Annotated in this window: 53 protein-coding genes and 3 tRNA genes (2 of these 56 running past the window's edge); 27 read left to right on the top strand and 29 right to left on the bottom strand. The window is 71.1% G+C overall.

Annotated features, from left to right (window positions below; translation table 11 throughout):
* Positions 1-1,054: the 5' portion of an FAD-dependent oxidoreductase gene (locus ABD883_RS06325; RefSeq protein ID WP_345030784.1), read on the bottom strand. Its footprint begins 401 nt before the window's first position; 1,054 of the gene's 1,455 nt are visible here — the first part of the coding sequence; its start codon is at positions 1,052-1,054; the stop codon falls past the left edge of the window.
* Between the two features lie 172 nt (positions 1,055-1,226).
* On the opposite strand from ABD883_RS06325, the gene ABD883_RS06330 reads away from it, so the two are divergent.
* The gene (locus tag ABD883_RS06330) at positions 1,227-2,417 is read left to right on the top strand and encodes an MFS transporter (protein WP_345030786.1); all 1,191 of its coding nucleotides are present in this window, start codon (positions 1,227-1,229) and stop codon (positions 2,415-2,417) included.
* A 99-nt stretch (positions 2,418-2,516) separates the two neighbouring features.
* Positions 2,517-3,284, top strand: coding sequence for a hypothetical protein (locus ABD883_RS06335; RefSeq protein ID WP_345030788.1), 768 nt, complete (start codon positions 2,517-2,519; stop codon positions 3,282-3,284).
* A gap of 34 nt (positions 3,285-3,318) precedes the next feature.
* On the opposite strand, the gene yidD is transcribed toward ABD883_RS06335, so the two are convergent.
* The 8 genes from yidD to ABD883_RS06375 all read right to left on the bottom strand — a co-directional run bounded on the left by yidD (position 3,319) and on the right by ABD883_RS06375 (position 9,242).
* Positions 3,319-3,624 carry a membrane protein insertion efficiency factor YidD gene (gene yidD, locus ABD883_RS06340; protein ID WP_345030790.1) on the bottom strand — a complete coding sequence of 102 codons (306 nt, stop codon included), beginning with the start codon at positions 3,622-3,624 and terminating at the stop codon, positions 3,319-3,321.
* 99 nt (positions 3,625-3,723) lie between these two features.
* A complete protein-coding gene (locus ABD883_RS06345) occupies positions 3,724-4,143 on the bottom strand; it encodes a phage holin family protein (protein ID WP_137319544.1) in 420 nt (139 codons plus the stop codon).
* A gap of 60 nt (positions 4,144-4,203) precedes the next feature.
* Entirely contained in the window at positions 4,204-4,554 is a 351-nt protein-coding gene (locus ABD883_RS06350) for a DUF2200 domain-containing protein (RefSeq protein ID WP_137319545.1), read from the bottom strand.
* Positions 4,555-4,762: 208 nt separating this feature from the next.
* Complete coding sequence (locus tag ABD883_RS06355) at positions 4,763-5,515, bottom strand: ABC transporter permease (protein WP_345030793.1); 753 nt, start codon at positions 5,513-5,515, stop codon at positions 4,763-4,765.
* A gap of 1 nt (position 5,516) precedes the next feature.
* Complete coding sequence (locus ABD883_RS06360) at positions 5,517-6,263, bottom strand: ABC transporter permease (RefSeq protein ID WP_345030795.1); 747 nt, start codon at positions 6,261-6,263, stop codon at positions 5,517-5,519.
* Positions 6,263-7,168 (bottom strand): ABC transporter ATP-binding protein, encoded by a 906-nt coding sequence (locus tag ABD883_RS06365; RefSeq protein WP_345030798.1) that lies wholly within the window; start codon positions 7,166-7,168, stop codon positions 6,263-6,265. Before ABD883_RS06365 ends, ABD883_RS06360 begins: the two co-directional genes overlap by 1 nt.
* A 65-nt stretch (positions 7,169-7,233) precedes the next feature.
* A complete protein-coding gene (locus ABD883_RS06370) occupies positions 7,234-7,932 on the bottom strand; it encodes a response regulator (RefSeq protein WP_345030801.1) in 699 nt (232 codons plus the stop codon).
* The gene (locus ABD883_RS06375; protein WP_345030804.1) at positions 7,929-9,242 is read right to left on the bottom strand and encodes a sensor histidine kinase; all 1,314 of its coding nucleotides are present in this window, start codon (positions 9,240-9,242) and stop codon (positions 7,929-7,931) included. The genes ABD883_RS06370 and ABD883_RS06375 overlap by 4 nt, the downstream gene beginning before the upstream one ends.
* A gap of 325 nt (positions 9,243-9,567) precedes the next feature.
* Between ABD883_RS06375 and ABD883_RS06380 the strand changes: the two genes are divergently transcribed.
* The 3 genes from ABD883_RS06380 to ABD883_RS06390 all read left to right on the top strand — a co-directional run bounded on the left by ABD883_RS06380 (position 9,568) and on the right by ABD883_RS06390 (position 13,693).
* On the top strand, positions 9,568-10,443 hold the full coding sequence (locus ABD883_RS06380) for an FUSC family protein (RefSeq protein ID WP_345030807.1): 876 nt from the start codon (positions 9,568-9,570) through the stop codon (positions 10,441-10,443).
* Between the two features lie 155 nt (positions 10,444-10,598).
* Positions 10,599-11,213, top strand: coding sequence for a YitT family protein (locus ABD883_RS06385; protein ID WP_345031161.1), 615 nt, complete (start codon positions 10,599-10,601; stop codon positions 11,211-11,213).
* Between the two features lie 86 nt (positions 11,214-11,299).
* Complete coding sequence (locus ABD883_RS06390; RefSeq protein ID WP_345030810.1) at positions 11,300-13,693, top strand: ATP-binding cassette domain-containing protein; 2,394 nt, start codon at positions 11,300-11,302, stop codon at positions 13,691-13,693.
* Positions 13,694-13,789: 96 nt separating this feature from the next.
* Here the strand turns inward: ABD883_RS06390 and ABD883_RS06395 are convergent, their stop codons facing one another.
* Positions 13,790-14,944, bottom strand: a complete 1,155-nt coding sequence (locus tag ABD883_RS06395) for an amidohydrolase family protein (protein ID WP_345031164.1) — start codon at positions 14,942-14,944, stop codon at positions 13,790-13,792.
* A gap of 232 nt (positions 14,945-15,176) precedes the next feature.
* Between ABD883_RS06395 and ABD883_RS06400 the strand changes: the two genes are divergently transcribed.
* Positions 15,177-15,725, top strand: coding sequence for an NAD(P)H-dependent oxidoreductase (locus ABD883_RS06400; protein WP_345030813.1), 549 nt, complete (start codon positions 15,177-15,179; stop codon positions 15,723-15,725).
* A gap of 44 nt (positions 15,726-15,769) precedes the next feature.
* On the opposite strand, the gene panC is transcribed toward ABD883_RS06400, so the two are convergent.
* The 5 genes from panC to ABD883_RS06425 form a co-directional block, all read right to left on the bottom strand.
* A complete protein-coding gene (gene panC / locus ABD883_RS06405; protein ID WP_137319579.1) occupies positions 15,770-16,636 on the bottom strand; it encodes a pantoate--beta-alanine ligase in 867 nt (288 codons plus the stop codon).
* Positions 16,637-16,676: 40 nt separating this feature from the next.
* On the bottom strand, positions 16,677-17,099 hold the full coding sequence (locus tag ABD883_RS06410; RefSeq protein ID WP_137319580.1) for an acyl-CoA thioesterase: 423 nt from the start codon (positions 17,097-17,099) through the stop codon (positions 16,677-16,679).
* Between the two features lie 91 nt (positions 17,100-17,190).
* Positions 17,191-17,994, bottom strand: a complete 804-nt coding sequence (locus ABD883_RS06415) for a 2-keto-4-pentenoate hydratase (protein ID WP_137319581.1) — start codon at positions 17,992-17,994, stop codon at positions 17,191-17,193.
* Between the two features lie 72 nt (positions 17,995-18,066).
* Positions 18,067-19,686 carry a CYTH and CHAD domain-containing protein gene (locus tag ABD883_RS06420; RefSeq protein ID WP_137319582.1) on the bottom strand — a complete coding sequence of 540 codons (1,620 nt, stop codon included), beginning with the start codon at positions 19,684-19,686 and terminating at the stop codon, positions 18,067-18,069.
* An 85-nt stretch (positions 19,687-19,771) separates the two neighbouring features.
* Positions 19,772-21,433 carry a thiamine pyrophosphate-dependent enzyme gene (locus ABD883_RS06425; protein WP_137319583.1) on the bottom strand — a complete coding sequence of 554 codons (1,662 nt, stop codon included), beginning with the start codon at positions 21,431-21,433 and terminating at the stop codon, positions 19,772-19,774.
* A 207-nt stretch (positions 21,434-21,640) separates the two neighbouring features.
* On the opposite strand from ABD883_RS06425, the gene ABD883_RS06430 reads away from it, so the two are divergent.
* The 5 genes from ABD883_RS06430 to ABD883_RS06450 all read left to right on the top strand — a co-directional run bounded on the left by ABD883_RS06430 (position 21,641) and on the right by ABD883_RS06450 (position 26,693).
* On the top strand, positions 21,641-23,299 hold the full coding sequence (locus ABD883_RS06430) for a penicillin-binding protein 2 (RefSeq protein ID WP_345030820.1): 1,659 nt from the start codon (positions 21,641-21,643) through the stop codon (positions 23,297-23,299).
* A 95-nt stretch (positions 23,300-23,394) separates the two neighbouring features.
* Positions 23,395-24,180, top strand: coding sequence for an amino acid ABC transporter ATP-binding protein (locus ABD883_RS06435; protein WP_137319585.1), 786 nt, complete (start codon positions 23,395-23,397; stop codon positions 24,178-24,180).
* 9 nt (positions 24,181-24,189) lie between these two features.
* Entirely contained in the window at positions 24,190-25,101 is a 912-nt protein-coding gene (locus tag ABD883_RS06440; RefSeq protein WP_295687011.1) for a glutamate ABC transporter substrate-binding protein, read from the top strand.
* Between the two features lie 117 nt (positions 25,102-25,218).
* On the top strand, positions 25,219-25,866 hold the full coding sequence (locus ABD883_RS06445) for an amino acid ABC transporter permease (RefSeq protein ID WP_425548423.1): 648 nt from the start codon (positions 25,219-25,221) through the stop codon (positions 25,864-25,866).
* Positions 25,863-26,693: an amino acid ABC transporter permease gene (locus ABD883_RS06450; protein WP_345030826.1), complete on the top strand. Its 831-nt coding sequence runs from the start codon at positions 25,863-25,865 to the stop codon at positions 26,691-26,693. Before ABD883_RS06445 ends, ABD883_RS06450 begins: the two co-directional genes overlap by 4 nt.
* A gap of 72 nt (positions 26,694-26,765) precedes the next feature.
* Here ABD883_RS06450 and ABD883_RS06455 read toward each other — a convergent pair whose 3' ends face one another.
* Positions 26,766-27,272: an acyl-CoA thioesterase gene (locus ABD883_RS06455; protein ID WP_345030828.1), complete on the bottom strand. Its 507-nt coding sequence runs from the start codon at positions 27,270-27,272 to the stop codon at positions 26,766-26,768.
* A 213-nt stretch (positions 27,273-27,485) separates the two neighbouring features.
* Here ABD883_RS06455 and ABD883_RS06460 point away from each other — a divergent pair, with 213 nt between their 5' ends.
* The gene (locus ABD883_RS06460; protein ID WP_137319590.1) at positions 27,486-27,803 is read left to right on the top strand and encodes a GNAT family N-acetyltransferase; all 318 of its coding nucleotides are present in this window, start codon (positions 27,486-27,488) and stop codon (positions 27,801-27,803) included.
* Positions 27,804-27,813: 10 nt separating this feature from the next.
* Here ABD883_RS06460 and ABD883_RS06465 read toward each other — a convergent pair whose 3' ends face one another.
* A complete protein-coding gene (locus tag ABD883_RS06465; RefSeq protein ID WP_345030830.1) occupies positions 27,814-28,995 on the bottom strand; it encodes a transglycosylase family protein in 1,182 nt (393 codons plus the stop codon).
* 278 nt (positions 28,996-29,273) lie between these two features.
* A tRNA-Asn gene (locus tag ABD883_RS06470) sits at positions 29,274-29,346 on the bottom strand.
* 199 nt (positions 29,347-29,545) lie between these two features.
* Here ABD883_RS06470 and ABD883_RS06475 point away from each other — a divergent pair.
* From ABD883_RS06475 to ABD883_RS06485, 3 genes are read left to right on the top strand one after another with little or no spacing between them, the layout of a single operon-like run.
* Positions 29,546-30,454 (top strand): DMT family transporter, encoded by a 909-nt coding sequence (locus ABD883_RS06475; protein ID WP_265809689.1) that lies wholly within the window; start codon positions 29,546-29,548, stop codon positions 30,452-30,454.
* 46 nt (positions 30,455-30,500) lie between these two features.
* The gene (locus tag ABD883_RS06480; RefSeq protein ID WP_345030835.1) at positions 30,501-31,697 is read left to right on the top strand and encodes a glycosyltransferase; all 1,197 of its coding nucleotides are present in this window, start codon (positions 30,501-30,503) and stop codon (positions 31,695-31,697) included.
* A 40-nt stretch (positions 31,698-31,737) separates the two neighbouring features.
* The gene (locus ABD883_RS06485) at positions 31,738-32,322 is read left to right on the top strand and encodes a flavin reductase family protein (protein WP_217494853.1); all 585 of its coding nucleotides are present in this window, start codon (positions 31,738-31,740) and stop codon (positions 32,320-32,322) included.
* A gap of 62 nt (positions 32,323-32,384) precedes the next feature.
* Here the strand turns inward: ABD883_RS06485 and gluQRS are convergent, their stop codons facing one another.
* Positions 32,385-33,329 (bottom strand): tRNA glutamyl-Q(34) synthetase GluQRS, encoded by a 945-nt coding sequence (gene gluQRS / locus ABD883_RS06490; protein WP_345030840.1) that lies wholly within the window; start codon positions 33,327-33,329, stop codon positions 32,385-32,387.
* 79 nt (positions 33,330-33,408) lie between these two features.
* On the opposite strand from gluQRS, the gene ABD883_RS06495 reads away from it, so the two are divergent.
* From ABD883_RS06495 to ABD883_RS06530, 8 genes are all read left to right on the top strand, one after another.
* Positions 33,409-34,956, top strand: a complete 1,548-nt coding sequence (locus ABD883_RS06495) for an MFS transporter (protein WP_345030843.1) — start codon at positions 33,409-33,411, stop codon at positions 34,954-34,956.
* Positions 34,957-35,059: 103 nt separating this feature from the next.
* Positions 35,060-38,272, top strand: coding sequence for a beta-phosphoglucomutase family hydrolase (locus ABD883_RS06500; RefSeq protein WP_345030846.1), 3,213 nt, complete (start codon positions 35,060-35,062; stop codon positions 38,270-38,272).
* A 186-nt stretch (positions 38,273-38,458) separates the two neighbouring features.
* The gene (locus tag ABD883_RS06505; protein WP_265809679.1) at positions 38,459-39,712 is read left to right on the top strand and encodes an EAL domain-containing protein; all 1,254 of its coding nucleotides are present in this window, start codon (positions 38,459-38,461) and stop codon (positions 39,710-39,712) included.
* Between the two features lie 9 nt (positions 39,713-39,721).
* Positions 39,722-40,186, top strand: a complete 465-nt coding sequence (gene rraA, locus ABD883_RS06510; RefSeq protein ID WP_345030855.1) for a ribonuclease E activity regulator RraA — start codon at positions 39,722-39,724, stop codon at positions 40,184-40,186.
* A 94-nt stretch (positions 40,187-40,280) separates the two neighbouring features.
* A tRNA-Ile gene (locus ABD883_RS06515) sits at positions 40,281-40,354 on the top strand.
* Between the two features lie 49 nt (positions 40,355-40,403).
* Positions 40,404-42,101, top strand: a complete 1,698-nt coding sequence (locus ABD883_RS06520; protein WP_345030858.1) for a class I adenylate-forming enzyme family protein — start codon at positions 40,404-40,406, stop codon at positions 42,099-42,101.
* A 121-nt stretch (positions 42,102-42,222) separates the two neighbouring features.
* Positions 42,223-42,594, top strand: a complete 372-nt coding sequence (locus ABD883_RS06525) for a hypothetical protein (RefSeq protein ID WP_345030861.1) — start codon at positions 42,223-42,225, stop codon at positions 42,592-42,594.
* Positions 42,595-42,724: 130 nt separating this feature from the next.
* Entirely contained in the window at positions 42,725-43,216 is a 492-nt protein-coding gene (locus tag ABD883_RS06530; protein ID WP_345031168.1) for a DUF3145 domain-containing protein, read from the top strand.
* A 147-nt stretch (positions 43,217-43,363) separates the two neighbouring features.
* Here the strand turns inward: ABD883_RS06530 and ABD883_RS06535 are convergent, their stop codons facing one another.
* From ABD883_RS06535 to aceE, 6 genes are all read right to left on the bottom strand, one after another.
* Positions 43,364-44,605 (bottom strand): beta-ketoacyl-[acyl-carrier-protein] synthase family protein, encoded by a 1,242-nt coding sequence (locus ABD883_RS06535; protein WP_137319600.1) that lies wholly within the window; start codon positions 44,603-44,605, stop codon positions 43,364-43,366.
* A gap of 81 nt (positions 44,606-44,686) precedes the next feature.
* Complete coding sequence (locus ABD883_RS06540) at positions 44,687-44,938, bottom strand: acyl carrier protein (protein WP_137319601.1); 252 nt, start codon at positions 44,936-44,938, stop codon at positions 44,687-44,689.
* 158 nt (positions 44,939-45,096) lie between these two features.
* Positions 45,097-46,098 (bottom strand): beta-ketoacyl-ACP synthase III, encoded by a 1,002-nt coding sequence (locus ABD883_RS06545; protein WP_345030865.1) that lies wholly within the window; start codon positions 46,096-46,098, stop codon positions 45,097-45,099.
* A 17-nt stretch (positions 46,099-46,115) separates the two neighbouring features.
* Complete coding sequence (locus tag ABD883_RS06550) at positions 46,116-47,036, bottom strand: ACP S-malonyltransferase (RefSeq protein WP_345030868.1); 921 nt, start codon at positions 47,034-47,036, stop codon at positions 46,116-46,118.
* A gap of 37 nt (positions 47,037-47,073) precedes the next feature.
* Complete coding sequence (locus ABD883_RS06555; protein ID WP_345030870.1) at positions 47,074-48,306, bottom strand: PucR family transcriptional regulator; 1,233 nt, start codon at positions 48,304-48,306, stop codon at positions 47,074-47,076.
* A gap of 143 nt (positions 48,307-48,449) precedes the next feature.
* Positions 48,450-51,209, bottom strand: a complete 2,760-nt coding sequence (gene aceE / locus ABD883_RS06560; protein ID WP_345030872.1) for a pyruvate dehydrogenase (acetyl-transferring), homodimeric type — start codon at positions 51,207-51,209, stop codon at positions 48,450-48,452.
* A 339-nt stretch (positions 51,210-51,548) separates the two neighbouring features.
* Between aceE and ABD883_RS06565 the strand changes: the two genes are divergently transcribed.
* The 3 genes from ABD883_RS06565 (at position 51,549) to ABD883_RS06575 (ending at position 53,011) form a co-directional block, all read left to right on the top strand.
* Positions 51,549-51,995, top strand: a complete 447-nt coding sequence (locus ABD883_RS06565; protein WP_137319605.1) for a DUF3052 domain-containing protein — start codon at positions 51,549-51,551, stop codon at positions 51,993-51,995.
* Between the two features lie 6 nt (positions 51,996-52,001).
* Positions 52,002-52,469, top strand: a complete 468-nt coding sequence (locus ABD883_RS06570) for a redoxin domain-containing protein (RefSeq protein ID WP_345030874.1) — start codon at positions 52,002-52,004, stop codon at positions 52,467-52,469.
* Between the two features lie 149 nt (positions 52,470-52,618).
* The gene (locus ABD883_RS06575) at positions 52,619-53,011 is read left to right on the top strand and encodes an HIT family protein (RefSeq protein ID WP_345030876.1); all 393 of its coding nucleotides are present in this window, start codon (positions 52,619-52,621) and stop codon (positions 53,009-53,011) included.
* A 183-nt stretch (positions 53,012-53,194) separates the two neighbouring features.
* On the opposite strand, the gene ABD883_RS06580 is transcribed toward ABD883_RS06575, so the two are convergent.
* Positions 53,195-53,271: transfer RNA gene (locus ABD883_RS06580), tRNA-Pro, on the bottom strand.
* Positions 53,272-53,473: 202 nt separating this feature from the next.
* Between ABD883_RS06580 and ABD883_RS06585 the strand changes: the two genes are divergently transcribed.
* The gene (locus ABD883_RS06585) at positions 53,474-53,959 is read left to right on the top strand and encodes a TetR family transcriptional regulator (protein WP_345030878.1); all 486 of its coding nucleotides are present in this window, start codon (positions 53,474-53,476) and stop codon (positions 53,957-53,959) included.
* A 75-nt stretch (positions 53,960-54,034) separates the two neighbouring features.
* On the opposite strand, the gene ABD883_RS06590 is transcribed toward ABD883_RS06585, so the two are convergent.
* From ABD883_RS06590 to ABD883_RS06600, 3 genes are all read right to left on the bottom strand, one after another.
* Complete coding sequence (locus ABD883_RS06590; RefSeq protein ID WP_345030881.1) at positions 54,035-54,382, bottom strand: winged helix-turn-helix domain-containing protein; 348 nt, start codon at positions 54,380-54,382, stop codon at positions 54,035-54,037.
* A gap of 23 nt (positions 54,383-54,405) precedes the next feature.
* Complete coding sequence (locus tag ABD883_RS06595; protein ID WP_247618621.1) at positions 54,406-54,837, bottom strand: hypothetical protein; 432 nt, start codon at positions 54,835-54,837, stop codon at positions 54,406-54,408.
* A 90-nt stretch (positions 54,838-54,927) separates the two neighbouring features.
* Positions 54,928-55,521: the 3' portion of an aminotransferase class V-fold PLP-dependent enzyme gene (locus tag ABD883_RS06600; RefSeq protein WP_345030885.1), read on the bottom strand. 348 nt of this gene lie beyond the right edge of the window; 594 of the gene's 942 nt are visible here — the last part of the coding sequence; its start codon lies beyond the right edge, outside the window; it ends in the stop codon at positions 54,928-54,930.

The following is a 55,521-nucleotide window of genomic DNA, read 5'->3' on the forward strand; positions in this document are numbered from 1 at the left end:
TCCCGCAGCTGTGGAACTCGGGATCGATGAGCGGTCCGAGCTCCCGCGGCGCCTCGACGACGGGATCGAGGTCGAGGCGGACCTCGCGCAGCATGCTCAGGTCCGGCCGGAACCCGGTTGTCGGCACCACCCGGTCCACGGTGAGCGCGACAGGCCCGGCCGGGGTGTCGGCATGGACGGTCACGCCGACGTCCGATTCGAGCCCGGTGACGGTGAACCCGGTGTGGAGCTCGATCGCGCCGTCCTCCATCAGGGCGCGCAGCCGTGAGCCGAGCGCACCGCGGGCCGGCAGGCCGTCCCGGTCCTCGCCGCCGTAGACCGGTTCGGGGCTCGCGGACCGGATCGCCCAGCCGATGCGGGTATGCGGCGCCTCGGCGCGGAGCTCGGCGAGGGCGAGCAGGGTGTTCGCCGCCGAATGCCCGGCGCCGACGACGAGGACGCGGCGGTCGGCGAACTCCGCCCGATCCCGGCCGGTGACGTCCGGCAGGGGAGAGGTGACGAGCCCGGCGGCGCGGGCTGCCGCCTCGCCGGGGGCGGGGAGCCCCGCCTGCCCGAGCGGGTTCGGGGTGTGCCACGTGCCCGAGGCGTCGATCACCGCACGCACGCGGTGATCGGTGACCGCGCCCTGCGCGTCGGCGACCCGGACGAGGAACGGGGTGGTCTCGCGCTCGTGGCTGCGGGTCCGATCCATGCCCTCGCGGCTGACCGCGACGACCCGGGTACTCGTGCGGATCCGTCCGCTGAGCTCCGGGGTCGCGGCGAGCGGCGCGAGGTAGTCGGCGACGAGCTCCGCCCCGGTGGGCAGGCGGTCGAGGTCGGGCTCCGTCCAGCCGGTCGATTCAAGGAGTGCGCGGGCGGCGGGGTCGATGTCGTACCGCCATGGGGAGAAGAGGCGGATGTGGCCCCAGGCGCTCACCGCGGATGCCGGTTCAGGGCCCGCCTCGAACACGATCGGCTCGAGCCCGCGGGCCAGCAGGTGCGCCGCCGCGGCGAGACCGACCGGGCCGGCTCCGATCACGGCGACGGGCAGTGTGGACGGGTCGGCTGCGGGCACGGGCGTCTCCTCGGTTCGGGGTGCGCACGGTGGTCGCCGCACGCGGCTCAATCGACAGCCATCGCACATCGATGGCTGTCGATGTACAGCCAAGCATGTCGTATCGACAGATGTCGATCTATGGGCATAATGGGGGAGTGACCACAGCGATGAGACCTGCCGGACCTGTTCGATGACCGACCGACCCCGGGGTGGGATGACGGCCCTGTGCCTGGCCCAGATCACCAGTTGGGGACTGCTCTTCTACTCGCTGCCCGTCGCCGTCGTCCCGGTCTCCGCGGACACCGGGTGGAGCCACACGACGGTCACCGCCGCACTCGCCGCAGGCCTCCTCGTGTCCGCGGTGCTCGGCGTCCGGGTGGGCCGGCTCCTCGACGTCCGCGGGCCGCGTGCGCTGATGACCACCGGCTCCGTCATCGGGGTGCTCGCCCTGCTGCTCGTCGCCTGGTCGCCGAACCTGCCGATGTTCTTCGCCGCCTGGCTGCTCGCCGGCTTCGCGCAGTCCGCGGTGCTCTACCCGCCCGCGTTCGCCGTCATCACCCGCTGGTACGGGCCCTGGAGGGTCGGTCCGCTCACCACTCTCACGCTCGTCGGCGGTTTCGCCTCGACGGTGTTCGCCCCGCTCGTCGCCTTCCTCGTCGAGGTGTTCGGGTGGCGCGGGAGCTACCTCGTCATGGCGGTCATCCTCGCGCTCGTCACCATCCCGCTGCACGCGCTGTTCCTCAACGGTCCGTGGTCCGACGGCGCCCCTGTCCGGGCCACCACCGCTGCGACGGCGGAGATCCGGCAGGTCACCCGCTCCGCCCGGTTCCGGATCCTGCAGATCACCATGGCGGTGGCGACCTTCACCCTCTTCGCGGTGACGATCAACATCATCCCGATGTTCCTCGAGCGCGGGATGAGCTACGAGATGGCGGCCCTGTCGCTCGGCCTCGTCGGCGCCGGGCAGGTCATCGGCCGCATCGGGTACCCGCAGTTCGCCCGCGCCACCACACCTCGGATGAGGACGGTCACGGTGTTCATCGCCGGCGCCGCAGCACTCTGGGTGCTGGCGCTGCTCCCGCAGCCGTACTGGCTGCTCGTGGCGGTCGCGATCCTCGCCGGAGGAGTGCGCGGGTGCCACACACTGCTCCAGGCGACTGCGGTGTCGGACCGCTGGGGGACGAAGAACTTCGGCGCGATCAACGGCGCTTTCGTCGCACCGATGACCGCCGTCGGAGCGGTCGCCCTGGTTGCCGGGCCGGGTCTGGCCGAGCTGCTCGGCGGCTACCCGGCGATGGCGGTCATCATGGCCGCACTGCTGACCGGGGCCGCGCTCGTGGCGATGAGGGAGCCGCAGCCGAGGCCGGCGCCTCACCCCTGATGGACGGGCGGGGCCACGTGCACGGCGAATCCACGGGCCGGAGCGGGGTCAGCGCCGGCCGGTGAGGCCCGGATCCTGGCCCTCGCATACCATCGATGCGTGCCGAATCCTCCAGAATCCGCCGCCCGTCCCGTCGACCACGACGACGGGCCGCCCGCCGACAGCCGCTACCAGAAGCTCGACAGCGCAGCGGTCCGTGATTCGACGGCTCGCCTGCAGCGGAGGATCAGGAGTCGGTTCCCCGACCGGGGTCTGTGGGAGGTGTGCAGCGAGCTCCTCGGCCTCGTCGACGAGGTCATCGAGGGCGGCGGGATCAGCCGCCGCCGGGTCGGCCTCGCTCGGCTGCTCTCGCGCGTCGCGATCATCACCGTCATCGTCGTCTTCGGCGGCGCGATCGTGCTCGCCGGCGTCGACGTCTGGGCGGGAGCCGATGCCCTGGGACCGATCGACCTGCTGCCGCTGCTCGAGACCGCGGTGAACAACCTCGTGTTCGCCGGCATCGCGATCTTCTTCCTCGTCGCAGTCCCGGAGCGCATGGAGCGTGCGCGGGTGCTGCGCCTCGTCCACCGTCTGCGCTCGCTCGCCCACGTCATCGACATGCACCAGCTCACCAAGGTGCCCGAGCGGCTCGAACGCGGCCGGCGTGAGGACGATGGTCTCGATCTGACGCGCGAGCAGCTCGCCCACTACTTCGACTACTGCACGGAGATGCTCTCCCTCGTCGGCAAGGCGGCCGCGCTGTTCGCCGAGGACACCACCGATGGCGAGGTGCTCGATGCGGTCGAGGGCATCGAGACGCTGACGTCCGACATGGCGCGCAAGGTGTGGCAGAAGATCACGGTGCTCCAGTCCCAGAGCGGTACCTGACGGATCTCCGTCGCAGCAGGTGAGAGCGGGGGGCTCAGAACCGGAAGGGGATGGGGATCCCGCCCAGGCAGCACACGCCCTGCACATTGCCGCCGCCGGCCTTGAGCGAGGTCGCGGCGCGGGAGCAGCGGGCGAACTGGGACATCGAGGGGCGGATCCCGCCGATCACTCCGCGTTCGGCGATGATCGAGCGGATCACGGCCGAGCAGGAGCGCTCGGCGCCGGCGACGAGGGAGGCGCAGGTGAATCCCTTGCGCGGCGAGATGTGCCGCTGGTACATGCGGATGGCGCGGTCGGCGCCGAAGCGCGGGGCACGGGTGATCGGGCGTGTGTTCGACATGCTCCGACAGTAGACCCGATGGCGCGCCGGGTACAGGGTGACCTGCCGGAAACCGGGGCCGACCGGCCCGGTGGTGCACCACGGACCTGCGGCCGGGGTTCAGTCCTCGCGGCTGCGTTCGGCCCGGCGGTCGGGCATGACCCAGCCGAGGACCGCGGACACGATCGCGACGATGATCGCGGCGAACAGTGCGGTGAGGAACCCGTCGAAGCTCAGCGTGATCGGGGTGAACTGCGAGGCCCATGCGGTGAGGAGCAGCATGAGCGCATTGATGACGACGGCGAACAGGCCGAGTGTCAGGCAGGTCAGGGGGAGTGCGACGAGTTCGACGAGCGGCCGGACGAGTGCATTCACCACCCCGAACAGAGCACCGATGACGAGGTACGCCACGACGGTCGAGCCGGTGTCCCCGAGCGAGGCGGCGAAGGCGTCGCTCCCGGCGATCTCCATCCCGGGCAGGAACCAGACCGCGGCGGCGAGCGCCAGGGCATTGACGATGATGCGCAGGATGAGGTTCATGGTGCGTCCTCCTGGAACTGTCGGAACGGTGGCCGCGGCCAGCGGTGCGGTGGGATCCGGTCACCCCCGCAGGATCGACTCCATCTTCTTGCCCCGGCCCACCTCGTCGACGAGCTTGTCCATGTAGCGGATCTTCTGCATGAGAGGGTCCTCGATCTCCTCGACCCGCACCCCGCAGACGACGCCGGTGATGAGCTCGGCGTTGGGGTTGAGCTCCGGCGCCTCGGCGAAGAAGGTCGCGAGGTCCGTGTCGTTCTCGATGACGCGCTCGAGGTCTGCCTCGGAGTACCCCGTGAGCCAGGTGATGACGGTGTCGACCTCGGCCTTGCCGCGGCCCTTCTTCTCCGCCTTGGTGACGTAGTGCGGGTAGATGCTCGCGAAGCTCGTGGTGAAGATGCGGTGCCCGGCCATGGTGCGCCTCCTGGAGTGATGGATCGATCGACGTCTCGACGCCATTGTCCCACCGGCGAGGCGATCCCGGCCCGGCTCACGAGGTGAACCCGAGCCCCAGCCGGTCGAGCGTGCGCAGCATGAGGTTCCGGTGCCCGTCGTTGCGGTCGGCCCGGTCCATCGCCCAGCAGGTCGCGTTGATCCCCGCCGAGGCGTTCGTCCAACGCCTTCACCCCCGCACCTCGCGGCGGGCGAGGAGTGCGGCGCTCCCGGCGATCGCCGCTGCGGTGAGGAGCACCGTGCACGCGAGGATCGCGGCGACGTCGCCGAACCCGATCGTGCCGGGGTCGGCGAAGGTGCCGGTGCCCAGCTGGGTGGTGCGGGCGATGAGCGCATGGGGGAGCACCGCGATCAGCGCACCGACGTCGGTGAGCAGGAGCACCACGGAGACCCCCGAGGCGACGAGCGCGCAGGCCACGGGCGCGGCGAAGGACGGCAGCAGGATCGACAGGCCCGACTGCACGGCGGCCACCGGGATGCTCGCGGCGATGATGAGCAGGCTGATCGCCAGGTACTCACCGGGCAGCAGCCCCGGCAGGCCGAACACGAACCTCCCGAACACCGTGAGCACCCCGAGGAGCACGAGCTGCATGGCCGCGGCGGCTGTCGCGATGACCGCGGTCTTCGCCACCGCGATCCGCAGCGCCGAGGTCGGGCCGCTGAGCAGGGCGTTCCAGTTGCCCTCCTGCCTCTCGGGCCGCCACACGAGGGAGGCGATGATCGCGATGCCGAGCGGCAGCGGCGCCATCCCATGGACGACGACGGAGCGCAGCCACATCGTGTGCCAGCCATCGGCGGGGGCCTGACCCGAGGCCAGGGTGTTCGCGACCCCGGAGAGGACCATGGCGGTCGGGAGCAGGAGCACGACGACCCAGCTCAGGGAACGGGAGAGTTTGAGGAATTCGGCGCGGACGGCATTCATGTCAGTCCTCCTTGAGGTCGAGGAGTCCGGTGGTGAGGACGAAGAGCAGGGAGCCCACCACGGCGAGCGCGGCGACGCTCGGGAAGGCCGGGGTGAGGAGTTCGGGGGCGTCGCCGACGAATGCGGCCCCCGTCGCCAGGGCATAGTAGCCCCACGGCGACAGGTGGGCGAGCAGCGGTGGGAAGCCGCTGGCGAACACCGCGATGAGCGTGCCGACCACCCCGATGCCGAGCGTGACGAGCTGATTGTCCACCACGGTGGCGAGCACGACGTGCAGGGCGAGGACGACGAGGCTGACGGTGACCGCCAGCAGAGTGTAGAGCGCCCATGCGGCCACGGGCAGCGGGGCGGTGATCCCCACCGCGAGCCCGAACCCCGCGACGAGCAGGCTGCTGAGCACGGTCGCCCCGGCCACCCAGATCGCGGTGGCGGCGAACTTCGTCCGGCACAGCCGGCCGGTGGTGACGCCTGCGGTGCGCGCGAGCAGCCAGCCGTTCGCCCGGTGCTCGATGTCGACCTGGCGACTGGCGAGCACGGCGATGGTGAGCGGCGAGCCGACCGGCACGGCGAGCGAGAGTCCGGCGAGCAGGCCGGCCCATGCCTCGGGGGCGGCGGGGCTGAACTCCGGGGAGCTCGCCGCGCTCATGATGCTCAGCCCGGAGACGGCGCAGACGAGCGCCGCGGCGCTGAGCCCCATGCGGAGCCGGCGCATCTTGGAGAACTCGAGTCGCAGGAGTCGTGCGCTCATCACAGACCACCTCCGGCGGTGACGTCCATGAAGACGTCCTCGAGCGTCTGTTCGTCGCGCCGCACGCCGTAGATGTCGATCCCCGCACCGGCGAGCTCGCTGACGAGCCGGGCGGTCGCCGGTTCGTCGATGCCGGTGAGGCGCAGGGTGCGGCCGTGCGTGCCGCGGAGCAGCTCGGGCCGGATGAGGGAGGCGGTGCGCTGCGGGTCCGCGGTGTCGATCAGCAGGTCCGGGGTCGAGGCGGCGAACAGCTGCTCCCGGGTGCCCTGGAACACGAGCCGCCCGCCGCTGAGGATGCCGAGCACGGTGGCGATGCGGTCGATCTCGCCGAGCAGGTGGCAGGACACCATGACGGTGACCCCGGATTCGGCGAGGCTGCGCAGCAGCGCGCGGATCTCCTCGATCCCGGCGGGGTCGAAGCCGTTCGTCGGCTCGTCGAGGATGAGGATCCGCGGCTGCCGAGCGAGCGCCATTGCGATCCCGAGGCGCTGCTTCATGCCGAGCGAGAACTCGCGCACCTTCTTGTCGAGCTGCTTTTCCAGCCGCACGGTGCCCACCGCCGCATCGATCTGCGCGTCGTCGAGCCCGAGCAGCCGCTGGATCAGGCGCATGTTCTCCGTTCCGGTGAGGTGCCCGTAGCCCGGTGGCGATTCGATGAGGGAGCCGATCCCGCCGAGGAGCTCCCGCCGGGTGCTGCGGTTCATCGGCCGGCCCATGATCGTCACCTCGCCGCGGGTGGGGCGGACGAGGGAGAGGAGCATCTTCATCGTCGTCGACTTCCCGGCCCCGTTCGGGCCGAGGAACCCGTAGACGCATCCGGTGGGGACGCGCAGCTCGAGGTCCTGGACGACCGGGCGGGTGCCGTAGGTCTTGGTCAGTCCGTGGGTGCTGATGATCGTGTCCATGCCTCCACCCTCGCGAGGATCGGACGCCGCGTCGTCAGCCGCGGGACATCACCTGCGCCTATGCCTCAGGTGGTATGCGCGTCCCCGGGGTCCTCCGGGCCGGGCCGCAGGAGCCAGGATTCGTAGGCGAGCACGACGGCCTGCACCCGATCGCGGAGGTCGAGCTTGGTCAGTATCCGACCGACGTGGATCTTCACCGTCCCCTCGGCGAGGACGAGGCGCTGGGCGATCTCCGCGTTCGAGTGCCCGCGGGCCACCTCGAGCAGGACTTCCCGCTCCCGCGGGGTGAGGAGCTCGAGGCGCGGGTCGGGCAGCCGCGGTGCGCCGTCAGCGGCGCCGCCGGGGGCGAGCACGTGGTCGAGGAGGCGGCGCGTGGTGCTCGGGGCGACGATCGCCTCCCCGGCGTGGACGTGGCCGATCGCTTGCGCGATCTCCTCGAGCGGGGCGTCCTTGAGGAGGAAGCCGCCGGCCCCGGCGCGCAGCGCGTCGTAGGCGTACTCGTCGAGGTCGAAGGTGGTGAGGACGAGAACCTGCGGGACGTCCGCCTGCTCGCGGATCCGCCGGGTGGCCGCGACCCCGTCGAGGCGCGGCATCCGGATGTCCATGAGCACGACATCGGCGGCGACGGACTCGAGCAGGGCGAGCGCCTCCTCGCCGTCGCCGGCCTCGCCGACGACGGTGATCTCCGGCCGGGACTCGAGCATCATCCGCAGGCCGGTGCGGATCATCTCCTGGTCGTCGACGAGCACCACGCGGATCGTCATGTGCGCTCTCCTTCCGTTCGGGTGTCGGTCGGCAGCTCGGCGGCGACCTCGAAACCGCCGCCGGGGCGCGGTCCGGCGTGCACGATCCCGCCCGAGGCCGCCACCCGCTCCCGGATGCCACGCAGTCCGAACCCGTTGCCCGCCGCCGAGGTGCCCGCTGTCGAGGTGCCCGCCGGCGCGGATGCCGGTGCGGCGGTCGTCGGCGCCGTCGCGGGGCCCTGTCCGTCGTCGGCGATCCGGACCCGGACCGACCCGGGGTCGGTGCGCACCGCGACCTCGACACGGCCGACCTCGGGCCCGGCGTGCCTGCGGGTGTTGGTGAGGGCCTCAGGCACGATCCGGTAGACGGTCGCCTCGAGCCCGGTGGACAGTGCTGCGTGGTCCCCGTCGACGGTGAGCTGAACCGGCAGGCCGGCGGCCCGGGATTCCGCGACGAGCTCCGGCAGCCGGTCGATTCCGGGCTGCGGGTCGTGGGGGCCGGTCTCCGGGCTGCGGAGGACGCCGAGCATGGTGCGCATGTCGGCGAGCGCGCTGCGCCCGGTGTCGCGCACCCGCAGCATCGCCTCGCGGGCGCGCTCGGGGGCGGTGTCGACGGTGGCGGCCGCCCCCTCGGACATGACGACGACGACGCTGAGGCTGTGGGAGACGATGTCGTGCATCTCGCGGGCGATCCGGGCGCGCTCCTCGGCCGCCGCGGCCTCCGCGAGCGCGTGCTGCTCGCGTTCGAGCCGCAGGGCGCGTGCCCCGAGCTCGTCGAGGTGGGCACGGCGGATCCGCACGAGGGTGCCCCAGGTCCACACCCAGGCGATGACGACGCAGAGGAGGCCGACCTCGCCGGGGTTGAGGTGCTCGTCGCCGAGCCGCGGCAGGGTTGTGGCGAGCAGCCAGGTCAGCAGTGCGGCGGCGCCCGGCACGGACACCGGCGGGCGGTACAACGCAGCGAGGGAGTACAGGGCGGGCAGGGCCAGCACGTCGATGGGGAGCAGCGGGGCGCCGAGGAGCGCGTGGGCGCTCATCGCGATAACCATCACGGCGAGGGCGGCGACCGGGTGCCGGCGCCGGAACGGCAGCGCGGCGCCGATGGCCGCGGCGAGGAGGACGTGGACGAGGAGCATGATCGGCGGCTGGCCCACGGCGGCCGCCGGCAGCAGCGGCAGGGTGTAGACGACGGCGACGACCGCGACCGCGATGTCGATCGGGATGCGGAACCGGGCGAGCGGCGCGGGCCGCGCCTCGGCAGGGTCCGGTGCCGGAGCGGCGGGGGTGCCGTCGCCCGCGGGGGCGGGGGAGTCGGGGGCCGGACGTGCCATCGAGTGGCACTCTACCGAACCGGAGGGAGCATACTGGAACCCGTGAAGCACGACGACGAGCAGCGGCCGAGCACGGAGGAGACCTCCTTCCTCCGTGCACTCGTGACGTTCCGCCCGCCGCTCATGTCATTGCGGACCACCTTGCTCCTGGTGAGCCCCGTGTGGTTCGGGTTCATCGTGTTCACCGCGCTCGGCCGACCGCTCGAGGGGCTGCTCGTGGCGCTCGGGGCGTACATCGTGCTCTTCGGCGGGGGCAGCCGCTGCACGCCGGCTGCGCGCGTACCTCATCGCCGCCCTCGGGCTCCTGGGCTCCGTCGCTCTCGGCATGGCGGCAGCCGGGTCCGCGCTCCTCACCTGGCTTGCCTACCTCGGGTCCGCGGTGCTCGCCGTCCTCGTCACCCGGCGGGTCGATCCCGGACCGCCGGGCCCGTACTTCTTCGTCCTCAAGGTCGGCGGCGGCACCCTGCTCGGCGGGGTGGGCCTCGGCATCCCGCTCACCCTCCTGTTCCTCGCGCTCGGCTCCGCCCTCGCGCTGCTCATGGGCGGCATCGACGCACTCCTCGACCGGCGTACCGCGGACGCGCAGCCGGAGCCGGCCGGGGAGCCGGGACCGGAGACGGTCGGGAATGCGGACAGGGCTGCCGGCGATGCGGACGAGGAGGAGACCGACGACGTCGATGCGCCGCGGGACGATGCCGGTGCCGGGCCGGATCGCGGGTCGACCCGGCTCACGTTCATGCGGATCGCGATCGCGCTGAGCGCCACGCTCGGCATCAGTGCCCTGCGCGGGGATGCGCACCCGTTCTGGAGAGTGCTCGTCGTCGTCCTCGTACTCTCCTACCCGGGCGATTCCCGGCAGCTCACCGTGCGCGCCGTGTCCCGCATCCTCGGCACGCTCGCCGGCCTGCTCCTGTTCCTGCCGGTCGCCGACCTCCACCTCGGCAGCGCTGGCTACGTCGCCGTGCTGTGCATCCTCCTGTGGTGCGTGGCCCGCTGGACCGCCCGCAACTACCTGCTCGGCAGCGTCCTCATCACCCTGCTCGCCCTGTTCATGTCGGTGCCGCTGACCCCGGACGAATCACCCCTGCAGCTCACGCTGGCGCGCGGCATCGACACCGTGATCGCCGGGATCGTGTCCCTCGCGGTGCTGCGGCTCGTCCGCCTGCGGCCCGTGGACGACGGAATCGGAAGGACCCCATGACGCACCCCGCACCCGAACCCCACCGCGAGCCCGAGGCGACCCCGCACCGGGATGCCGCTCCGGGCACGGGACCGGCTCCCGCCCCGGACCCGGCTCCCACCTCGGCTCCGGGTCCTGCAGCGGACCCGGAGCCCTCGGCACCGCCGCTCGGTGCTATGAACGGGGTCGACCAGGCCCTCCAGAAGCACTCGTGGATCGAGGACGTGTGGGGGATGCTCACCGGCACCTTCCTCGCCTCGCTCGGCCTCTACCTGCTGCGTGAGGCGCTCGCCGTCACCGGCGGCACCGCCGGCCTCGGACTGCTGTTGAGCTACGCCTCGGACATCCCGGTCGCGGTGATGTTCCCGCTGGTCAACATCCCGTTCTTCGCCCTCGCGCTGTGGAAGAAGGGATGGAGCTTCACGCTCCGCACGATCATCGCCGTGCTCCTCGTCTCCGCCCTCACGCTCCTCCACCCGGTCATGCTCGCCGGCGTCGACGTCGACCCCGTCTACGGCACGTTCACCGGCAACCTGCTCGCCGGGGTCGGGCTCCTCATCCTGTTCCGTCACCGTTCAAGCCTGGGCGGCATCAACATCCTCGCCCTGCTCGTCCAGGAGCGCCTGGGCTGGAGTGCGGGCTACGTGCAGATGGGCATCGATGTCCTCATCATCGTCGCCGCCCTGACGGTGAGCCCCTGGCCGTCGGTGCTGCTGTCGGCCGCCGGCGCCGTCGTCCTCAACCTCATCCTCGCCCTCAACCACCGGCCGGGCCGCTACACCGGGTATTAGGAGCCCGCGCCGGGGTCGCGGACGGGGGAGTACACTTCCCACGGTCGCATCCGTCGGCCGCATCCGCCTTCGCTGGGAGACACCTCATGACCGAATCCGAGACCTCCGCCCCGACGGCCGGCGACTCCGCGCCCGCGGCCGACGCCCACGAGCGCATCCGGGTCCACGGCGCGCGCGAGAACAACCTCAAGGACATCAGCGTCGACCTCCCCAAGCGGCGGCTCACGGTGTTCACCGGGGTGTCCGGGTCCGGCAAGAGCTCGCTCGTGTTCGGCACGGTCGCCGCGGAGTCCCAGCGGCTCATCAACGAGACCTACAGCGCATTCGTCCAGGGCTTCATGCCGAGCCTCGCCCGCCCGGACGTCGACCGGCTCGAAGGCCTCACCACCGCGATCCTCGTCGACCAGGAGCGGATGGGTGCGAACTCGCGGTCCACCGTGGGCACCGCGACGGATGCCTACGCGCTCCTGCGGATCATCTACAGCCGGCTCGGCACCCCGCACATCGGCTCCCCGCAGGCCTTCTCCTTCAACGTCGCCTCGGTCAGCGGCGCCGGCGCCGTGACCCTGGACAAGGGCGGCCGGACCGTCAAGGAGAAGCGGACGTTCAGCATCACCGGGGGCATGTGCCCGCGCTGCGAGGGGATGGGCCGGGTCGAGGACTTCGACCTCAGCGAGCTCTACGACGCGGAGAGGTCGCTCAACGAGGGCGCGCTCTCCGTGCCCGGCTACAGCATGGACGGCTGGTACGGCCGGATCTTCCGCGCCTGCGGGTTCTTCGACCCGGACACGCCCATCAAGAAGTTCACCAAGCGCCAGCTCGACGACCTCCTCTACAAGGAGCCGACGAAGATCAAGGTCGAGGGCATCAACCTCACCTACACCGGGGTCATCCCGCAGATCCAGAAGTCCTTCCTGTCCAAGGACGTCGACGCGATGCAGCCGCACATCCGCGCCTTCGTCGAACGCGTCATCACCTTCTCCCGCTGCCCGGAGTGCGACGGCACCCGGCTGAGCGAGGCCGCCCGGTCCTCGACGATCAGGGGAATCCACATCGGACAGGCCGCCGCGATGCAGATCACCGACCTCGCCGCCTGGGTCGCCGAGCTCGACGAGCCCTCGGTCGCCCCGCTCCTCGCCGGCCTGCGCGAGCTCCTCGACTCCTTCGTCGAGATCGGGCTCGGCTACCTCTCGCTCGACCGGCCGGCGGGAACGCTGTCGGGCGGCGAGGCGCAGCGCACCAAGATGATCCGCCACCTCGGCTCCTCGCTCACCGACATCACCTACGTGTTCGACGAGCCGAGCGCCGGCCTCCACCCGCACGACATCGACCGCATGAACGGCTTGCTGCGCCGCCTGCGCGACAAGGGCAACACCGTCCTCGTCGTCGAGCACAAGCCGGAGATGATCCAGATCGCCGACCACGTCGTCGACCTCGGGCCCGGTGCCGGCGCGGTCGGCGGGGAGATCTGCTACGAGGGGCCGCTGTCCGGCCTGCGCGACAGCGGCACGCTCACCGCCCGCCACCTCGACGACCGCGCCCGCCTCAAGGAGACGGTGCGGGAGTCGAGAGAGGTGATCGAGATCCGCGGGGCGGTCGACAACAACCTGCGCGACGTCGACGTCGACGTGCCGCTCGGCGTGCTCACCGTCGTCACCGGGGTCGCCGGTTCGGGGAAGAGCTCGCTCATCCACGGCCAGATCGCCGACCGCGACGACGTCGTCGTCATCGACCAGTCCGGCATCCGCGGCTCCCGGCGGAGCAATCCGGCGACCTACACCGGGCTGCTCGACCCGATCCGCAAGGCCTTCGCCAAGGCCAATGGGGTCAAGCCCGGGCTGTTCAGCGCGAACTCCGACGGCGCGTGCCCCAACTGCAAGGGTGCCGGGGTGATCTACACCGACCTCGGCGTCATGGCCGGGGTGTCGACGACGTGCGAGGTGTGCGAGGGCCGGCGGTTCGAGGCCTCCGTGCTCGAGCACCGCCTGGGCGGGAGGTCGATCGCCGAGGTCCTCGCGATGTCCGTCGAGGAGGCCTTGGCATTCTTCCGCGAGGGCGAGGCCCGCCTGCCGGCGGCCCATAGGATCCTCGTGCGCCTCGCCGAGGTGGGCCTGGGCTATCTGACGATCGGCCAGCCGCTCACCACCCTGTCCGGCGGAGAGCGGCAGCGGCTCAAGCTCGCCACCCGGATGGGGGAGAAGGGCGGGATCTACGTCCTCGACGAGCCGACCACCGGGCTCCACCTCGCCGATGTCGACCAGCTGCTCGGCCTGCTCGACACGCTCGTCGACGCCGGGAAGTCGGTCATCGTCATCGAGCATCACCAGGCGGTCATGGCGCACGCCGACTGGATCATCGACCTCGGGCCCGGGGCGGGCTCCGAGGGCGGCCGGGTGGTGTTCGAGGGGACGCCGGCCGCGCTCGTCGCCGACGCCTCGACGCTCACGGGGAAGCACCTGAAGGAATACATCGCCGGCTGACCGGGGACCGGGCGAGCACCCCGCGCCGCCTGCAGATGCCCGCGATTCCTGCACAGATTCCGCGGGCGGCTGCAGGAATCGCGGGCCTTTCGCGGGTCAGTCCAGCGTGCTGCGCAGCACCCGACCGCCGCCGACGACGAGCCTGCGCTCGGGCAGCCGGACGAGGGCGTCCATCGGGTTCTCGGCGTCGACGAGCACGAGGTCGGCGCGCGCCCCGGCCGTGAGGTCGTGGTCCGCGCGGCCGACCGCCCAGGCGCCGTCGCTCGTCGCGGTGCGCACCACGTCGAGCAGGTCCTCGTCGCGCACCAGGCCGCTGCCGCGTGCGTACTGCCAGGCGATGCCGAGCGTGTCGCCCGTCCCGTAGGGGCTCCATAGGTCGCGGATGCCGTCGGTGCCGAGGGTGAGCCGGACCCCGTGCTCGCGCAGCGCGTGCAGGGGCAGCTGGGCGGCGCCGAGGCGCGGCGGGGCGACGGTCGACATCGTCACCCCGAGCCCGCCCATCCGCGCGAGCAGGTCCCGCTGCCCGGCGGCGTCGATCTGCGCGACGGCGAAGCCGTGGGCGATGTTCACCGGCGAGGAGAGCTCCCAGCGCTCCATCCGGTCGAGCAGCAGCTCGATCTGGAACACGCCGAGCTCGGCCGGGTCGTGGAGGTGGATGTCGATGCCGACCCCGGTGTCGCGGGCGATGTCGACGAGCGCATCGATCTGCCCCACGGGATCGTGGTCGATACCGGCGGGGTCGAGGCCGCCGATGTGCTCGACGCCGGATTCGGCGGCTTGCCGCAGCAGGTCGACGACACCGGGCCGGCGGAGCACACCGTCCTGCGGGAACGCGACGATCTCCACCGCGAGCGCACCGTCGTAGGCGGCGACGGCCTCGCGCACCGCCTCGATGCCGGACAGCCCGATCCCGAGGTCGACGTCGACGTGGGAGCGGATCGCGGTCGTGCCGTCGCCCACCATGGCGTCGAGCACCCGGGAGCTCAGCGCGGCGCTGGGGATGCCGAGCTCGTCGCGGCGGGCCCGCTCGTGGCGGATCCGGCCGTCCGTGCCGGGCTCGCCGCCGTAGGACTGCCAGGGCAGGCCGAGCCAGGACTTGTCGACGTGGGCGTGCCCGTTGACGATGCCCTGCAGCGCGAGCAGGCCGCGCCCGTCGATGACCTCGGCGGCGCTCTCGGTGCGCGAACCGGCATCCGTGCCGTGGGGGCCGGTGTCGGCGAATCCGGTGAAGGTGTCGCCGTCGATCGTGATGTCCTGGGCCGGGCCGCCCTAGGGGCGGACGTTCGTGATGATGATGCTCATGGTCTCAGCATCGCATGTATACGACGGCAGATGACGGGCGGTGACGCCGTGCGACCGGCGGGCGGTCCGCGCAGCGGTGACGTCCCTAGTGTGGGCATCGTCGTCGGGGTCCGGCCCGGTGCGCTCGCAGTGCGGTGCGCCGGGCAGGGCCGCGGACCGCCCACCGGAAAGGACCTCGCCCATGGCCAGCGTCGTCGTGATCAACGGCAGCCCCTCGAACCCGTCCACCACCGAACGCCTCCTCACCGAGGTCGCCCACCGGATGCGCGGGCACGGTCACCTCACCTCGCTCATCAACGTCCGCGATCTGCCGGCCGCGGCCCTCATCACCGCGGACCTCGGTGATCCGGGCATCGTCGCGGGGATTGCCGAGGTCGTCGCCGCCGATGCCCTGGTCGTCGCCTCGCCGGTCTACAAGGCGAGCTACTCCGGGCTGCTCAAGACCTTCGTCGACCTGCTGCCGCCGAACTGCCTCGCCGGCACCCCGGTGCTCCCGTTCGTCACCGGCGGGTCCGTGGGCCACGTCCTCGCTCTCGACCAGGGGCTCAAGCCGCTGCTCGCCGCGCTCGGTGCGACGACCATCGCGCGCGGCCGGTTCGTCGAATCCGCGCACATCGGGCCGGCCGGGCTCAGCGAGCCGGCGGCGGCGAAGGTCGCCGGGACGGTGGACGACTTCGCGCTCGACATCGGTCTGCACGCCCGGCCTCGCCTGTCTGCGGTCGGTGCCTGAGACTCCCGCGCGATCATGGGGCGCCGCAGATCCCGCTCCGCGGCTCAGTGCGCCGGGAGCTCGATGTTGTCGATGAGCCGGACGCTGCCGACGTAGGCGGCGATGAGTGCGAGCGCCGGCAGCGACTCGGTGGGCAGCAGGGTGCCCGGATCGACGACTTCGAGGTAGTCGAGGATGACGTCGGGGGCCTCCCGCACCTGTCGGCGCAGCCCCGACAGATCCCAGTCCGCACCGTGCGCCGCCCGGTCGAGGAGCTCGAACAGGGCCGACGACAGGGCCGTCGCGGCCCGGCGGTGTTCCTCGGTGAGGAGGAGGTTCCGGCTGGAGAGCGCGAGCCCGGATTCCTCCCGCTGCGTGGGCACCGGCACGATCGTCACCGGGAAGTCGAGGTCGGCGACCATGCGGGAGACGATCATGAGCTGCTGGGCGTCCTTCTGCCCGAAGTATGCCTTGAGCCGCGCCGGGCCCTCGGGATCGAAGATGTTGAAGAGCTTGGAGACGACCGTGGCGACCCCGTCGAAGTGACCGGGCCGGGAGGCGCCCTCGAGGATCTGACCCATGTGGCCGCTCGTCACCCGCACGATGGGGGAGTCGGGGTGGTTCGGGTACATCTCCTCGACCTCGGGTGCGAGGACGAGGTCGACCCCCTCGGCCTCGCACAGCGCCATGTCCGCATCGAGGTCGCGCGGATAGAGCTCGAGGTCGAGCGGCGACTCGAACTGGAGCGGGTTGACGAACAGGGAGGCGCAGACGACGGGGTTGTCCGCCCGGGCCGCGCGCATGAGCGCGGCATGCCCCTGGTGGAGGGCGCCCATCGTCGGCACGAGCCCGACGGAGTGGGCTTCGCGCTCCGCGACGAGGCGGGTGAGCGCATTACGGAGCTCAGCGATGGTGCGGGTGAGGACGGTCATCGTGACCTCCGGGTCGGGGTGCGGCCGCGCCGCTGAGGGGTCAGTCCTCCGGGGCGAGCAGTGCGGAGAAGTACTCGCGCATCGCGTCGTCGAACGGCTGCGACTTGCGGGTCGAGGTGTTGATCTGCACGATCACGGACTCACCTGCGGCGCACAGGCGACCGTCGTTGAACAGCGCCTGCTCGACGACGAGCGAGCTGCCGCCGATCCGCTTGACCCGGGAGCCGACCTCGACGGTGCCCGGCCAGTGCGTCTCCTGCAGGTACTTGATGGTGATCTGTGCGATGACGAACTCGGCATCGTCATGGGCCGAGACCTCGTGGGCGCGGCTGATGAACTCGACCCGGCCGGTCTCGAAGAACGTCGCATAGACGGCGTTGTTGATGTGGCCCTGCTTGTCGGTGTCCGCGTACCGGAGCTTGTCGTGGGTGCGGATGGGGAAGTCGTCGATCGTGTCGGTCATTCTCTCATCGTGCCATGTGAGCCCGATCACGGGAACCGCAGGACCGAGTGGTGGACAGCCGGCGGCCCCGCCGGCCGCTGCGGACGCCGCGTCAGGCGGTGTTCAGGCTCACCGTGCCGAGGGATCCGAAGTCGGCGTGCACCCGTGTCCCGGGCACGAGCGGGATCGGCGCGGAGAGGACCCCGGTGGTCACGACCTGCCCGGCGTGCAGGGTGATCCCGTGGGTGGAGAGCTCGCCCACGAGCCAGGTGAGCGAGCCGAGCGGGCCGTCGAGGACGTTGCCGCCGCGACCGGTCGAGTGCGCACTCGTGCCATCCGCCAGCGTGACGGTGATCGTGACCTCGAGCTCGGTGAGGTCGTCGTCGAGCCGCGCGGGCGGCGCGGCGGGACCGAGCACGAACTCCGCGGCGCAGGCGCTGTCGGCGGTGAGCTCGGCGATGCCGACATCGGTGAAGCGCGACAGTCGGGTGTCGGGAAGCTCGATGGCCGGGTGGACCGAGGCGAGGGCAGCGCGCACCTCGGGCTGCGAGTACGGGTCATCGCGGGGGACGAGATCGCGGGCGAGGGTGAAGGCGCACTCGACCTCGGCCAGGGGCATCACCCGGGGGCCCAATTGCAGGGTGCCGCCGTCGGGGATGATCCCGTCGGCGAGCATGCGGCCGGCGATCGGCGCGTCGACGTCGAGGTGGGCCTGCCCGGCCGCGCTCGTCGCCGCGATCTTCCAGCCGTGGACCGGGCTGCCGGCGAGCGTCGCGACACGGGTGGCGATCGCGTGGCCCTCGCCCCGGGACAGCGGGGTGAGGCTGCCGGGCAGGCGCTCGAGCGGTGTACGCGTGCGGCGCGCCTCGGCGAGGACGGCGGCGGCCTGCTGGATCTGGGCGGGGGAGAGGTCCATGGCCTCAGCCTAGCTCCGGGCGCCGCCCCGCAGGTCGGCAACCGGTCCCCGTGCTCGCTCCGGTCCCGGACCTCAGGCCTGCTCGGTGCTCGCCGCGGAATGGAGCCGGGACAGCAGCTTCGTCGTCTTCTTCAGCGCCTTCGTCTGCACCGCGATCTCAGCGCCGTAGAGCAGCCCGTACCCGAACGTCGGCTCGCCCTTCTTCTCCGCCCGGCGAGCGGTGCTGCGGACATGGTCCTGGAACATCACCGAGTCGCGATGGGTGCCGAGCGCGGTCTGGAGCTTCTTCGCCACCGCCATCTTCTCCGCGAGGTCGTCCCCGAGGTCGATCGCAGCGGCATCGGTGACTGCGGACACGGCGTAGCGCAGCCGCTTGGCCTCCTTGCGCACCTCGTGGAGCTCCTCGATGCGGGTGGCCTCGTCGGCTTCGTGCTCGGCGGTCTCCGCGTGGGCGAGCAGGCTGTCGACCTGGGCCGTGGCGAGCGGGGCGAGGGCGGCCGCAGCATCCCTGCGCTGCTCGGCGCCGAGGTCGGGGTGCAGCGGGACCGCACGGGCGCAGCGGTCGATGATGTCGAGCTGCTCGGCGTACCAGGGGCTGCGCATCGCGGCGAGGAGCCTCCGGTGCGCGCGCCGGTACTCCCGGACCTGGGAGTCGCGGAGCCGGCGCACGGTCCTCTTGGGGATGAGTGCGGCGGTGAGGCCCTCCGCCCCGCCCGGGAGCGCGGCGATCCGCTCACCGACCTGGTCGCGGAGCACCTCGGCGTCGCGTGCGGCCGACAGCAGCCGGCCGAGGCGGCGCAGCGCCCGGTTGACCTCCTTCCGCGCCTCCGGTTCGAGCAGGGGACGGTAGATCTGGAGGAGCGAGCGCAGGGTGCGGGCGGACACCCGGAATTGGTGGACGGCGTCGTCGGCGCTGCGCCTGACGAGCGGATCCCAGGACTTGAGACGGCGCACCTGGGTGCGGACCGTGCGGGTGAGGACGGTGGCGAGGTCGGTGCCCTCACCGGCGCCCTCCGGGCTCAGCGGGTCCGCCGGACGGCCGAGGACCTTCTCGAGCTTGGAGCCCGCATGCGAGCGCTGCGCCCCCGCATCGAGGAGCGTCGACTCCACCGCATCGAGGAAGCCCGGGACGGATTCCATCCCGCCCACGAGGGTCGGGTTGACGACCTCGACCTCCCATTCGCGCCAGTGGCGCACCCGGGAGTCGGTGCGCGATCCCGCCGCCATCGCCGCGACCTGGTCGTCGCACACCTCGGCCACGGTGCGGCCCCGGGCATCCATGAGGTCGACGACGGAGCGCAGCGTATTCATGCTGAGCACCGGCACGAGCGCGCGCCCGCGCACGTGCACCGCGACGAGGTCGGCGATCTCCTCCGGCACGCGGTACGGCACGGACTCGGCCGGTCCGTCCCCGGTCCGCTCGGACGAGGCGAGCGGCACCTGCATCTCGATCCGGTGCGCGCCCGAGGGGATCTTCACGTGCCAGCCGGCGTCCTCCCCGCCGGCCCTCCGGCGCAGGATCACACCGTTGGCGGCGAGCACCCGGTCGCGGGTGTCGAAGTACACCGCCTCGAGCGCCACCGGCGGGCGGTAGCCCACGCGGGAGACCCCAGCGGCGCCGTGCAGTCGCGGCAGCGAGGTCTGGCCGGTGATGTCGTACTTGCGCTCGATCTCGAGGAAGGTCCCGCTCATGCTCCCATTATGGGCGCTCGGGGCAACCTCGCACAGGGTGGAGGGCTCCGGGGGCGTGCCGGGAGGGACCGCGGGCCGGGAGACCTCAGTACGCCTTGACGCGCTGCTCGACGATGATGTGGATGAGCGCGAACTCGCCGTCGGCGATCGCGGCGAGCGCGGTGTCGACGGCCGCCGGCACCTCGGAGTCGCGCTCGACGCGCACGCCCACGCCGCCGTAGGCCTCGGCGAGCTTGGCGAAGTCGGGGTTCGCCAGCTGCGTGCCGGACACCCGGTCCGGGTAGTCCCGCTCCTGGTGGGTGCGGATGGTGCCGTACTCCTGGTTGTCCATGACGATGACGAGCGGATTCGCGCCGTACTGCTTGGCGGTCGCGAGCTCCTGGCCGTTCATGAGGAACTCGCCGTCGCCGGCGATCGAGATGATCTGGCGGCCGGGGTGGTTGAGCGAGGCGGCGACCGCGGCGGGCACCGAGTAGCCCATCGAGCCGTTGCGGGCGGAGATCATCGAGGCGTAGCCGTTGGTGGGGAAGTAGCGGTGGGCCCAGTTCGTGTGCTCGCCGGCGCCGAAGGTCACCATCGCGTCCTCGTCGAGACGGGGGACGAGGTTCGCCATGAGCGTCGCCATCTTCGCCTGCCCGTCGCCGGGCTCCGCCGTGGGGAGCGCGGCGAAGTCGTTCTGCCGTTCGCGCAGCTCGTTCGTCCACTGCCGCCAGGCGTCGCGCACCGGCAGGTCCATGCGCACGAGGTCGCGGATGAAGACGTCGGGCTTGGCGACGATCTGATGGCTCACCGGGCCGGACCGTCCGCGCAGGGCGGGGTCGATGGTGACGAGGAAGTTGCTCTTCTCCCAGTTCTGGCGCGCGGTGAAGCCGTCGGTGATGACGTCGCCGGGCACGGTGCCGACGAACACGAGGAGGTCGGAGTCCTCGAGCACGCTGCGGGTGTGGTGCGGCCGGCCGTAGCCCAGCGGGCCGACGTAGCTCGGCGAGGTGAACGGCACGGTGCCCTCGCAGCGCCATTCCGCGGCGGCCGGCAGGTTGTGCGACTCGAGCCAGGCGGTGAACTCCTCGGCGGCGGGGTGCGTCCAGTCGTTGCCGCCGAACACGAACAGCGGGCGCTCGGCGTCGAGCAGCGCGGACTTGAGCGCCTTCCAGTCGGTGACGGTCATGCCGCCCTCCGCGATCGGGATCCGCGGGTGGAGGACGCCGTCGTTGCCCATCTTGATGATGTCCTCGGGGAGGCCGACGACCACGGGGCCGGGCCGGCCGGAGGCGGCGGCGAACATCGCCTCGGCGACGATCTCCGAGGCGCGCTCGGCGTGGTCGAGGATCATCACGCGCTTGGCGCCGCTGTCGAACCAGGCCTTCGGATCGAACTCCTGGAAGGCCTCCTTCTCACGGTGCTCGAAGGGGATGAGGCCGACGAACAGCACCATCGCGGTGGAATCCTGCCAGGCGGTGTGGAGGCCTACGTGGGCGTTCGCAGCTCCGGGTCCGCGGGTGACCATCGCGATGCCGGGCACCGGGTTCATCTTGCCGTCGGCCTCGGCCATGTAGGCGGCGCCGCCCTCGTGGCGGCAGACCACCGTCTCGATATCCGAGTCGTGGAGCCCGTCGAGCACGTCGAGGTAGCTCTCGCCCGGCACCACGTACACGCGCTCGACCCCGTGCTGCGCCAAGGACTTGACGATCATGTGCCCGGCCGAGACCGAGTTCGGGACACCTTCGATATCGCGTACCGTTGTCATGGTTCCTCTTCGCTCCACTCCGTCGTGACGCTGCCGCGCACTCCCTGCCGGGACCCGAGTCTACGGGTGACCGGCGCCACTGTTCCTGCCATGATGATCGAAAGCGCGTGCGTCCCGCACGGTTTCCCGACATGCAAGACGGTGCACGGGCATCGAGAACCGTCCGGGCCCGGCGGGCCCGCGCACCGACAGGGCGGAGGAGGGCGGATGCATCGGCGCACCGGTCTGCTGCTCGTCGGTGTCGTGCTCGCGGTCCTCGCGCTCCTCGTGTCCCTCCTCATCGTCCTCGATCCCGAGCTCGGCACCTCGCCGGAGTCCGCGGCCCGGCGCGCTGCCGAATCGCTCCAGGAGGACGCGGTGGCCCACGGGCCCTGGACCGACCCGCAGGCCGCGGAACGGGAGTACGCGAAGGTGCGCGCCCCGCTGCGGACCACCCGTCTGCTCACCCCGACCGTCGTCGATGTGCTCGAGGTCCGCAGCACCGGAGAGGCGAGCGCGCAGGCGGTGCTCCACTGGGGGTGGACGACGGACCCGGAATCGGAGACCGGGATTCCCGACTGGACGTACACCTCCGTGCTCGAAGTGCGCAAGCACCGACTGTCCTGGCAGGCCGAGTTCGTGCCCGCGGTGGTCCACCCCGACCTCACAGGCGGCCACGTCTTCGCCGTCGAGTCCGCTCCGGCGCAGCGCGGGCAGATCCGCGGGGCCGGCGATGCCGTGCTCACGAGCACTGAGGCCGTCGTCGACGTCGGGATCGAACCCGGACGCGTCGAGGACCTCGATGAGGTGCTGCGGGTGCTCGAGGCGGAGCTCGACGTGGATCCCGGACCGCTGCGGGACCGGGTGGAGAGCGCCGCGGCCACCGCCTTCGTGCCGGTGATCACCCTGCGCGAGCGCGACTACATCGACGTCGCCGGGGCCATCCGGCCGATCCCCGGCACGGTGTTCCGCCGCAGCGAGCGCTCGATCCCGGTGCGCCAGGGCCTCGGCCCGCTGCTGCTCGGCCGCGTGGGCGAGGCCACCGCCGAGGAGATCGCCGCCGCACCCGCCCGGGTGCGCCCCGGGGAACTCGTGGGCCGCGGCGGCCTCCAGGAGCACTACGAGGAGGAGCTCGCCGGGTCCGACGGGTACACCCTGTCCATCGCGATGGCACCCGTGGACGGAGAGTCGGCACCGGAAGAACCCGCCGCCGAGCCGCTGCTCACCGTCGACCCGGTGCCCGGCCGGCCGGTCCGCACGACGATCGACCTCGCGGTGCAGGCCGCGGCCGAGGCCGCCCTCCAGGACACCGGATCCCCGGCGGCGCTCATCGCCGTCGACCCCGGCACCGGAGAGATCCGCGCGGTCGCGAACGCCGACGGCGGATTCGACCGGGCGCTGCGCGGCGGCTACTCCGACGGCCCGCACTCCCTGCTCGTCGAGGCGCTGCTCGAGCACCGCGGCGAGGATCCGGACGACCCCGGCCGGCGGACAAGGGCGGCGGCCGACCTCGGGATGAGCGGCCTCGACATCGGTCTGCCCGCGCTGTCGGCACGGACCGCCGGCGCCGGGCTCACCGGCAGCCCGATCGCCGCGGCGGCCGGCGCCTCCTCGGTGCTCGCCGGGGGCACCTCTGCGCCGGCCCTCGTCACCGAGGCCGGCGGCGCGCCGCGCAGACTCGCGGGCACCGCCGGGTCGCTCACCGCGGCAGAGGCCCGGGCGCTGCGGCCGGTCCTGAACCGGCCCGCGGACACCGGTGCGACGACATGGCGCATCGGGGAGACGGAGCACGCGGGCGTAGGACTGCTGTTCGTGCTCGTCGTGGAGTCCGCGGACCGCGGGGAGGCCGACCGCGCCGCGGAGCGCTTCCGGGAGCAGCTCGGCTGAGCATCTATAACGGATGCGTCTCGATTCGGGACCAATGACCGCCATTCGGGGTCGGAGTGACCTGCACCACGTGCAGGGTGTTTATTGTGATCCACATGACAGCTGATCCGAACCCCGCGCAGACCTCCCCGCAGCCTGCTCCCGGCCGGCCGCTGGTGGAGATCACGAACGTCGACAAGCACTTCGGCGAGTTCCACGCGCTCAAGGACATCACCCTCACCGTGCACCACGGCGAGGTCGTCGTCGTCATCGGCCCGTCGGGCTCCGGGAAGTCGACGCTGTGCCGCACGATCAACAGGCTCGAGACGATCGACAACGGCACGATCACCATCGACGGGAAGGTCCTCCCGGAGGAGGGTGCCCAGCTCGCGCAGCTGCGCTCCGACGTCGGCATGGTCTTCCAGTCGTTCAACCTCTTCGCCCACAAGACGATCCTCGAGAACGTCACGCTCGGCCCGATCAAGGTGCGCAAGCTGGGGAAGGCCGATGCCGACGCCCTCGCGATGGACCTGCTCACCCGGGTGGGCGTCGAGCACCAGGCGCAGAAGTTCCCCGCCCAGCTGTCCGGCGGCCAGCAGCAGCGCGTCGCGATCGCGCGAGCACTGGCGATGAAGCCCAAGGTCATGCTGTTCGACGAACCGACCTCGGCGCTCGACCCGGAGATGATCAACGAGGTCCTCGACGTCATGGTCGAGCTCGCGCAGGACGGCATGACCATGGTCGTCGTCACCCACGAGATGGGATTCGCGCGCAAGGCGGCGAACCGGGTGGCCTTCATGGCCGACGGGGAGATCGTCGAGGTCGCGGAGCCGGAGACCTTCTTCACCGCTCCGAGGTCCGAGCGGGCCAAGGACTTCCTGTCCAAGATCCTCACCCACTAAGGAGACACCATGAAGAAACTGCACACTCTCCTCGCGGCCTCGGCCGTCGGCATCCTGGCGCTGAGCGCCTGCGGTCAGAGCGGCACCCCGGAGACGGGCGGCGGAGGCGGCGAAGGCGGCGGCGACACCGCTGCCGAGGCGCCCCAGTACGAGGTCGCATCCGACGTCGACCTCGCCGACAGCCCGACCTGGTCCGCGGCGAACGACGCCGGGACCCTCAAGGTCGGCGTGAAGTTCGACCAGCCGGGACTCGGCAACAAGGACGCCACCGCCGATGCCCCCGAGGGCTTCGACATCGAGATCGCCAAGATCACCGCCGCCGCGCTCGGCTTCGAGCCCGACCAGATCGAATGGGTCGAGACCGTGTCGGCCAACCGCGAGCCCTTCCTCCAGCAGGGCAACGTCGACCTCGTCGTCGCCACCTACACGATCAACGACGAGCGCAAGGAGGTCGTCGACTTCGCCGGACCGTACTACGTCGCCGGTCAGGATCTCCTCGTGGCCGAGGACTCCGAGATCGCCGGACCGGACGACCTCGCCGGAACCACCGTGTGCTCGGTCGACGGCTCCACCCCGGCCCAGCGGATCCAGGACGAGTACGGCGACGCCGAGCTCGTCACCTACGACGCCTACTCCAAGTGCGTCGAGGACCTGCAGACCGGCAACGTCGACGCGGTGACCACCGACGACGCGATCCTCCGCGGCTACGCCGCGCAGTACGAGGGCGAGTTCAAGGTCGTCGGCGAGCCCTTCTCCGACGAGCCCTACGGCATCGGCCTGCCCAAGGACGACCAGGCCCTGCGCGACGCGGTCAACGATGCGCTCGAGCAGGCAGGGGAGGACGGCACCTGGACCGAGGCGTTCGAGTACACCCTCGGCGACTCCTCCGGCGTCGAGCAGCCTGCGGTCGACCGCTACTGATCCGTGCCCGCGCGAGTGCTCCCGGGTGAGGGTCGACGGCCCTCACCCGGGGCGCCTCGGGCGGACCTCACCCAGCTTGACCGAACCGAAAGCTGATCGCCCGTGTCATTCCTCGATATGACCCAGCTGTTCCTCAGCGGCACGTGGGGAACGCTGAGACTCTTCCTCCTCACGCTCGTGGGCTGCCTGGTCCTCGGCACGATCCTCGCCGCGATGCGGGTCTCACCCACTCCGGTGCTCCGGGTCACCGCCCACAGCTACGTCAACGTGGTGCGCAACACGCCGCTGACCCTGGTGATGTTCTTCTGCGTGTTCGGCCTGCCCTACCTCGACATCCGGTTCGCCGAGAGCGCCGGACTCAACTCGATGATCCTGGCGACGATCGCGCTCATCGCCTACACCGCCTGCTTCGTCGCCGAGACCCTGCGCTCCGGCATCGCCACGGTGCCGGTGGGGCAGGCCGAGGCGGCCCGCGCGATCGGCCTGACCTTCGGCCAGACCCTGTCCACGGTGGTGCTCCCGCAGGCCGTGCGCACAGTCATCCCGCCGCTCGGCAGCGTCATCATCGCGATGCTCAAGAACACCTCGATCGCATCGGCGTTCAACAACCGCGAACTCATGTCGGCGATGCGCAACGCGATCGAGCTGCGCGGCGACCTCGTCATCACGATCCTGCTCGCCACGGCCGTCGTCTACCTCGTGCTGGCGCTGATCCTCGGCCGGGTGTTCGACCTCCTCGAGAAGAAGCTGGTGATCCTCCGATGAGCGCGCCCACCCAGGTCCTCTTCGACGCCCCGGGCCCCAGGGCGCGGCGGAACAACGTCATCATGTCCGTGGTGTCGGTGCTCGTGCTGCTCGGCATCATCGCGTTCATCGTCTGGAAGTTCTACGACGCCGGCCAGCTCGAGCCGAACCGGTGGAGCCCCTTCACCTACACCGGCATCCAGCAGGTGCTGCTGCGGGGGATGGGCGCCACCCTGTCCGTCGCGGCGGTCGCGACTCTGCTCGCCCTGGCCGTCGGACTCGTCTTCGCGCTGCTGCGCCTGGCCCCGACGCGCGCGATCTCGCTGCCCTCGACGATCGTGCTCGAGGTGTTCCGCGGCGTCCCCGTGCTGCTCCTGATCTTCGCGACGTTCATGATCTTCGGCAACCGGATCGGACCGTTCTGGTCGGTGGTCATCGGGCTCACGCTCTACAACGGCATGGTCATCGCGGAGATCATCCGCGCCGGCATCCTCGCCGTGCCCAAGGGGCAGCGCGAGGCGGCGATGGCGATCGGTCTGCGCAGCTCCCAGACGATGGGTCTCGTGCTCCTGCCGCAGGCGCTGCGCGCGATGATGCCGACGCTCATCGCCCAGGTCGTGGTGCTGCTCAAGGATTCCGCGCTCGGCTTCATGGTGACCTACCAGGACCTGCTCTACCAGGTCAACGCGATCGGCCGCCAGTACAACAACCTGCTCCCGACCTTCATCGTCGGCGCGCTGCTCTACATCGCCATCAACATGATCGTCGCCGCGTTCGCGCAGTGGCTCGAGCGCCGCCTGCAGTCGAAGACCGCCGGGGGCTCGGGGCCGGCGAAAGCCACCGACTGACGACACGCCGTCGAGCGACGATGCGGCGCCCCCGGGCGGGAGGTGCCGGACCGGGGTGCCGCAGGGGTCGTGTCAGCGGCGGACGCCCATGGCCCCGCACACCGGGGCGGGCCAGCCGAGATCCCCGTCGGCGGCGACGGCGGCCTCGAGCGCCTCGCGGAACTCCTCGGGGAACGCCGCGGCCTTCCGGGCGGTCATGTCGACGTGGACGAGCACGACCTCGAACACGGTCGCGACCCGTTCGCGCTCCCGGTCGAGGATGAGGGTGATGAGGTGCACCGACTTCGGACCGACGTCGACGCACCGCACATGCGCGCTGAGCCGCTCTCCGAGGCGCAGCTCGCTGAGGTAGGTGAGGTGGTGCTCCGTGGTGAACAGGCCGGTCGGCGGCTCGGCCTCATAGAGTCGCTGCAGGCCGAGTCCCTGGCAGAACTTCCACGCCGCCTCGCCGCCGATGTCGAAGAAATGGCTGATGTTCATGTGCCCGTTCTCGTCGATCCAGTCCTGGGGGACGGTCGCCTCGAGCACGGTGGGCAGGGCATCGACCTGGGCGAAGGTCGGGGTGCTGAAATCGGCCACGGGGGCTCCTCGTTCGTCTCGGCGGCATCGGCAAGCACTGTCGAATATATCGGACCCGATGGCGGCGGTGCGTGCAGCGTCCACGGTGAGTGCACCGCGGGCCTCATCGAGCCGCCGGGGGAGTGATGCCCGTCGGGGGGTCCGCCGGGGCAGCGGTGGGTGCGGATAGACTCGGGGCCATCAGCCCGCCTGCGCTCGGAAGGGGAGCCGCCCATGAGCACACCTGAGATCGTCACCACGCCCGTCGAGGTCCTCGACAACCTCACCCACGATCGGTTCGAGCTCTGGGCCTCCGAGCCGGAGCGCACCTTCGTCGGCTTCCTCGGCTACCGGCTCGAGCGGCCCGGGGTCTACGACCTCCAGCACACGATCATCTCCGAATCCTTCGGCCGCCAGGGGTACGCGCGCACACTCGTGACGAAGGTCCTCGACCAGCTCCGGGAGCGCGAGCAGCGGATCGTGCCCACGTGCTCCTACGTGCAGCGCTACCTCGAGCGCTTCCCGCAGTACGCGGACCTCGTGGAGTCCTGAGCCCCGCCGCTCAGCGGATGCCGAGCTTGCGGGTGCATGCCGGCCAGGCGCCCCAGCCCTGGACCTTCTGCACCTTCTGCGCGATCTCGATCTGCTGCTCGCGGGTGGCGAGGTGCGCGTTCTTCGCGTACTTGTGGCCGCCGAACGCCTTCCATGTGCTCGCGGAGAACTGCAGGCCGCCGTAGTACCCGTTGCCGGTGTTGATCTTCCAGTTGCCTCCCGATTCGCACTGCGCCAGGCGGTCCCACACCGGGTCGATCGTCGTGTAGGTCTTCAGGCCGCCCTGGAAGCGCTGTTCCCACCTGCCGCTGCCGACCTTGCGCTCACTGCCGGTGGGATAGCCCCAGGAGCCGTTCTCCCAGCCGGCCTTCGCCCACTGGCGCTGCATGCCGCCCTTGGTGGCGTGCGCACCGGTCTTCGGCGACCAGTGGATCTGGCCCTTCTGGAACTTCTGGTAGCAGCCCCCGCCCTTGAGTCCGCAGCGTTCTCCGGAGGTCGGGTAGCCGAGGTCGCCGGTCTCGTGGCCGTTCCAGGACCAGGCCCGGGCGATCGCGCCGGTGGTCGCCCGCGCACCGGTCTTCGGTGACCAGTGCACCTCGCCCTTCTGGAACCGCTGGTAGCAGCCGCCGCCCTTGAGGCCGCAGCGCTCGTTCGACGTGGGGTAGCCGAGCTTCCCGCCCTCGTGCCCGGTCCGGGCCCAGGTGTTCGCGATCGCGCCGAGGGTCGCATGGGCGCCGGTCTTCGGCGACCAGTGCACCTCGCCCTTCTGGAACCGCTGGTAGCAGCCGCTGCCGCGCAGACCGCACCGCTCGGCGGTGGTCGGACGGCCGAGGTCGCCGGCGGCGCCGCCGAGGTCGTGCCAGGTCGAGGCGATCGCACCGCGCACCGCGAACGCGCCGGTGCCGGAGCTCAGTGCATCGCCGGCCGGCGCCTCGGATGCGGGATCCTCGGGAGCGCTCTCGTCCGCTGTGTCATCGGATCCGGCACCCTCGTCCGGGGCCTCTTCGGGCTGAGCGCCCTCGTCCGGGGCGTCTTCGGGAGCGCTCGGGGGAGCGGTCGTCGCCTCCGCGCTCGGTCCGGTGTCGGTCGAACCGAGGCCGGCCGCGGAGGCCGAGGCGATGCCGAGCTGGGCGGTCATGGCGAGTGCGGCGACGGCGACCGCCGTGCGCCGTGCGAGATCGGTGATCCTCATGATGTGGTCTCCGTCGGTCGGATCGCGATGTGCACCTCGGGCGGGTTCTCGGCCACAGGCGGCACGCGTGGAAGATACGTTACGGTATCTTAACCATAAGGGCGCAGTAATGTCACAATGTCGCAACACTGACATAATGTGATGCGCCACTGGGGGAGGCCACACCTCGCGGTGGAAATGTGCGGGGCGCCGGAGCCCGACTCGACGGGGGACAAGGCGGCCTGCGAACGCGAAGCAGGCGGGACCCGGAGAAATCCGGATCCCGCCTGCTCGATGTGCTCCCCCGGCTGGGCTCGAACCAGCGACCCTTCGATTAACAGTCGAATGCTCTGCCAACTGAGCTACGGAGGAATAGCGTGCGTGGTGCCGCACGCGAGAGACCACTCTAGCACCGGGCCTGCCGGAGGTCCAAGCGGATCGGAATGGCGTGGATCACAGCCCGGGGGAACCTGCCCGACGACCCTGGGGTTTTCCGCCGACCTGCCCGTGAACCCCCGGTTTCCGGCTCTTCGGGACGGTGCCCGGCGTCTCGCCTGCTTAGACTGTCGGCGTGACCCCTCTCGCCATCGTCCTCGCAGTGCTCGCCGCCGTCGGCCTCGCCTTCGGCGCGATGTACCAGCACCGTGGTGTGGCCGACGAGGACGATCACCCCGCAGGATTCCGGCTCGGGACCTTCCTTCGCCTGCTCCGCAACCGGACGTGGCTGCTCGGCCTCCTGTGCCTGGGGCTGGGCACCGTCGCGAACGTCGTCGCCCTCTCGCTGGCCCCCGTCATGGTCGTCCAGCCGATCGGTGCGGTCTCCCTCCTCATCTCGATCCTCCTCGCCGCCCGCTACCGCGGACTGCGGATCACCCGTCGGATCTCGCTGGCCGTCGCGGTCTGCGCGCTCAGCGTCGCCGCCTTCGTTGCGGTGTCCGCGAGGATCGCGAGCACCCGCCTGCACGTGGGGGAGGAGTCCCACCCGGTCGCCTGGATCGCCTTCGCGCTCTCCGCGGTCTTCCTCGTCGTCGTCCTGGCCTGGCGGCGTCCGCCGCAGCTGCTGCTCGTGCTCGGTGCCGGTCTGCTCTTCGCCTGCGTCGCCACGACCACGCACCTCGTGAGCAACCAGTTGTTCCAAGCCGGCCCCGGCGCGGTGTCGCTGCTCAACCTCGTCGCGCTCGTCGTCGCCGCCGCGATCGGGACCTGGTTCGTGCAGGCGGCGTACTCCGCCGGCCCGCCGGAGATGGTGATCGCCGGTCTCACCGTCGTCGACCCGATCTTCGCCGTCGTCCTCGGCTCGGTCGTGCTCGGGGAGGCCGCCGGCGCACCGCCGCCCGTCGTGCTCCTCATGTCGGCCACCGGAGTGGTCGCCTGCGCCGCCGTCGTTGTATTGTCCCGATATCACCCGGACGTCATCGAACGGGAGCGCGCCCGGCGCGCCTCCCGGGCCGTCGTCGCCGCGACAGGATCACGCGTCTGAGCAGGGCTCCCGCCCGCCTCCACGCCCGGAAGGACACGCACCGGACATGGCATTCCCGCCACCGCTGACCATCTGCATCCCCGCCGAGACCTATGCCCCCGAGGTCAATGGAGCCGCGAAGTTCACCGAGCGCCTCGCCGCCGGACTCGCTGCGCGCGGTCATGAGGTCCACGTCATCTGCCCCTCGCCCACCGGTGTGCCGAGCACCGACCGGGAGGACGGGGTCGTCGTCCACCGCATCCGGTCCCATCGCTGGTACTTCCACCCGACCTGGACGATCTGCATGCCCTGGGAGACCAAGCCCGCCGTCGCCCGGCTGCTCGACGACATCCGCCCCGACGTCGTCCACACGCAGGCGCACTTCGTCATCGGCCGCTACGCGTTCTCCGAGGCGCACCGCCGCGGCATCCCGGTCGTCGCGACGAACCACTTCATGCCGGACAACGTGCGGCCGTATCTGCCGGTGTCCGGTCCGGTCGTCGACGCTGCGACCGCCGCGGCCTGGTGGGACCTGCGGCGCACGTTCCAGTCCGCCGAACACATCACCGTGCCCACCCAGCTCGCTGCGGACCTGCTCACCGAGAACGGTTTCGACCGGCCCATCCAGGCGGTGTCGTGCGGGATCGACCTGTCGCGCTTCCGCCGGGCGCAGGAGGGGGTGGGCCCGGGCGTCGGCGGGTCGGACGCGGCCCCGACGGTGCTGTTCGTCGGTCGGCTGTCGAAGGAGAAGCACATCGACGACATCGTCCGTGCCCTTGCCCGCACCGACCCCGGCCTCGGCCTGAGCGCGGTGATCGTCGGCACCGGCGACCAGGAGCCGGCACTCCGCTCGCTCGCCGCCGAGCTCGGTGTCGCCGACCGGGTGGAGCTGCGCGGCAAGGTCGACGAGCGCGCGCTCGTGCGCGCCTACCAGGAGGCGACGTTCTTCTGCCTGCCCGGCACCGCGGAACTCCAGAGCATCGCCACCCTCGAGGCGATGTCCTCGGGAAATCCCGTGGTGCTCGCGGACGCGGTGGCGCTGCCCCACCTGTGCGAGGACGGCGTCAACGGATTCCTGTTCCCGCCGCGCGACGTCGACGCCCTCGCCGAGCGCTTCACCCGCCTGTGCCGGATGCCCGCGGCCGAGCGCGCCGCGATGGGAGAGGCCTCCCAGACCACGGCCGCCCGGCACGACATCACCCGCACCCTCGACGCGTTCGAGGACATCTACCGGAAGGTCATCGATGAGCCCCGTGCCGCCTGAGCACCCGACCCCCGGCACGCGCGGTCCGGGGTCCCGGCCCATGCGCACCTTCGAGGCCGCCGACCTCGAGGCGACCCGCCGCCTCATGTACGGGCTCGTCGTTCCCCGCCCGATCGCCTGGGTGACGACGGCGGACGCGCACGGGCGCACCAACCTCGCACCCTTCAGCTTCTTCACGGTGGTGTCGACCCGCCCGGCGATGATGGGCCTGGCGATCACCCCGGACCACACCTCCGAGGTCCACAAGGACACCTGGCGCAACCTCGACGCCACCGGAGAGCTCGTCATCCACTCGGTGTCCGAGGCCGATGCGCAGGCGATGCACGCGAGCTCGCGCCCGCTGCCGGCCGAGCACAGCGAGATCGCCGAGCTCGGGCTCGCCACCGAACCGAGCGAGCTCGTCGCCCCGCCGCGGCTGTGCACGGCGGACTCGGCGCTCGAGTGCCGGGTGGAGACACGGCTGCGGCCCGGCCAGGAGGAGTTCTTCGTCGTCCGCGTGCTGCGCGCCCACGTCGCGCAGGCGCTGAGCGATGCGGCGGGGCATATCGACATCCCGGCGCTCGACCCCGTGGCCCGGGTGGGGCGTCACTACGCGCACCTCGCCGAGCACTACCGACTGGGCTGAGGACCGCCGCGCCGAGCGCCCTCGCACTGCGCAGTCCCGCTCCGCCGACGGGATGAGTCCGCTCAGTCTGCCGGCGGGGTGAAGACGACCGGCTCCGGGGCGAGGCGGCCGAGATCGAACTCCGCCAGCGCCTGCTCCATGCCGGACCACGGTCCGAACCCGCAGGACCGCCCGAGCCACGCCCACACGTCGAAACCGAGCGTGTCGAGCTCCCGCAGCGTGACCGCGCCGTCCCGCTTGGCCAACCGGGCGCCGGACGGGGCGAGGACGAGCGGCACATGGACGTATCGGGGCACTGCGAAGCCGAGCAGCGCGGCGAGGTGCGCCTGGCGCGGCGCGGAGCTCGCGAGGTCGTCGGCGCGGACGACCTGGTCGATGCCGGTCTCGCCGTCGTCGACGACGACGGCGAGGTTGTAGGCCACCACCCCGTCCCCGCGCCGGAGCACGAAATCGTCGACCGCGCCGGTGACGGGCCCGAGGAAGTCGTCGTCGACGGTGACCGACTCGTGAGCGGTGCGCAGGCGGACGGCGGGATGGCGACCCTGCTCCCGCAGCCGGGCCCGGGCGGTCCGGCGCGTGGTCTCGCCGAGGTCCCGGCAGGTGCCCGGGTAGGCGCCCGGGGGAGTATGGGGCGCCGAGGGGGCGGCCTGGATCTCCTTCCGCGAGCAGTAGCACTCGTAGGTCAGACCGCGCTCCGCGAGCGCGGCGAGGTGCGCGGCGTAGCGGTCCGTGCGTGCGGACTGGACGAGCACCGGCGGGTCGACGTCCACCCCGAGCGATTCGAGGTCGGCGCGCTGACGCTCGGCGGCACCGTCCTGCACCCGGTCGAGGTCCTCGACCCGCCAGCGGAACACCCGGCCCGTGGTCCGCGCACAGAGGAACGCGAGCACCCCGGTGCGGATGTTGCCGAGGTGGAGGTCGCCGCTCGGGCTCGGCGCATAGCGGCCGGCAGGCGTGCGGGGCGGATCCGGGACGGGGTCGGCGGGGGCCTGCGGAGCGACGGACATGGCGTCCACTGTAGCGTCGGGCGGCGCGGGCGCGGACCCGTCTTTGCCCCGCCGCTGAAGCGGGTGTACGAATGAGGGAATGAGCTCCCACCCGGAACCGCGGCTGACGGACGTCCAGCGGACGGTCCTCGCGATCACCCTCGTCCCGCTCTTCATGTCGCTGCTGAGCGTGTCGATCGTCAATGTCGTGCTGCCGTCGATCGAGACCGGGCTCGGGGCGAGCGCCTCGGGCCTCCAATGGGTGCTCACCGGATACACGCTGGCCTTCGGGGTCGTGCTCGTCGCCGCCGGCCGGGCCGGAGACCTGTTCGGGCGCGCACCGATGTTCGTCGTCGGCGTCGCGCTGTTCGGGCTGTCCTCGCTCGTCGCCGGATTCGCCCCGAACGAGGTCGTCCTCAACATCGCGCGCGTCACCATGGGGATCGGCTCCGGATTCCTCAATCCGCAGACGGTGGGGCTCATCCAGCAGTACTTCCAGGGCGCGCAGCGCGGCCGGGCGTTCGGCATGTTCGGCGCGGTCGTCGGGATCTCCGTGGCGATCGGCCCGGTGCTCGGCGGGGTGCTCGTCGCGCTGCTCGGCGCCGACTGGGGATGGCGCTCCTCGTTCCTCATCAACGTGCCATTCGCCGTCGTGTCGATCCTCTTCGCCGTCCGCTCCCTGCCGGCCTCCGCATGGCGCGCCCTGCCGGATGCCGACGCCGCATCGCCTGACACCCCCGGCGCCCCGGCCGGAGCGGAGGAACCCGCCCCCGGGCCGGCCGCACCCCCGCCGGCGGCACCCGCGGACCGCGCCCCGGCCCGCCGGCTGCCCGACCTCGACCCGGTCGGCATGGCGCTCCTCGCACTCGGCACGCTCGCGGTGATGATCCCCTTCCTCCAGTTCTCCGCCGGACCCTGGGTGTGGTCGATCCTCGGCCTCGGCGTCCTGCTCGTGCTCGCGTGGGTGCGCTGGGAGGCGGCCTACAAGCGGCGCGGGCGCGCACCCATGGTCGACCTCCGGCTGTTCGCCACCCGCTCCTTCGCCAACGGCTCGCTGCTCATCGCCCTCTACTTCATGGGGATGACGAGCGTGTGGGTGGTCGGCGCGATCTTCCTCCAGTCCGGGCTCGGCCGCACCGCGCTCGAAGCCGGGCTCGTCGGGCTGCCCGCTGCGATCCTCTCCGCGTTCTCCTCCGGTATCGCCGGGCGCCACGTGTTCCGGATCGGGCGGCCGATCGTGCTCGGCGGGATCGCGATCCTCCTGGTCGGACTGGTGACGAGCATCCTCGTCGTCGTGCTCCACGACCGCGCCGGCACAAGCATCTGGTGGCTCCTGCTCACCCTGTCCTTCGTCGGGCTCGGCCAGGGGTCGACGATCAGCCCCAACCAGACGCTCACGCTCGCCGACGTCCCGCTGCGCTACGCCGGCTCGGCCGGCGGAGTGCTCCAGACCGGGCAGCGGATCGGCACCGCGATCGGGCTCGCCCTCATCACCGCGGTGTTCTTCGCGGTGCAGGGCCAGGCAGGCTGGACGGCGGCCTTCGTCGCCGCCTACCTCGTCATCATCGCCATCGTCGTCGCCTCCGGCGTCGTCGGGATCGTCGACCAGGTGCAGGCCCGCCGCGCCGGGAGGAGACCCGGCGCGTAGCCCGCGGCGTCGTTCACCTGTCCGAAACCTCGTTATGGTGGTCTGTGGTCAGCCCGGTCTCCCGGGGACCCGCCCACCGGCCGTCGACGATCACGGAGCCCCCATGCACACGAGCACCGCAGCCGACCACGAGGTCCCGTTCGCCGCGACCGCGCCGTGGTCCGCCGTCGTCTTCGACATGGACGGCGTGGTCACCGATACCGCCTCGCTCCATGCCGTGGCCTGGAAGCAGCTGTTCGACACCGCGCTGGCCGACGAGTCGCTCGAGGGCAACGTCGACCGCAGCCCCTTCGACGTCGTCGGCGACTACCGTCGCTACGTCGACGGGCGCCCGCGGGAGGACGGTGTGCGCACCTTCCTCGCCGCGCGCGGTGCAGTGGTCCCCGAGGGCGAGGAGACCGACGACGCGGACCAGCTCACCGTCCACGGGCTCGCCAAGCGCAAGAACGACTGCTTCAACGCGATCCTCGCCGAGGACGGTGTGCGGGTGTTCGACGGCACCATCCGGCTCATCAAGCGCCTGCGCCGCGGCGGCATGCCCACCGCCCTCGTCACCGCGAGCCGCAACGCGCCACTGCTGCTCGAGAACGCGGAGATCACCGACCTGTTCGACGTCATCGTCGACGGGCAGGTCGCCAAGGACCTCGGCCTGCCCGGGAAGCCGGAGCCCGCGACCTTCCTCGAGGCCGCCAACCGGCTCGGCGTCGACGCCGTCGACACCGCCGTGCTCGAGGACGCCGAGGCCGGGGTGCGCGCGGCCCGGGCCGGCGGGTTCGGGCTCGTCGTCGGGATCGCCCGCGACCACAACCGGCAGGCGCTCGAGGCCGCCGGCGCCGACGTCGTCGTCAACGACGTCACCGAGCTCGACCTCGGCGACGTGCGCGACGACCCGTGGGAGCTCTCCTTCGAGGGCGTCGATCCCGAGCACGAGGGCAGGCGCGAGGCGCTCACCACCCTCGCCAACGGCTACATGTCGCTGCGCGGCTCCGCTCCGGAGCGTGCCGCGGACGGCGTGCACTACCCGGGCTCGTACATGTCGGGGATCTTCAACCGCCTGGTCAGCCACGTCAACGACCGCGACATCGAGCACGAGTCGATGGTCAACCTGCCGCGCTGGGCGCTGTGCGACGTCAAGGTCGGCGACGGCCGGTGGTGGTCCGAGGGCGGGCTCGAGGTCGTCGAGGAGAACCGCACGCTGTCGATGGCCACCGGTGTCCTCACCCGCACCGCGGTGCTCGTCGACGACCGGGACCGGCGGCTGCGGATCAAGCAGCAGCGGCTCGTCTCCATGGCCCACCAGCACGTCGCGGCGATGCTCACCGAGATCACCCCGGTGAACCATTCCGGGATGATCTACGTGCGCACCGGCGTCGACACCTCGGTGCTCAACGACAACGTCGCGGAGTACGACCAGCTTGCCAAGCGCCACCTCGTCAACCGGTACAACTCCGTCGCCCAGGACGGCACGCTCATCTGCGAGGTCGAGACCACGCAGAGCCACCTGCGGATCGCGATGGCCCAGCGCACCACCCTGACCCAGGAGCCCACGCACGCCGTCACCACCCAGGTGCCCGAGGTGTCCCATGCCTACTCGGTGTCGACGATCGAGGAGACGCAGGCGATCTACCGCGAGTTCGCGGTGCCCGTGGAGAGCGGGTACGCGGTGAGCGTCGACTCGACGACGGCGGCGGTGAACTCGCGCGACTCCGCGATCACCTCGGTCCGCGGGGGCGCGGTGCACCAGCTCGACTGGCTGCCCGCGATCGGCTTCCACAACCTCCTGCCGGCCCACACGGCGGCCGTGCAGCGGCTGTGGGAGCGTTTCGACGTCGAGGTCGACGCCGATCCGCAGACCCAGCTCATCATCCACCTCCACACCTTCCACCTGCTGCAGTCGCTGTCGCCGCACACCGCCTTCCTCGACGCCGGCACCCCGGCGCGCGGCCTCCACGGCGAGGGGTACCGCGGGCACATCTTCTGGGACGAGCTCTTCATCCTGCCGCTGCTCAATCTGCGGCTGCCGGAGATCTCGAAGTCGCTCCTGCTCTACCGCTGGCGGCGGCTCGACGCCGCCCGCCACCACGCGCGCGAGGCCGGGCTCGCCGGTGCCCTGTTCCCGTGGCAGTCGGGCTCCGACGGCCGCGAGGAGACGCCGATCGAGCTCTACAACCCGCGGTCCAAGCGTTGGATGCCGGACAACTCGCGGCGGCAGTTCCACGTCGGCCTCGCGATCGCCTACAACGCCTGGCAGCACTACCGGGCGACGGCGGACACCGGCTGGCTGGCCGCGCAGGGCGGCGAGCTCCTCATCGAGGTGGTGCGGCTGTTCGCGTCGATGTCGTCCTACGACGCGAGCGACGACCGCTTCCACATCACCGGCGTGATGGGGCCCGACGAGTTCCACGACGGCTATCCGGGCCGGTCCGGCGAGGGCCTCGACGACAACGCCTACACGAACATCATGACCGCCTGGCTGTGCCGCCACGCGGTGGAGATCTTCCGCGTGCTGTCCTCCCACGAGGCCGAGGACCTGATCTTCCGGCTGGGCATCCAACCGGCCGAGATCACCCACTGGGGCCGGCTCGCCGCCCGTCTCGCGGTGCCGTTCAACTCCGACGGGGTGATCAGCCAGTTCGAGGGCTACGACGATCTCAAGGAGCTCGACTGGGCCGCCTACCGCAAGAAGTACGGCAACATCGGCCGGATGGACCTCATCATGGAGTCCGAGGGCGACTCCACGAACAACTACAAGCTGTCCAAGCAGGCCGACGTCACGATGCTCTTCTTCCTCCTCGGTCCTGAGGGCGTCATCAAGGAGCTGCGGCGCATGGGGTACGAGTTCACCCATGAGCAGGTCGTGCAGACGATCGACTACTACGTCGCCCGCTCGACGAACGGCTCCAGCCTGTCCAATGTCGTCAACTCCGGTGTGCTCGCCTCGATCGGGCGCGAGGAGGCGTGGGACGCGTGGAAGCAGGCCGCCGTCGTCGACCTCAACGACACCCAGTGGGGCACCACGCAGGAGGGCATCCACCTCGGCGCGATGTCCGGCACCGTCGACGTCATCGTGCGCGCCTTCGCCGGGGTGCTCATCCGCTTCGACCGGATCGAGTTCTACCCCCGGCTGCCCGCCGCCATGGGCTCGGTGCGGTTCCGCGTGCTGTTCCAGGGGCAGGTCATCGACGTCCGGGTCTACCACGACGAGCTCGTCCTCATGTCGCGATCCCACGAGACCTCCCGCGTCAAGGTCCAGGTGTTCGACGAGCAGCGGTTCCTCGACGGCGGGGCGACGCTCCACTTCGCGCTCGACGGCTGAGACCCAGGGGGTCGGTGACCACCGGTTCCCGCCGTCGGGGGCGCGGTGCCCCGCCTTCTGCGACGGGTGCGGCACGATCCTGTGTCAGTCCTGTCATAAATCCCGGATCGCCGTGAACCGGAGCGGCCGATATGAGACCCTGGACGGGTTCCACGGGCGCAACCATCGTGAGGAGACCACTGCATCGTGCAGACCGACAGCGTCGACACCTCGACCGCAGAGCTCGAGCGGCTCATCCGCTCCGGTCTCATCGACACCCACTTCGCCCCCGTGGTGGACCGCTTCACCGGGGAGCCCGCCGGCTACACCCTGCAGCACCTCGAGCACGGCTCGGAGGACGGCACCGGCAGCGCCTCGGCCCGGCTCCGCGCCGACATCCGCGCCTCCCAGCTGATCGGCGACTTCGACGCCTCGCTGCGCTCGATCGGTCTGCGCGCCGCCGAGGCCGCAGGCCTCCCCACCCACACCCGCCTCTTCCTCCAGGCCGAGCCGGAATCCCTCGTCACCGTCGAGGATCGGACCGACGAGCCCGACCGCTCGGTCATCCTGCAGCTTCACCCGGAGCGGATCGCCGCGAGCCCGGCCGCGGTGCTCCGCTCGGTCCGCCTTGCCCGCTCGCAGGGCTGGGGCATCGGGATGGAGGAGATCGGAGTCGACCTCGCCACCGCGGCGTTCCTGCCGCTCGTCAACCCGTCCGTCGTCACCCTGCATCCCGGGGTCCTCGACATCACCGACACCGCCCACCTCGCCGAGCTCATCCGCCTCCTCCACGCCCACACCGAGCGCACCGGCGGAGTGATCATGGCCACCGGTGTGCGCCACGAGGACGACCTCGAGATGGTCCGCGCCCTCGGGGTGCGGTTCGTCACCGGGCCGCTCTACGGCGGTCCCTCGACCGCGCCGGAGCCGCTGACGAACCCGCCGGAGGATCCGCTCGCCGACCACTTCTCCCGGAACGCCGCGGTGCAGGGCACGCCGTTCTCCGCGACCCGCGCGCTGCGCCGCGATCCGCTCGTCATGGACGAGCCGCTGCTCACCGCGCAGATGCAGTCCCTGCAGCGCCGGGCGCTGGCGAGCGGCGGAGAATCGTCCGTGGTGATCGGTGTGTTCGGGGAGGACCAGGAGCTCATCACCGCGACACGGGAGAACTTCTCCGTGCTCAGCGGCTCGGCCGGCTTCGTCGCCGCGCTGTCCGGCGGGTTCGAGGAGCCGCCGATCCCCGGCGTGCGCTCGGGGATGGTCGACGCCTCCGACCCGCTGCGGCGCGAGTACGCCGTCATCGTCGTCGGTTCCGACTGGTCGGCCATGGTCGCAGCTTCCCGGCGCTCCGATCCGGGGCCCGACGGCCGCGTCGAGTACGACGTCTACGTCACCTCGGAGCGCTACACCTGCGTCGACGCCGCCCGCGGCGTCCTCAGCAGGATCCGGCCGCTCGGCTAGGATCGCCCCATGATCTCCACAGCAGACCTCTACGACGAGCGCGGCGAGGAGCTCGACTCCGTCGCGCTCCAGTTCCTCGACCTCGGCGGGCGGGAGTCCTTCTCCGGCCCGATCCGCACGATCGTGTGCCACCGCGACAACGGGCTCGTCAAGCAGACTCTCAACTCGCCCGGGGACGGCGCAGTGCTCGTGGTCGACGGGGGAGGCTCGCTCGAATCGGCGCTCATGGGCGACCTCATCGCCGCGGCCGCGGTGGAGAACGGCTGGGCCGGCGTCGTCATCCTCGGCGCGGTCCGCGACCGCACCGCGCTGGCTGCGCTCGACCTCGGGGTCAAAGCACTCGGCTCGAACCCGCGCAAGTCGTCGAAGGACGGGGTCGGTGAGGTCGACGTCCCGGTGACGATCGGTGAGGTGCGGCTGGTCCCGGGACGCATGATGTGGGCCGACCCCGACGGCATCCTCGTCGAACGCTGAGCGTGGCGCCCATCTGCTAGCCTGGCGACGGCACGCCCGCCGTGGCGCAGGACACCATCGGTGACCTGTGCGTCGCTCCGCGCGCAGGCTGCACGCCCCTGTAGCTCAGCTGGTCAGAGCAGAGGACTCATAATCCTTTGGTCGCGGGTTCAAGCCCCGCCGGGGGCACCGGTACGGCACACCGAGGTGCCGGGAGAGATCGAGGAGAGCCGACGACATGACAGCACTGAGGTCGCATGCCGAGGTCGACGCGGAGCTCACCGCTCCCGGCGCGCCGTTCGAGACCATCGAGATCGATCGCTCCGGAGTCACCGTGCGCGCCTGGCGCCACGCCCCGCCGAGCCTGCGCGCGATGATCGAGGCCTCACGCGAGCACGGGGACCGGGACATGCTCGTGCTCGGCACCGACCGCCTGAGCTACGCCGAGCACTTCCGCCGTGTGGCCGGGCTCGCGCACGCGCTCGTCGAGGAGTACGGGATCCGCCCGGGGGACCGAGTCGCCATCGCGATGCGCAACTACCCGGAATGGTCGATCGCCTTCTTCGCCGCAGCCTGCGCAGGCGCCGTCGTCGTACCGCTCAACGCCTGGTGGGCCGCCGGTGAGCTCGAGTTCGGGCTGCGCGATTCCGGAGCGCGCGTGCTGCTCGCGGACGACGAGCGCCTCGAGCGCCTCTCCGATGTGCTGCCCGCCCTCGACCTCCCCGTGCTCGTGGCCCGTCCCGCCGGAGAGCTGCCCGCCGGCGCGCGGGACATGGCCGAGGTCCCCGGCGCCGCGGAGCTGCCGGACTGCGAGATCGGTCCGGACGACGGCGCGACGATCTTCTACACCTCCGGCACCACCGGCACCCCCAAGGGGGCCTTCGGCACGCACCGAAACATCTGCGGCAACGTCATGAGCGTGCGGTACGCCGCGGCCCGGGAGCAGCTGCGGCAGGGGAGCAATCTGCGCGAGCTCCTGGCGAACCCGGCGCCCCCGGGGGCGATCCTCGTCGCGGTGCCGTTCTTCCATGCCACCGGCTGCCATGCGGTGCTGCTCGGCGCGGTGAGCCAGGGAGCCACCCTCGTGCTCATGCACAAGTGGGACGCCGGGGTCGCTCTCGAGCTCATGGAGCGCGAACGGGTGACGAGCTTCACCGGCGTGCCGGCGATGCTCACCCAGCTCTACCAGCACCCGGACTTCGCCGACCGCGACCTCAGCAGCCTGACCGGGATCGGCTCCGGGGGAGCGTCGGCCGCTCCCGCGCTCGTCCGCCGGACCACCGAGCTCCTCCCGCAGGCGGCTCCGGGCAACGGGTACGGCCTCACCGAGACCTCCTCGCTCACCACCGCGAACCGCGGGCAGGACTACATCGAGAAGCCCGACAGCGTCGGCCGACCGGTGCCGATCTGCGATGTCGACGTCATCGACCCCGCGACCTGGGAGCCGCTGCCTCCCGGCGAGCTCGGGGAGCTGCGGATCAGGGGAGCCAATGTCGTCACCGGATACTGGAACCGGCCGGAGGCCACCGCCCAGGCGATCGTCGACGGCTGGCTCCACACCGGCGATCTCGCCCGGATCGACGAGGAGGGCTTCGTCTACATCGTCGACCGCGCCAAGGACATGATCATCCGCGGCGGGGAGAACGTCTACTCCGCCGAGGTCGAGGCCGCGATCCACCAGCACCCCGACGTCGCCGACTGCGCGGTTATCGGCATCCCGCACGAGGAGCTCGGTGAGGAGGTCGCCGCCGTCGTGCAGTGCGTGCCCGGCTCGACCCTCTCCGAGGAGGGGCTCCGGGAGTTCCTCGACACCCGGATCGCGAAGTTCAAGATCCCCTCCCACGTCGTCATGCAGCGCAGGGACCTGCCCCGCAACGCCGCCGGCAAGCTCCTCAAACGCGACATCAAGGCCGAGTTCGACACCGCGGCCGGTTGAGAGACGACGCGGCCCCGATGACGGACACCGCACGCGCCGAGGCGCACCCGAACGAACCCCGCTGGGTCGCCGGGATGCCTGAACCGCAGCGCACCCGGATGCGCACCGACATCCGCCGCTGATGCACTGGTCGGCGCTGCCGATCTGGATCGGCGGCATCGTGCTCATGGCCGTCGGCGTCAACCTCGCCGGGGGAGCGGCCCGCGACGTCGGGATGGAGCACCTGCAGCCGGCGATCAACGCGACCTTCGTCGGCTTCCACTTCATCCCCTACGCCTGGGCGTTCGTCACCCGCATGATCCTGTGGCTCGGGGTGTGCGTGGGCTCGATCGGGGTGCTCGGGGTGCTCGCCGGGATCCTCGCGGGCCCGCCGTGGGCGGCCGTCGGTGCGATCGTCGCCGGCCTCGTGCAGGTCACCATCGTCCTCGTCTGGGCCACCGGCCGGCTGCGCGGCGGGGCCCCGCGCCTCGGCCGTCGACCGGCATCCGCCTGAGCACCGCGGGCGCACCCGCCCGGCGCGGGTGCTGGCACCGGCCCTGACCATGCCATACAATGACCGCAGACCTCCGCATATTCGGATCGTAGGGGAAGACGTATCCGAACCGCAGGAGGCAGATATGGATATGACGCAGGGCGTGCTCTTCGTCCACTCAGCACCTCGTGCGCTGTGCCCTCACATCGAGTGGGCAGCGGGCGGGGCCATCGGCGCGCAGGCGAAGTTCGACTGGACGCCGCAGCCGGCCGCACCGGGCATGTTCCGGGCGGAGATCTGCTGGAAGGCGCCCGGCGGCTCCGGCGCGCGCATCGCCTCGGCCCTGCGCGGCTGGGACGGCGTGCGCTACGAGGTCACCGAGGAGCCCTCGGCCGGGATCGACGGCGGCCGCTGGAGCCACACCCCCTCGCTCGGCATCTACCACGCCACCACCGACGCGTTCGGCAACATCGTCGTGCCCGAGGACATCATCCGCTCGGTGCTCGTCCGTGCGGCCGAGCACGGCGAGGACATCGCCGGTGCGATGGAGAAGGCGCTCGGTCAGGCCTGGGACGACGAGCTCGAACCCTTCCGCCACGCCGGTGAGGGCGCCCCGGTGCGCTGGCTCACCAAGGTCGGCTGAACCCGCTCCACCTGCGCCGCCCTGCGTGCGGCGCGCCCCGGCACCCCGATGCCTGTCACCGGTGCCCCTGCCTCCCTCCATGCGAACGGCCGCCTGCCCGCAGACCTGCAGCGGACAGGCGGCCGTTCGGCGCGCCCGGAAGTGCTCTCAGACGCTCTTGACGGCGACGACGGCGTTGTGGCCGCCGAAGCCGAACGAGTTCGTCAGCGCGGCGATCTCACCGGCCGGGAGCTCCTGCGGGGTGTCGCGGGCGATCGTCAGCTCGATCTGCGGATCGACCTGCTCGATGTTGATCGTCGGAGGAGCGGTGCGGTTCTGCACAGCGAGCACGGTGAGCACGGCCTCGACCGCGCCGGCACCGCCGAGCAGGTGGCCCATCATCGACTTCGTGGCCGAGACCATGGCATCGGAGGCGTGCGGGCCGAGCAGGGCGTTGATCGCCAGCGATTCGGGCACGTCGCCCACCGGGGTGGACGTCGCGTGCGCGTTGATGTGGCGGATGTCGGCCGGCTGCAGACCGGCGGTCTCGAGGGCCTGGCGCATCGCGAGGATCGAGCCGCGGCCCTCGGGCTCGCCGGCGGTGATGTGGTACGAGTCGTTCGAGATGCCCCAGCCGCCGATCTCGGCGTAGATCTTCGCGCCGCGGGCCTTCGCGTGCTCTTCGAGCTCGAGCACGAGCGTGCCGGCGCCCTCGCCCATGACGAAGCCGTCGCGGTCGATGTCGTAGGGGCGCGAGGCGGTCTCGGGCGAGTCGGTGCGGCGCGACAGGGCGCGCATCGAGGAGAACGCGGACAGCGTGACGGGCAGGATCGCGGCCTCGGAGCCGCCGGCGATGACGACGTCGGCCTTCCCGGAGCGCAGCTGGTCGAAGGCGTGTCCGATACTCTCCGTGGACGACGCGCAGGCTGACACGATCGTCTGCACGGCTGCGCGGGCGGAGAACTCCATGCCGACGGCGGCAGCGGGTCCGTTGGGCATGAGCATGGGCACGGTGAGCGGCATGACGCGGCGCGAGCCCTCCTCGCGCAGCGTGTCCCAGGCGTTGAGCAGGGTCCAGGCGCCGCCGATCCCGGTGCCCCAGGACACGGCGAGCCGTTCGGGCTCGACCTCGGGGGCGCCGGCGTCCTGCCAGGCCTCCCGGGCGGCGATCAGGGCGAAGCGGCTGTTGGGGTCGAGGCGCTTGGCCTCGACGCGCGTGAGGTTCTCCTCGACGACCGAGGCGTCGATGGGTGCGGCGAAGTCGACGGGGATGCCGTACTTCTCCGACCAGTCGTTGGTGAGGGTGCGTGCACCCGACGTTCCGGCCAGGGCGGCGCGCCAGGTGGCGTCCGCTCCGGTGCCGAGGGGGGTGACGGCACCGAGTCCGGTGACGACAACAGTGGAAGTCATGGTGTGAAACCTCGTCGAATCAGTAGTGCGGTGCCGCGGGGCGACCCGGTGTGTCCGGGGCCGCCCCGCAGCAGGGGACCGTCAGGCCTGCTGGGCCTTGACGATGTAGTCCACGGCGTCCTGGACGGTGACGAGGTCCTTGACGTCGTCGTCCGGGATCTTCACGCTGAACTTCTTCTCGGCGTTGACGACGATGGTCATCATCGAGATCGAGTCGATGTCGAGGTCGTCGGTGAAGGACTTGCTCGGCTCGACGGCCTCAGGAGCCAGTCCGGTCTCCTCGTTGACGATCTCGGCGAGTCCCGAGAGGACTTCGGCTTCGGTGTGTGCCATTTTCCTATCCTTCTTTCTCATGTGGTCCGCCGGCCCGAGGGGGTCGGACGGATTTCGCGTGGAACGTGATTCGACGAGTGTCCCGTCAGAATCCTACGACATCGGCCCTGCCGGGCCGAGGTGCGTCGCCGCCCCACCGGTGCGGGCGGCGTTCCGGTTCAGGGGAGGACGATGACCTGCGCCGCGTAGACGAGGCCGGCGCCGAAGCCGATCTGCAGGGCGAGCCCGCCGTGGAGCTCCGGGTGCTCGCGCAGCAGGCGCTCGGTGGCGAGCGGGATCGAGGCCGCCGAGGTGTTGCCGTTGTCCGCGATGTCGCGGGCGACGACGACGGAGTCGGGCAGCTTGAGCTGCTTGGCGAGCTCGTCGATGATCCGCATGTTCGCCTGGTGCGGGACGAACGCGGCGAGGTCCTGCGACTCGATGCCGGCGACCTCGAGGGCCTCCTTGGCGACCTCGGCCATGTCCCACACGGCCCAGCGGAACACGCTCGGCCCGTCCTGGCGCAGGGTCGGGAACGGGGTCTCGCGGTCGTCGCGCAGGTCGAGGAAGGAGTTCGTCATCCGGATCGTCTCCCAGTTCTCGCCCTTCGAGCCCCACACGCTCTGCGCGATGCCCGGGGTGTCGGAGGAGGTGACGACCACCGCGCCGGCGCCGTCGCCGAGCAGGAAGGAGATCGTGCGATCCGTGGGATCGATGAAGTCGGAGAGCTTCTCCACGCCGATGACGAGGATGTTGTCGAGCGTGCCGGAGCGCACGAGGCCGTCGGCCTGGGCGATCGCGTAGCAGTAGCCGGCGCAGGCCGCGGAGATGTCCCAGGCCGGGACCGGGCCGGTGCCCAGCCGGGTGGTGAGCGCGGAGGCCGCCGACGGCGTGGGCGTGCCGAAGGTCACCGTGGCGATGAGGACGGCGCCGATGTCCTCGGGCTTGAGCCCGGCGTTGGCGATCGCCTCGACCGCGGCCTCCTCGCACATGTCGAGGACGGCGACGTCCTCGCCCGCGCGATGACGGGTGATTATGCCGGTGCGCTGCCGGATCCACTCGTCGGACGAGTCGATCGGGCCGACGAGGTCGGCGTTGGGCACGGCGTGCTCGGCGCGGTAGCCGCCGATGCCGGCGATCCGCGAGAACCGATTGGGTGCCGGGGTCTGCAGTGTGGGCATGGCTCTTCCTCCTTCGTTCACGCCTGGGCGTGGGTCTGCGCGAATGCGCGGGCGGCCTCGAGGTCGTCCGCGGATTTGAGCGCCAGCGTCTCGACGCCCTTCATCGCGCGGCGGGCGAGCCCGGTGAGGGTGCCGCCGGGCACGAGCTCGATGAGACCGGTGGCGCCCATGTCGAGGAGCTGCTGCTGGCACAGGTCCCAGCGCACGGGGCTCGTCACCTGGTCGACGAGCAGCCCGAGGTACTCCGCACCGGAACCCACCGGCCGGCCGTCGGCATTGGTGAGGATGGTGATCTGCGGGTCGTGCACCGTCAGGGTGCCGGCGAGATCCCGCAGCGGCTCCTGCGCGAGGGCCATGTACGCGGTGTGGAAGGCGCCGGCCACCGGCAGCGGGATGACGCGGGCGCGCTCGGGGGCGTTCTCCACCAGCGCGTCGATGTTCTCCAGTGCACCGGCGGCCACGGTCTGCCCGCCGCCGTTGATGTTCGCCGGTGCGAGACCGGCGGCCTCGATCGCGGCGAGCACCTGATCCGGGTCGCCGCCGACCACGGCGGCCATCCCGGTCGGGGCGGCCGCGGAGGCCTCGGCCATGCCGGTGGCGCGCACGCGCACGAACTCCATCGCGGCCTCGGCGTCGAGGATGCCGGCGATCTGCGCGGCGGCGATCTCCCCGACGGAGTGGCCTGCGACCGCCTGCGGGGCGGGCAGGTCGCGCAGGAGCTCGCGGGAGGCGGCGATCGCGGAGGCGACGAGCAGCGGCTGCGCGAGCGCGGTGTCCTTGATCGTCGCGTCGTCGGATTCGGTGCCGTGGAGCCTGAGGTCGATCCCGGAGGCCGCGGACAGCGCATCGATGGATTCGGCGAAGCCGGGGAGCTCGAGCCAGGAGCTGAGGAATCCGGATTTCTGGGCGCCCTGTCCCGGGCAGGCGATGACGAGCACTGGTGAGGGGTCCTCTCGGTCGACGTTCTGGTCCAGCTTAGGTCAGGGGACTGCCGGGCACAGTGGATTTGTGTCCGTTCGACAATTGCCCGGCCTCGGACAGTCGTCCGTACACCAAGGCGATCCGCACGACGAAACCGGCGCGCGCCTCGGTCGGGTCGATGCCGATGAGACCGGTGATCTTCCGCAGCCGGTAGCGCACGGTGTTGGGGTGGACGTGGAGGGCCTTCGCGGTGGTCTCCAGGGAACCGCCGAACTCGAGGTAGGCCGCGACCGTGTCATGGAGCTGCCCGGAGCCCGCACCGAGCGGCTCGTAGAACCGTGAGATGAGTTCGGCGACGGCGCTGCGGTCCCCGGCGATCGCCCGCTCCGGCAGGAGATCGGCGGCGTGGACCGGGCGCGGGGTGGCCGGCCGGGCCGCGGCCGTCCGGAGCGCCCAGACGGCGGCCGAGGCCGAGGTGCCCGCCTCGGCCAGCGAGTCGACCCGGGGTCCGATGATGACCTCCGAGGGGCCGAAGTAGTGGGCGAGCGAGGTCGCGGTGCGGTCGATGTCCTCGACCCCGCCGAGCACGATGAGGAGCCGGTCGTCGTGGACGCCGAGGAGCGCGTCCTCCGCCCACTTCTGGGCGGCCCGTCGGATCTCGTCGATGCTCCGGTGGGCGCTGCGCTTGGGCGCGCGGCCGACGAGCACGTGGACGGCGCCGTCGGAGCGCCAGCCGAACGCCGCGGTGCGGCTGGCGAGCTCGTCGACGGAGTCCCCGCGCACGAGCGCGTCGATGACCATCGCCTCGAGCCGGGCGTCCCAGCTGCCGCGCGCCTCGGCGGCCCGGGCGTAGACGTCCGCGGCGGCGAAGGCGATCTCGCGGGAGTAGATGAGCACGGCCTCCTTGAGGGCGGACTGCTCGGAGGGGCGGGCGAGCTCGGTCACCCGCTCCTCGACGACCTGCACGACGACCCGGAGGAGCTGCAGGGTCTGCTGGAGCGACACCGAGCGCACGAGCTCGCGCGGGGCGGACTTGAAGATGTCGCCGACCACGCGCAGCGGCGTCTGGGGTTTGCGGTACCAGTCGATGAAGGAGGAGATGCCGGAGTTGGCGAGAACGACCACCCAGCCGCGGTCGGCCGAGCTCATCGCCCGGTACCAGGGGAGCTGCGCCTCGATGCGCTGGAGGGTGAGCTTGGAGAGCACGGCCTGTCCGGCCTTGAGCCTGCGGCTGGTCTCGGCGCGCCCGCGGATCGCAGCGGACTGGGCATCGGCGGCTGTCGGCATGATCCCCACTGTAACCGCAGACCGACAACTTTCTTGTGCCCGGACCACAAGACGGGCCGCGGAGGTCTCCCTCCGCGGCCCGTCCTGTGATGCCGCCGGTCGCAGCGAGCAGCGGTGCCGGTCGCTCGTGCCGGTCAGTGCGGTCAGGCGCTGGCGCCCTCCGTCGAGCCGGTGGCGCCGGCCCGCGGATCGTCGAGCTGGTACTTCTTCGCCGCCTCGGCAGCGGTCGACGGGTCGATCTCCCCGGTGTCGGCGAGGCTGATGAGCGCCTGCACGACCACGGAGGGGGCGTCGATGAGGAAGTGGCGGCGGGCCGCCGGGCGGGTGTCGGAGATCGCGTAGCCGTCCGCGCCGAGCGAGGTGAAGTGCCCCGGCACGTACTGGCGGATCATGTCCGGCACGGTGCGGGTGTAGTCGCTCGTCGCGATGATCGGACCGCGCGCCTCGGCGAGCTTCGCGGTGACGAACGGGATCCGCTTCTCCGCGGCCGGATCGAGCAGGCGCTCGTCGTCGCAGGCGAGGCCGTCGCGGCGCAGCTCCTGCCACGAGGTCACCGACCACACGTCGGCGCTCACGCCCCAGTCCTCGGCGAGGAGGCGCTGGGCCTCGACGATCCACGGGACCGCGACGCCGGAGGCGAGCAGCTGGACCTTCGGGCCGTCGAGCTCGGGGCCGTCGGCGAGCTTGTAGATGCCCTTGAGCACACCTTCGACGTCGATGTCCTCCGGCTCCGGCGGCTGCACCATCGGCTCGTTGTACATCGTGATGTAGTACATGACGTTCGGGTCGCGGGAGTCGTCGGGCCCGTACATCCGCTCGATCCCGTCGCGCACGATGTGGCCGATCTCGTAGGCGTAGGCCGGGTCGTAGGAGATGATCGACGGGTACGTCGAGGACAGCACGTGGGAGTGCCCGTCACCGTGCTGCAGGCCCTCGGCCACGAGGGTGGTGCGCCCGGCGGTCGCGCCGAGGATGAACCCGCGGGCCATCTGGTCGCAGGCCGCCCAGAAGGCGTCGCCGGAGCGCTGGAACCCGAACATCGAGTAGAAGATGTAGAACGGGATCAGCGGCTCGCCGTGGGTGGCGTACGAGGTGCCCACCGCGGTGAGCGCGGCGGTCGAGCCGGCCTCGTTGATGCCCATGTGGAGCAGCTGGCCGTCGGTCGCCTCCTTGTAGGCGAGGAACAGGTCGCGGTCGACGGAGACGTAGTTCTGCCCGTGCGGGTTGTAGATCTTGGCCGTCGGGAAGAACGAGTCCATGCCGAAGGTGCGGGCCTCGTCCGGGATGATCGGGACGATCCGCGGGCCCCACTCCTTGTGGCGCATGAGGTCCTTGAGGATCCGCACGAACGCCATGGTGGTGGCGATCTCCTGCTTGCCGGAGCCCTTCTTCGCGCCGGCGAACTCCTTGTCGCCGGGCAGCGCGAGGTCGACGTACTTCGAGCGGCGCTCGGGGGTGAACCCGCCGAGCTCGTGACGGCGATCGAGCAGGTACTTGATCTCCGGTGCGTCCTCACCGGGGTGGTAGTACGGCGGGATCTTCGGGTTCTCCTCGAGGTCCTTGTCGGAGATCGGGATGGAGAAGTGGTCGCGGGCCATCTTGAGGTCCTCGAGGGCCATCTTCTTCATCTGGTGGGTGGCGTTGCGCGCCTCGAAGTGCGGGCCGAGCGAATAGCCCTTGACCGTCTTGACGAGGATCGCGGTCGGCTGACCGGTGTGGTTCATCGCCTGCTGGTACGCGGCGAACACCTTGCGGTAGTCGTGGCCGCCGCGCTTGAGCTGCCAGATCTGCTCGTCGGAGTAGTCCTCGACCATCGCCTTGGTGCGCGGGTCGCGGCCGAAGAAGTTGTCGCGCACGAATCCGCCGGACTCGCCCTTGTACGTCTGGTAGTCGCCGTCGGGGGTGGCGTTCATGAGGTTGACGAGCGCGCCGTCGCGGTCCTTGGCGAGCAGGGCGTCCCATTCGCGACCCCAGATCACCTTGATGACGTTCCAGCCGGCACCGCGGAAGAACGCCTCGAGCTCCTGGATGATCTTGCCGTTGCCACGCACCGGGCCATCGAGGCGCTGGAGGTTGCAGTTGACGACGAAGGTGAGGTTGTCGAGCTCCTCGTAGGCGGCGGTCTGGAGCATGCCGCGGCTCTCCGGCTCGTCCATCTCGCCGTCGCCGAGGAATGCCCAGGTGTGCTGCTGGGAGGTGTCCTTGATGCCGCGGTTGTGGAGGTACTTGTCGAACTGCGCCTGCGCGATCGCGTTCATCGGGCCCAGGCCCATCGACACTGTGGGGTGCTCCCAGAACTCGGGCATGTGCCGCGGGTGGGGGTAGGACGGGATGCCGCCGGGCTTGTCGCCGATGCGGTGGGAGACCTGCTGGCGGAAGCCGTCGAGCTGGTCCTCGCTCAGCCGGCCCTCGAGGTAGGCGCGGGCGTACATGCCGGGGGACGCGTGGCCCTGGTAGAAGATGTGGTCGCCGCCGCCGGGGTGGTCCTTGCCGCGGAAGAAGTGGTTGAGGCCGACCTCGTAGAGGGTGGCGGCGGAGGCGTAGGTCGAGATGTGGCCGCCGACCTCGATCCCGGGTCGCTGGGCGCGGTGGACCATGACAGCGGCGTTCCAGCGGATCCAGCGGCGGAAGCGGCGCTCGACGTCCTCGTCGCCGGGGAACCAGGGCTCGTCGTCGGGCCCGATGGTGTTGACGTAGTCGGTCGCCGTGAGGCTGGGCACGCCGAGGCTCTTCTGGCGGGCGCGCTGGATCAGCCGGAGCATGACGTAGCGGGCCCGGGTCCGGCCGCCGTCATCGACCAGGGAGTCGAGGGACTCGAGCCATTCCTGGGTCTCTTCGGGGTCGATATCGGGAACGTGGCTCGGGAGACCGTTGAGAATCGGTCCGCTGCTCTTGTTGACCACTTCGTGGAGTCCTCTCGGTTCGACGGGGTGCCGTCGGCGGACGGGCGGGAACGTGGGCGCCGGTGCTGGATGAGCGCCGTCGGCCATCTCCGCCTCAGGGGCTCCTCCCAGCCTAGTCCGGTTTCGCCGCCGTGCGTAAGGGTGCGCGTGTGGCGGCGGTCTCCCTCCCGCGGAGCATCCTCTCTGTCCCGCGGCGGGGCACGCACCGGGCGTGTGGACGGTGCGCGGCGGGCGAGCGGCGGGCCGGGGCGGCGTCCCTGAGTATCGATTGTGTGAATTCTGACCGGTGTCCGAGCGATGTATTTGCCCCCACAGCAGTCGGGCGTGGACAATGTGCGCATGAGCACTACGCCTTCCGAGAGGACACTGCACACATCCGAGGCTGACCTCGGGGAACTCAAGGACAGCCTGGGCCTCAAGGCCGGGCAGTACATCCAGGAGCTCGGGTACGACGACGACGTCGACTTCGACCTCCGCGAGGTCATCGAGGCGATCACCGGCGAGGAGATGGCCGACGACGATGTCGACGACGTGTTCGATGTCGTCGTGATGTGGTGGCGCTCGGACGACCCGGACCTCACCGACGCGATCGTCGACGCGCAGACCATGCTCGGCCAGGGCGGCTTCGTGTGGCTGTTCACCCCGAAGGCCGGTCGTCCCGGCCACATCCCGCCGGCCGACATCTCCCATGCGGCGCCGACGGCGGGCATGCACCTGACGAAGACCATCAGCGCCGGACCGGACTGGTCCGGGTTCCGGCTGGTGGGCAAGAAGAACTACAGCTGAGCGCCGGTGCCCGCCCTCGCCGTCGGATCGATCGCGCCGGAGTTCGCGCTGCGATCGCAGTACGGCGAGCCGCTCGAGCTCGCCGCGCTGCGACGCGAGGGGCCGGTGCTCCTCGTGTTCTACCCCTTCGCGTTCTCCGCAGTGTGCGGGGGCGAGATGCATGTGCTCCGGGAGCTCCACGAACACTTCACCGCCGCCGGCATCACCGTGATCGGCGTGTCCGTCGACTCGAAGTACGCCCTGCAGGCGTGGTCTCTGGACATGGGCATCCCGTTCTCCCTCGCGGCGGACTTCTGGCCCCACGGTGAGGTCGCCCGCGCCTACGGCGTGTTCGACGAGGAGCGCGGCATGGCGACGCGCGGCACCTTCCTCATCGGCACGGACGGCACGGTGGAGCAGGTGCTCACGGGCCCGGTGGCCGAGGCGCGCGATTTCACCGTGTTCCTGCCCGCCGGGCCGCCTCCGCCGGATTGATCTCCCGTCGGTGCCGGCTCCGTACCGCGGGGTCCCGCACCCGGTGCAGGCGGCGCCGGCGCACCTCTCCCGCCGGCCGAGCGCTGTCGGCCGTGCACCCCTGTATTCCACGAACCGCTATCCGCTATCCGCAACCGGAAGGACTGATCATGGCAAGCATCTTCACGAAGATCATGGCAGGGGAGATCCCCGGCGCCTTCGTCTACGAGGACGAGAAGTGTGCGGCGTTCCTCGACGTCGCCCCGATGACCGATGGGCACGTGCTCGTGGTCCCGCGCGAGGAGATCGACCACTGGATCGACCTGCCCGAGGACCTCGCCGCGCATCTGTTCGCGGTGGCGCAGAAGATCGGCGTGGCGCAGAGGACGGCGTTCGGCTGCGAGCGGATCGGTGTGATGATCCAGGGCTACGAGGTGCCCCACGTCCACATCCACGTCTGGCCGACGAATGCGATCAAGGACTTCGATCCCGCGAACAAGGGCCCGATGGCCGAGCCCGAGGTGCTCAAGGCCAACGCCGAGCGCATCACCGCCGCCCTCTGACGAGACCTCGATTTCAGAAGGTTCCTGAGAGCTGGAACGCCGTTCTTCGCAATCTCGACGCCGCTCGCCGAGACTGCAATATCTGGTGGAACCGCTCTCAGGAACCTTCGAAAATTGCTGTTTCACGGGGATGAGAAAACCGGCCCGGATCAGCGTTTGTGCTGATCAGAGCCGGTTTCCGGATGGTCGGGATAGCGGGATTCGAACCCACGACCTCCTCGTCCCGAACGAGGCGCGCTACCAAGCTGCGCCATATCCCGATGCGCGAAGCAAGAACAACTATAACCACACCCGGGGGATTCGACCAATTCGGCTCCGTCCCCTTCGCGCGGCCTGTGATCGGTGTCACTCGTCGCGGTGTCCGGGCCGGCGGGCGGCCCGGCTCGAGCGGGTCTGGTCGAGCATGTCTGATAGGAATGGAACGGCCGCACGCAGGGAGTCGAGGTGCAGGGAGGAGCGGGTATGGCATTGACCCCGGAGTCGATCACCGACACCGCGCTCGAGGTGCTCTCCCGGTTCGGCATGGGCGACCTGTCGATGCGCCGGCTCGCCCGGGAGCTCGACGTGCAGCCCTCCGCCCTGTACTGGCATGTGAAGAACAAGCAGGAGCTGTTCGCCCTCGTCGCCCGCCGATTCACCGAGCAGGTGGATACCCGGTGCCCGGCCGCAGCGAAGCCCGCACCGGTGGTCGTCGCCCTCGCCCTGCGCGAGGTGCTCCTGAGCTACCGCGACGGCGCGGAGATCCATCTCCTCGCCTACGCCCTCGAAGCCGAACGCGCCGTGCCCGAGGCGCTGGCCGCCGCCCTCGACGGGCACCGGCTCGCGGCGACCATGGGGTTCGTGCTCGGCCAGGTCGCCGTCGAGCAGAACCGGTCGATGCTCGGAGTCGACGATCCCGACGCCGAGGACACCTTCATCGGCGGCCTGCGCGCTCTCCTCGGCACATGACGAGGGCCGCCCCGGTCGGGGCGGCCCTTGTTCGACCGGTGCTCCGCAGGCGGAGCGGATCTGTTGTCGTCGAGCTCAGTCCTCCTGCTCACCGAACTGCGCCTCGGCGATGGTGCGGAGGGCGGCGAGGTGCCGGGTGAGGGCTGAGCGCCCGTCCTCGGTGATCGCCAGCCAGGTCCGGGGACGCTTGCCGACGAAGCCTTTCGATACCGTGAGGAGCCCGGCCTTCTCGAGAGTCGTCATCTGCCGGGAGAGCACCGAATCGGAGACCCCGAGCGTCTCGCGGATGAGCTTGAACTCCGCGCGCTCCCGGTTCTGCAGTCCGGCGAGCATGGCCAGGCGGGTGGGATGGTTGAGGTCGGGGTGGAGGGCGTCGAGCGTGCCGGCGATGTCGGCCCCCGACGTCGAGTTCTTCGTGTCCATGACGCGGTCTCCTGTTCTGCGACTCAGTCGCGCAGTTCGAGAAGGGCAGCGATCGGCGTGGCGACCCAGATCGCGGCCGCGGCCGCGAACGGCACCCAGCCGAATCCGAGCACTCCGACCGTGGAGACGCCGAGGACCAGGCACAGCGTGGCGAACACGACGAATCCGACGAACCGGAAGGTCGTGCCGCGCTGCCAGCCCTTGGCGTACCGGAAGTAGAGGATGAACGCGGGCACGAGCCAGGCGAGCCCCGCGCCGACCATGAGCGTCCCGCCGGTGGTGGTGCCTGCGACGACCTGGGCCAGGAGCGCGAGCGAGAGGACGGCGCCGAGCACCATCTCGAGGACGACGATCGGCCAGGCGTCGGACTGCTTGGCGCTGCGGGTCGAGGCGTCCGCGCGTTCGACGAGTGCGGCTGCTTCGGCGGGGGAGATGTTCGTGTGCTGGGTGTTCATGGCGGTTCCTCCTGGTGTGGATGTGCTGTTGGAACCACCGTAGCAAATAGTTTCCGGTATGGAAAGTAGTTGCGGAAATGCCACTACTTTTCAGGACGTGAGGACCGCGAGGGCGGCGGCGACATCCTCCTCCGTCGAGTACAGGTGGCAGGACAGCCGGATGCTGCCCCCGCGCACCGCGTGGCTCACCCCTGCCTCGTCCAGCGTGCGGCTCGCTCCGTCGAATCCGTCGAGGGAGAGGATCGGCGAGTCGCCCGGCGGCAGGCCGAGGCCCGCGCGCAGGCGGTTCGCGAGGCCGACCGCGTGGGCGCGCACGGCCTCGAGGTCGAGGGAGGCGAGCCAGGGGAGCGCGACCCCGGCACCCACGTGGCTCAGCCACGCCGGCGAGGCGTCGAAGCGCCGGGCGTCCGCGTGGAGTTCGGGTGTCAGGCCGTACATCGAGCCCTGGAGGTCGGCGCCGGCGTACCAGTTCGCCGCGAGCGGCCTGATGCCCGCCGCGGTGGCGGGTCGGAGCGCCATCCAGGCGGCTCCGCGGGGGCTCAGCAGCCATTTGTAGCCGGCGCACACCACGGCATCCGCCCAGTCGAGATGCAGGGGCATCCACCCGGCCGTCTGCGTGACGTCGAGCAGCACGCGGGTGCCGGCGCGCTCCGTCGCCTCCCGCAGGCCGTCGAGGTCGATCAT

Origin of the sequence: Brevibacterium pityocampae (assembly GCF_039541555.1) — a bacterium.
In the GTDB taxonomy this organism is placed as follows: domain Bacteria; phylum Actinomycetota; class Actinomycetes; order Actinomycetales; family Brevibacteriaceae; genus Brevibacterium; species Brevibacterium pityocampae.

Excerpts from the sequence above, each read along its gene's own strand:
- ABD883_RS06330 (WP_345030786.1), top strand. The coding sequence starts at position 1,227 with ATGACCGACCGACCCCGGGGTGGGATGACGGCCCTGTGCCTGGCCCAG.
- yidD (WP_345030790.1), bottom strand. The coding sequence starts at position 3,624 with ATGTCGAACACACGCCCGATCACCCGTGCCCCGCGCTTCGGCGCCGAC.
- ABD883_RS06345 (WP_137319544.1), bottom strand. The coding sequence starts at position 4,143 with ATGAACCTCATCCTGCGCATCATCGTCAATGCCCTGGCGCTCGCCGCC.
- ABD883_RS06350 (WP_137319545.1), bottom strand. The coding sequence starts at position 4,554 with ATGGCCGGGCACCGCATCTTCACCACGAGCTTCGCGAGCATCTACCCG.
- ABD883_RS06355 (WP_345030793.1), bottom strand. The coding sequence starts at position 5,515 with ATGAATGCCGTCCGCGCCGAATTCCTCAAACTCTCCCGTTCCCTGAGC.
- ABD883_RS06360 (WP_345030795.1), bottom strand. The coding sequence starts at position 6,263 with ATGAGCGCACGACTCCTGCGACTCGAGTTCTCCAAGATGCGCCGGCTC.
- ABD883_RS06365 (WP_345030798.1), bottom strand. The coding sequence starts at position 7,168 with ATGGACACGATCATCAGCACCCACGGACTGACCAAGACCTACGGCACC.
- ABD883_RS06370 (WP_345030801.1), bottom strand. The coding sequence starts at position 7,932 with ATGACGATCCGCGTGGTGCTCGTCGACGACCAGGAGATGATCCGCACC.
- ABD883_RS06375 (WP_345030804.1), bottom strand. The coding sequence starts at position 9,242 with ATGGCACGTCCGGCCCCCGACTCCCCCGCCCCCGCGGGCGACGGCACC.
- ABD883_RS06380 (WP_345030807.1), top strand. The coding sequence starts at position 9,568 with ATGGCGGCAGCCGGGTCCGCGCTCCTCACCTGGCTTGCCTACCTCGGG.
- ABD883_RS06385 (WP_345031161.1), top strand. The coding sequence starts at position 10,599 with ATGAACGGGGTCGACCAGGCCCTCCAGAAGCACTCGTGGATCGAGGAC.
- ABD883_RS06390 (WP_345030810.1), top strand. The coding sequence starts at position 11,300 with ATGACCGAATCCGAGACCTCCGCCCCGACGGCCGGCGACTCCGCGCCC.
- ABD883_RS06400 (WP_345030813.1), top strand. The coding sequence starts at position 15,177 with ATGGCCAGCGTCGTCGTGATCAACGGCAGCCCCTCGAACCCGTCCACC.
- panC (WP_137319579.1), bottom strand. The coding sequence starts at position 16,636 with ATGACCGTCCTCACCCGCACCATCGCTGAGCTCCGTAATGCGCTCACC.
- ABD883_RS06410 (WP_137319580.1), bottom strand. The coding sequence starts at position 17,099 with ATGACCGACACGATCGACGACTTCCCCATCCGCACCCACGACAAGCTC.
- ABD883_RS06415 (WP_137319581.1), bottom strand. The coding sequence starts at position 17,994 with ATGGACCTCTCCCCCGCCCAGATCCAGCAGGCCGCCGCCGTCCTCGCC.
- ABD883_RS06420 (WP_137319582.1), bottom strand. The coding sequence starts at position 19,686 with ATGAGCGGGACCTTCCTCGAGATCGAGCGCAAGTACGACATCACCGGC.
- ABD883_RS06425 (WP_137319583.1), bottom strand. The coding sequence starts at position 21,433 with ATGACAACGGTACGCGATATCGAAGGTGTCCCGAACTCGGTCTCGGCC.
- ABD883_RS06430 (WP_345030820.1), top strand. The coding sequence starts at position 21,641 with ATGCATCGGCGCACCGGTCTGCTGCTCGTCGGTGTCGTGCTCGCGGTC.
- ABD883_RS06435 (WP_137319585.1), top strand. The coding sequence starts at position 23,395 with ATGACAGCTGATCCGAACCCCGCGCAGACCTCCCCGCAGCCTGCTCCC.
- ABD883_RS06440 (WP_295687011.1), top strand. The coding sequence starts at position 24,190 with ATGAAGAAACTGCACACTCTCCTCGCGGCCTCGGCCGTCGGCATCCTG.
- ABD883_RS06445 (WP_425548423.1), top strand. The coding sequence starts at position 25,219 with ATGACCCAGCTGTTCCTCAGCGGCACGTGGGGAACGCTGAGACTCTTC.
- ABD883_RS06450 (WP_345030826.1), top strand. The coding sequence starts at position 25,863 with ATGAGCGCGCCCACCCAGGTCCTCTTCGACGCCCCGGGCCCCAGGGCG.
- ABD883_RS06460 (WP_137319590.1), top strand. The coding sequence starts at position 27,486 with ATGAGCACACCTGAGATCGTCACCACGCCCGTCGAGGTCCTCGACAAC.
- ABD883_RS06465 (WP_345030830.1), bottom strand. The coding sequence starts at position 28,995 with ATGAGGATCACCGATCTCGCACGGCGCACGGCGGTCGCCGTCGCCGCA.
- ABD883_RS06480 (WP_345030835.1), top strand. The coding sequence starts at position 30,501 with ATGGCATTCCCGCCACCGCTGACCATCTGCATCCCCGCCGAGACCTAT.
- ABD883_RS06485 (WP_217494853.1), top strand. The coding sequence starts at position 31,738 with ATGCGCACCTTCGAGGCCGCCGACCTCGAGGCGACCCGCCGCCTCATG.
- gluQRS (WP_345030840.1), bottom strand. The coding sequence starts at position 33,329 with ATGTCCGTCGCTCCGCAGGCCCCCGCCGACCCCGTCCCGGATCCGCCC.
- ABD883_RS06495 (WP_345030843.1), top strand. The coding sequence starts at position 33,409 with ATGAGCTCCCACCCGGAACCGCGGCTGACGGACGTCCAGCGGACGGTC.
- ABD883_RS06500 (WP_345030846.1), top strand. The coding sequence starts at position 35,060 with ATGCACACGAGCACCGCAGCCGACCACGAGGTCCCGTTCGCCGCGACC.
- rraA (WP_345030855.1), top strand. The coding sequence starts at position 39,722 with ATGATCTCCACAGCAGACCTCTACGACGAGCGCGGCGAGGAGCTCGAC.
- ABD883_RS06520 (WP_345030858.1), top strand. The coding sequence starts at position 40,404 with ATGACAGCACTGAGGTCGCATGCCGAGGTCGACGCGGAGCTCACCGCT.
- ABD883_RS06525 (WP_345030861.1), top strand. The coding sequence starts at position 42,223 with ATGCACTGGTCGGCGCTGCCGATCTGGATCGGCGGCATCGTGCTCATG.
- ABD883_RS06530 (WP_345031168.1), top strand. The coding sequence starts at position 42,725 with ATGACGCAGGGCGTGCTCTTCGTCCACTCAGCACCTCGTGCGCTGTGC.
- ABD883_RS06535 (WP_137319600.1), bottom strand. The coding sequence starts at position 44,605 with ATGACTTCCACTGTTGTCGTCACCGGACTCGGTGCCGTCACCCCCCTC.
- ABD883_RS06540 (WP_137319601.1), bottom strand. The coding sequence starts at position 44,938 with ATGGCACACACCGAAGCCGAAGTCCTCTCGGGACTCGCCGAGATCGTC.
- ABD883_RS06545 (WP_345030865.1), bottom strand. The coding sequence starts at position 46,098 with ATGCCCACACTGCAGACCCCGGCACCCAATCGGTTCTCGCGGATCGCC.
- ABD883_RS06555 (WP_345030870.1), bottom strand. The coding sequence starts at position 48,306 with ATGCCGACAGCCGCCGATGCCCAGTCCGCTGCGATCCGCGGGCGCGCC.
- ABD883_RS06565 (WP_137319605.1), top strand. The coding sequence starts at position 51,549 with ATGAGCACTACGCCTTCCGAGAGGACACTGCACACATCCGAGGCTGAC.
- ABD883_RS06575 (WP_345030876.1), top strand. The coding sequence starts at position 52,619 with ATGGCAAGCATCTTCACGAAGATCATGGCAGGGGAGATCCCCGGCGCC.
- ABD883_RS06585 (WP_345030878.1), top strand. The coding sequence starts at position 53,474 with ATGGCATTGACCCCGGAGTCGATCACCGACACCGCGCTCGAGGTGCTC.
- ABD883_RS06590 (WP_345030881.1), bottom strand. The coding sequence starts at position 54,382 with ATGGACACGAAGAACTCGACGTCGGGGGCCGACATCGCCGGCACGCTC.
- ABD883_RS06595 (WP_247618621.1), bottom strand. The coding sequence starts at position 54,837 with ATGAACACCCAGCACACGAACATCTCCCCCGCCGAAGCAGCCGCACTC.